We start from the raw sequence: 57,319 nt of genomic DNA, 5'->3' as shown, positions 1-57,319 counted from the left end.
GACGTTCACGCAGCTCGTACAGGCCGAGGGACTCAAGTTCGGCATCGAACACTACCGGCGCCGTAAACCACACTGCTCCGGCACGCTGATCTGGCAATACAACGACTGCTGGCCGGGTATTAGCTGGAGCCTGATTGATTACGACCGGGTTCGCAAGGCGAGCTGGTACTACGTCGCGCGCGCCTATGCACCGGTGCTGGGGTCGTTCAAGACGCTCGACGACGGCACCGTCGAACTATGGGTCACCAACGACACGCGCGCGGACGTCGAATTCGACGCGACGCTCACCATGATGACGTTCGATGGCGCAACGCTCTGGCAGGAAACCATGGCGGGCACCGTGCCGGCGACCGGGAGCCGGGCGGTCTGGCGCAGTTCACTGGATCGTCCCGGCGCGGCGCCGGACCGCGTGCTGACGGTGCGCTCGTCGAAGTTCGCGGACAACCGGCTGTTCTTCGCGCCAATCAAAACGTTGCCGTTCGCCGCAACGGAACCACGGATGAACGTGCAAGCCGGCGACGACGGCGCGCTTTCCGTGACGCTGACCGGTATCGGTTATCACCACTTTGTGCATCTGCTGGCGGCCGATGCGCATGCGACGTTCAGCGACAACTACTTCGATCTGCAGCCGGGCGAAACGCGCACGGTTCGTGTCGCAGCAGGCGGCGTGACGCTGACGCCAGCCAGCGTCACGCTCGGCTCATTCCATCGCTGAGGTGAGTGCGGCGAGCGCGGTTGCGCGCATCGCCGCATAGCCGCATAGCCGGCTGCGGTCGGATGAACGCCGTCGCCGGTGAATTCGCCGCGCGGCGTTCCGCCTTCAGGACTCGTTACGCGTGCGAGCAGCGCGTCATCCATCGGGCCCGCGTGTCAATGCCGTGTATGGCCATTGGCTTTCCGGGACCGTCTCATTTGCGTTTCTTCTTCGGCGCGGCTTCGATTTCTGGATAAAGCAGGCGCAGCATTTCACTGAGCACAGCGACTGCGTTCTCGTCCTCGGCGCGGTCGCGCCGGAACAGCGCTTCGAGCGACAGCCCGCGCATCGCCGCGACGAATACGCGGTGAATCGCCTCGCCGTTCGGATGATCGCGCAAACCCGCCGCTTCGAGGCGCTCGACGATCCAGGGGTGCGACATCCGATCGATGCCAGTCTGTATTTCACGCAGTTTGTCGGCGAGTTCCGGGTCCGAGCGTGATGCCAGCATGATCTCCATCACAGCGGTACCGGACGGCTGGCTCATCACGTCCCACATCGTCGACGGCAGTTCACGCATCCACTGTAGCGGCGGCATCTCCTTCACTGTGCGCTCGTAATGCGCGACGTCCTGCTGATACACAGCCTCTACGACGGCCAGCATCAGGTCGGTGCGGGTCGGGTACTGGTGGGTCATTGCGCCGCGGCTCACCTGGGCTTCTTCCGCGACCATCGTCACGGACGTCGCACTGTAGCCGAAGCGATGCAGACAGGAGATCGCGGCCGCAATCAGCTTGGCCTGGGTTTCCGCGCTGCGCTGCGCTTGCGGGCGCCGACCGGGCGGGGCCGCCGGCGTGGATGCGGCGTCGTGTTTCGACGTCTGAAGAGGCTTCTCTTTCGTTCGCTGTGTCATGGGTGGCTTAACGGGGAATGTACCCTGACGATAGACTAAAACAAACAAACCAGTCTATTGGTTTTTGAACTGCCTCCGTTTTCGAGAGGCGGAGGGTCGGTGAATACCCGCAAAATTCACAAACAGTCTTGCCTGTTTGTTATTTGCAGATTACCTTGATGCCACTTGCTGCACGCAAGCCGCCAGAAAAACATCAGGAGACAGGGATTCATGACGACTACCGCTTCAAGGAGGCCGGCGCGTTCCGTCGGTACGGGTATCCATACCGCAGCACGACGCAGAAGACTGCTTTACGCAGTGGGCCTCGGCATCGCAATGACATTGTCCGCGCGTGGCGCGCAGGCCGACGACAGCATCGCCGAAGCCGCGAAGACCAGTAACTGCCTCGCCTACGACCAGAACCGCGCGCGGGGTCTCGAGACCCCGCTGTCGACCACTTGCGACAGCGTGTCGCCGGGCATGGGTGGGCTACGCGAAAAGATGTACGAAAACGGCTGGGTGCTCCAGGGCGGCATCTCAAGCAGTCTGACCTACGACGTGCTGCATCCCAGCAACAGCGTGCCGCAGTCGTACACCGGGCAGCGGCCGACTTATGGTCAATCTGCGCTGGCCGTGCTGACCTACGACCTTTCTCGGGTCGGTTTCAGCAAGGACTCACAGTTCATCGTCGCGGGCATGTGGAATGAAACCAGTTATCTCGGTGCAGGCGTGCGCAGTGCATTTGTTAGCGAACTCTCGATCGAGCAGGAGTTTTTCAACCACCAGGTCCGCATCAACTACGGCTTCCAGACACCGACCAACGAGTTCTATGGCTTCACGCTGGGCACGACTGTCGCGTCGTCGGCACTCGGCCCGGCGAGCAGCATGTTCTACGAACTGGGCGTTCCGTCGATCAAACCGGCACCCACCTTTGACATTCGCGTCTACGCGTCGGACATGCGGCTCTATAACCACTTCGCTGTGACGCGCAGCATGAGCCCGCAGGGCTTCCAGGCCGACTCGCAGGACAACTCGTCGGGCTTGAGCTTCAGCGTGCCGGGTGCCCGCGCACTCTTCATGGACGAAGTGGGCTACCGCATCCTGTCAGCCCCGAACCAGCGCGCGTTCTGGGTGCGTGCCGGCGCGCTGTACAACACGAGCGACTACATGGATTACGGCGTAGGCCGCCCGACCTACGGCAACAAGGGCTTCTATTTCGCGGTGACACGGCAGTTCACGCAGCCCGACGCGTTCTACAGTTATCGCGGCATCTACGCCGACCTCAAGGTGGACTACGCGGACGCGAGCAAGAACCCGTTCAGCCGCGACGTCGCGGCGACGATCTACAGCCTCGGACCGTTCGCATCGCGTCCCTACGACATGGTGAGCGCCGGCTTCACGCACCAGTGGATCAGTCAGAGAACGCGGCAGTTCTCGCTGCTCGCCACCGGCGTACCGATGATCGCGGGCAGCAACACGTATTCGGTGTCGTACGCCATGCACGTGATGCGCGGCGTCTACTGGACCAACAGTATTGCCTATACGACACAACCGGTGCTCGCACCGTCGCACGCCGCCGCCCTGCTGTTGACCACCGGCGCGACCGTCGTGTTCTAGCCATCAGCCGGCTGCGCCGCACGGCGTCCCAAATGGATGCGCTCATACCGGCGCGTCGCCATAACCCTGCGCCGCCGCATGCCAACGGGCGGCGCGATCTCACACTGGAGAAAGCGATTTTGACCAACGACCGTACACCGCGCGCGGTACCCAAAGACTTTCTATGGGGCGTGGCCATCTCAGGGCATCAGAGCGAAGGAAACAACGTTGCTTCCGACGTATGGCTCGCCGAACACGTTACACCGACGGTGTTCGCCGAGCCCTCACGTGACGCATGCGACAGCTATCACCGCTTTGGCGACGACGTCGCGATCGCCGCGGATCTCGGTTTGAACTGCTACCGCTTCGGCATCGAGTGGGCGCGCATCGAACCGGAACCGGGCCAGTTTTCGAGCGCCGAACTCGACCGCTATGCGCGACTGATCGATCGCTGCCTGGAGCGTGGCCTCGCGCCGATGCTCACGTACAGCCATTTCACCGTACCGCGCTGGTTCGCGGCGCGCGGCGGCTTCGAGGTCGCCGACGGCGCGGACCTGTTCGCCCGTTTTGCGGAAGCCGCAACGCGGCGCCTTGGCGAGCATCTCATTGCCGCGACGACGTTCAACGAAGCGAATATCCAACGGCTCATCAAACTGCTGCTGAGCAAGCCCGAAGCACAACCGGCCATTGATGCGATGCTAGCCGCGTGCGCGCAGCGCTGTGGCTCGCCGCGTTTTTCGTCGCTGCTGTTCGCAGACGCCGAGAAAACGGAAGCGGTGTTGATCGACGCGCACAGAAAAGCGCTGCAGGCGATCAAGGCCGGTCCCGGCAATTTTCCTGTCGGCCTTAATTTGACGATGCAGGAAGTGCAGGGCGTCGGTGACGGCAATCTGGCCGAATACATGACCGATAGTCTCTACGGTCCCTGGCTCGACGAAGCGGCGATGACCGACTTTATCGGCGTTCAGACCTATACGCGCGTACGCGTGGATGCGAGCGGCCAGGCGGCGCTTGCGCCGGATACGGAGATGACGGCGGCAGGTTACGAGTTCTATCCTCAAGCGCTGGGCGCCACGATCCGGTTGGCCGCGAGCCGGACCGGCCGGCCGGTCTACGTGACCGAAAGCGGTATTGCGACGGATGACGATACGCGCCGCATAGCTTATATCGACGCGGCTCTGGCGGAAGTGCGGAAATGCCTCGACGATGGCATCGACGTACGCAGCTATATTCACTGGTCCCTGCTGGACAACTTCGAATGGACATCGGGCTATGATCAGCGCTTCGGTCTGGTCGGAGTCGATTTCGAAACCTTCCAGCGCACGCCTAAACCGAGCGCGTTTCATTTGGGCGCCATTGCGCGCCGGGGAGAACTCTAATGAGCGATGCATCACCTGTTGTCGGCATGGTCGACCAACTCGACTCGCATGGAAGCGGTCCGACCGAGGACGAAATACGGTTCGTGCATGCCTATGTGGCGCCGGGCCCGCTGGACCCGGAATTGCTGGCCCGCGCACACGATCCGGCAGTGCTCGCGGCACGAGACGTTCGTGTAGAAGCACTGCGAGCGCGGGATTGGCCCAATCTTGGTCAGTACCGTGACGCGAACCGCATGCTGGCGGGGATCTCGCCCAAGGCGGTGTTCATTGGGGATTCACTGACTGAGTTCTGGCTCGCGGGTGACCCGGAAATGTTCCGTTATGGGCTTGTTAGCGGAGGCCTCGTCAACCGCGGCATCAGCGGACAGACCAGCCCGCAGATTCTGCTGCGCTTTATGGCAGACGTCATTCAACTCAAGCCCGCTGTCGTCCACTTGCTATGCGGCGGCAACGATCTCGCCGGCAATACCGGACCGACGACATTCGCCGACTACCAGAACAACATTGTTGCCATGGTCATGCTGGCGCGCGCGTTTAACGTGAAAGTGATTCTCGGCAGCGTCACGCCGGCCGGCTTCTTCGCCTGGCGCCCAGGAATCGATCCGCGTGCCCGCATTACCGAGATCAACGCATGGTTCAAGGGACTAGCCGACGAGCATGGACTGATTTTCGCGGACTATCATTCTGCGCTCGCGGCACCGGACGGTAGCCTGCGCGCCGAACTTACGCGTGACGGTGTTCATCCCACGGCAGCGGGATACGAAGTTATGCGTCCGATCGCCATCGCTGCGTTGGCCGCCGCGGTGGAATGAGGCCGCATCATAAGTGTAGCGATCGCGTTGTTTCGACCGTGCGTTGAAAACGGAAGGGCGGCGGTGCAAGTGCGCCACTGAGGGCCGACACACCGCCGACTGACAATGGCTACAGGGCGATTTTCGAGGACGTTCTGGTAAGCGATTCGGCTGCAATTGCCTGGAGCCATTCCATGGTTACAACAGGCGCTGTTACCGGCAGCATATGGCCACCGTCCACCAGGCGCAGCGTGGTGTGATCCAGCTTTCGCTTGAGGGCCTCACCGTGATGCCTCCAATCCAGGATTCTGTCCTCGCGGCCGTAGAGCACATCTACGGGCAGGCGAAGTGTGGCATAGCGGCTTTCCATTGCCGGGAGTTCGTCCGGGATCGCCATCATGTCGGATGACGCCGCATAGAAAGTACGGGGTCGCAAGCCAAGCAAGCCGCCGCCTTTCGTCGGGAAATCCTTCGGAACATCATCGGGGCCGAATACGATGTCCAGGATGGCGCGACTGCCCTTGATCGCGAACGGCGTGGCCAGCGTAACCGACACGATGCGTCGGAGCAGCGAAGACCGGATCATCAAGCCGCGAAAGGCCGCGACCGGATCAGCCATGTGAGTGAGCGGCGCAATCAATGCCAGCCGGCTGACGCTTTGCTGATGATTCAGGCCGACCGCAAGCGCAATGGCGCCACCGAGCGAATGCCCGACCAGCAGCGGCTTGTTCAATCCCATGGCGTCGATGAACATTGCCACGGTTCGCGCTTGCGCGGAGATGCTGGCCGACGAACGCGCGCCTCGCGTTGAATGTCCCGAACCCGGCCGGTCGATCAGGATTACCCGATGAGACTGCGCGAGTTCCTTCATATGCAGATACGCAAAGTTGCGCAGCTGTCCGCTCAACCCGTGAACGAAGACAATGGGCGGTCCATTGCCGAATTCGACATAGTGAATCCGGTCGCCACCAATATTGATGAAACGGCCCTGCGCGGGTAGCGCCTGTTCGACGCGGCGCGCAACGTACAGCGAAAAAGCGACGAGCCCCGCGATCACAATGACGATGATGCACGCGGCGATGATGGACAGGGTCATGAATGTCACGTACTCACCTTGGTCTTTATGTGTTCTCTTGCGTTTCGCGCGCAAGCCTGGCTGTGGGGCGCCGCTCGAATTGCATGGCGCCGTCGTGGAGGGTTCCGAACCTGAGCGATGCAAGATCGAGCAGGTAGTTCTGATGATACTTCCATGGTTTGTGCAGCCCCTGTTTAGGCAGGATACCCGACGCTCTCTGGATGTAGCCCGACGTCAGGTCGACGGCAGGCAGCGAGCCCGTCTCATCGCCCCCCAATCGCGGGACACAAACGTCGTAACCGTTCGCCTGCATATGATTGACGAGCCGGCAGACGTACTGCGCGATCAACTCGGCTTTCAGGGTCCACGAAGCATTGGTATATCCGAACGACGAGGCGAGATTCGGTACATCGCTATACATCATGCCTTTGTACGACACGGTATCGGCGAGGGATACCGGGCGCCCGTCAATAGAAATCACCGAACCACCCAGCATCTTGAGCTTCAATCCGGTGGCGGTAATCACCAGATCCGCGTCGAGATGCTCGCCGCTTCGCAGCCGCACACCGGTCTCGGTGAAACTTTCGATTTCATCGGTGGCGATCGATGCCTTGCCGGCCCGCACTGCCTTGAACAGATCGCCGTTCGGTACGAGGCACAGGCGTTGGTCCCAGGGGTTATAGCGGGGCGTCATGTGTTTGTCGACGTCGAACTGCGGGCCCAACTGCTTGCCTGCCGCCCTGATGAGCAGCTGTTTGGTTTCTTCCGGCTTGCGCCGCGAGCGGTTGTACAGGTACATCGTCAGCAGCACGTTTTTGCTGCGGATAAGCCGATGCGCAAGCGTTGACGGTAACCACTTGCGCATGACGTTTGCGATCTTGTCACGCGCAGGCAGCGAAAAAATGTAGGTGGGTGAGCGCTGCAGCATGGTCACGTGTTTCGCCGTGTCCGCCATCGCGGGGACCAGCGTGACCGCCGTGGCGCCGCTGCCGATCACGATAACGCGCTTATCCGCGTAGCTCAGATCGGCCGGCCAATGCTGCGGATGGACGACGCGGCCTTTGAACTTCTCCATATCGGGCCACCGGGGTGCGTGACCTTCGTCGTAGTCGTAATAACCGCTGCACATGTAGAGGAACTTGCAGGTATAGCGCGTTTCAATGTCGACATTGCCGTCGGTTTGCTTCACGCGTACCGTCCAGCGCGCAGTCAATGAATCCCAGTTAGCGCCCGTCACCTTGTGGCCGAACCGGATGGTCTTGTCGATCCCGGATGTCTGTGCCGTTTCCTTGATGTAGTCGAGAATCGTCTGGCCGTCGGCTATTGATTTGTCGCTATGCCACGGGTGAAAACTGTAGCCGAGCGTGAACATGTCCGAGTCGGAGCGCACGCCAGGATAGCGGAACAGGTCCCACGTGCCGCCCATCGTGGTTCGGCTCTCAAGTATCGCGAAGCGGGCCGCAGGGCAGCGCTCCCGTAAATGATGCGCGGCGGCCACACCGGACAATCCGGCTCCGACAATCAGGACGTCATAGTCGAGGTCGGCGCCCGCAATGTGTTTGCTATCGGACGAAGAGGTGGGGGAAGGCGCGGACGAAATGCCGCTTGCCTGGGTAGCCGGCGTCATGCAATGTCCTTGCTGGTGGAAGAGGCGGCCTGGGCCGGCCGGGGTGCCGCATGTGCGAATTTCGCGCGGCGGCCCTGCAGTTTGCGATGAAAGCGCAGCACGTAAATCTGGTAGGCCGAACCCAGAAGCCGCGCGATGCGATCGGCGCGCCGTGCGTCGCTACCTATCAGCACGCGCCGGGCATTGCGTTCGACACCGGCAAGAATCTGGCGCGCTGCATCGTCCGGCTGCGTTGCATTGATCAGGCGGTTGGCCTGACGGCGATGGGCGTCCGCGTCCAGCCCGGTCAGTAACTGGATGCTGTCGTCGACCCGCGATGCGGTTGCGATGTTGGTCGCAACCCCACCGGGATGAACACATGTCGCGCTCACGGACACACCTTCCAGCTCCAGTTCCATGCGCAGCGCCTCGGTATAACCGCGGACCGCAAATTTGCTGGCATTGTAGGTACCTTGGGTCGGCATCGCGATAATGCCGAACAGACTCGACGTGTTGATCACGTGGCCATCTCCCGACGCGCGCAGGTACGGCAGGAAGGCCTGCGTGCCATGCACGACGCCCCAGAAATTGATGCCCATAATCCACTCGAAGTCTTCGATTCTGGCCGTCTCCGCAGCGGCCGCGAGCGATACGCCGGCGTTGTTGAAGATCAGGTTGATGCGACCATGATCTTCCGACACTTGCCTGGCCCACGAGAAAACGGCCGCGCGATCGGCGACATCGAGTTGTTGCACCGTGACCCGCACGCCGTACACGACGCATTCGTTCATTGTCTGAACCAGCCCGATCTCGTTGATGTCGCTCAAGGCGAGGTGGCAGCCGCGTCGAGCGAGCTCGATCGCGAGCGTGCGGCCCATGCCCGACCCGGCACCTGTGATCGCGGCGACTTTTCCTTCAAAACTTTTCATGAGCACACCCCTTGCAAACCGCCTTTTCAATGACGAAAATCCAGCACGTTCCGCTTGGGCGTAAAACGCTAACCCCGGAAATTCCGTCGCCGGATTCGCGCGGCGCGTAGCGCCTCTCAGGCCGCATTGAATATCAGCCCCCGTTGGACGACATAGTGCGGTTGCATCGGGAATACGCCAATGGCGTAACGGGACAGGTTTTTTAGTATTTAGGCCAGATTGTGTCCTTTAGGGGTATCTCCTGATGAGTTTTTGGGACTTCAAGCGCGGTCCTACACGTACCCGATTATTGGTGGACTACGCGCGCGCGAAGGGCTTTTCCTCAGCCGAGGTGCTTAAAGGCAGCCGGCTGGAGCTCACGCAACTCGACGACCCGAATGCCGAACTATCGGCCGCTCAGGAGCTTCGCGTGATCGGCAACCTGTTGAAGCTGACCGGTGCGCCGGATCAACTCGGCATCGACCTGGGGCTTCGTTACCACTTCTCGGCTTACGGCGTGTGGGGCTTTGGTCTGATCAGCAGCGCCACCATGCGAGATGCATTAACGCTCGCGCTTCGCTTCATTCCACTTACGTTTGCGTTCACGTTGATCTCGTATCACGAGGAGGGCAATCTTGGCGTGCTGACATTCGGTGAACCGGACCTGGGAGCTGATCTCACGCGATTTCTGGTGGAAGGCGACATGGCGGGCGCAGCGGTCCTGCTTGCCGAAGTCGCCGGTCAGGACTTCAAACTCGAGCGGCTTACTTTCAGGGCCGAGCCGAACCGCAAGAATCCCCGTCGTGGCGCGATACGCAAAGTATTCGGCGCGACGCCGTATTACGGGGCGAAGATGAACAGCCTGTCGTTCGACCTCGCATATCTGGACCGGCGGCTGCCGCATGCCAATGCCATCACGGCGGCCATGTGCGAACAGATGTGCGCCGAGCTCATTGAACGCCGGCAGGCGCAATCCGGGACATCGACGATCGTCCGCCAGTACCTGAGCGTGCCTGGCAGTTCGCTGCCGGATCTGGCCGCAATGGCGAGGATCGTCAATCTGAGCGAACGCACCCTGAAACGCCGGCTTAAAGAGGAGGGGACTACGTTCAGAACGCTCCTGATGGAGTCGCGCCGGGCGATGGCGGAGGAGTTGCTGAAAGACCGCCGGTTGAGCATGGCGGATATTGCTGTACGTCTGGGCTTTAGCGATTCTTCGACATTTTCTCAGGCCTTCAAGCGTTGGCATGGCGTGGCGCCGAATGTCTACCGGAAGACTACTCGCGCCGCCTAAGCGCTGAGCCTGAAGTATGAAGGCGCGCCGCCGCTGGAAATTGCGTGGTGCGCCGCTCGGTAATTGCCCTGGTTCACCGCATCTAATAACAAAACAGACTATCCTGTTTCCAAATAAGCGACTATTATCGGCCGGACTTTGCGCGTAACCGTATGCATGCGGTTCGCTTCGCGAGGACGAAAAGCGCGTTCCGCAACCCACGTCGCGCAGCCGTTCGCACCGCTGCGATCGAGCAGATCCAAGGCCCGGCATGAATGATTAGCCGCGCTTTTCCGCTGCTCCAACAGCACAATGTCCCCATTGATCGGTACCCCTTATGAGCGCAGCTGTGACAACGCTAGAGACCACCCCGGATCATCTGATCGATGCAACGGCGTTGCGGCAGACGCCGCTACCGCTGTTATCCAAGATTGCTTATAGCGCGGGCTCGTTTGTCGACGCAGTGACGAACAACGTGCTGACCGTATTCGGACTGTTCTACGTAACGGCGGTGTGCGGTGTGTCCGGTGGATCTGCGGGCGTGGCGCTGTCGGCAGGACTTGTTGTCGATGCGGTGCTGGACCCGTTGATCGGTTCAATATCCGATGGCTGGCGCTCGCGGCTCGGACGAAGGCTGCCGTTCATGCTGCTGGGTCTGCCGCTTTCCATGATCGCCTTCGTGATGATCTTCTCGCTGCCCAAGGGGGTGTCGGCAACGACGTTATTTGTCACCTTGCTGCTGCTCTCCATCGTGCTGCGTGTGTCGGTCTCGCTTTTTAACCTGCCATTCCTTGCGCTGGGTGCCGAGCTGACCGACGACTACGCGGAGCGATCCCGAATTGCGGCATGGCGGTGGGGGCTTGGCATGATCGCCGGGTTGGCCACGGTTCTCATCGGCTTCGGCCTCTTCTTCAGGGGCCCCGACGGCTTGTCGCAGAAGGCAGCCTATCCTCCCTTCGCGATGACCTGCGCGGCGGTCGCCATTGCCGGTGCGCTCGCTGCAATATGGGGAACGTTCGTCCTGCGCGATCGTGCGCATCCGATTGCCGTGGATCGCCCAGGCTGGCTGCGCGCGCTGCTGGCCGGACTCGCCGAAATTTTTCGCAACCGGTCTTTTCGCATTCTGTTCGGATCGTCGGTGCTGTTTTTTGTTGCGCAAGGCGTGGCACTCTCGCTTGGGTTGCATGCCAACACCTATTTCTGGCGGCTGTCCGGCGACAGCATCAAGATAGTGATGCTGGCCTACTTTTGCGGCTTGCTGACGGGGGCGCCGTTGATCGGCATGTTCTCGCATCGATTCGACAAAAAACGCATGTTGCTGGTCAGCCTGGGTGTCCTGATCGTGACTCAGGCACTCCCTGCGAGCTTGCGCCTTGCCGGCATGCTGCCTTTCCAAGGCATGACCCTGGCAACGATGCTTGCCGCGAACGCGGCGATCGGCGGCTTCGGCCTGACTGCTGCGGCCATCGCCGTCTCGTCGATGCTGGCGGACGCGGCCGACGAGCACGAATATATTTTCGGCTCCCGGCGCGAAGGCCTGTATTTCGCCGGGTGGGCTTTCGCAGGAAAAGTTGCCACGGGTGGCGGCGCGCTGATTGCCGGGCTGGTCCTGCAGTTCAGCGGATTTCCCAGCGGCGCGGCGGCAAAGGCGGGCGCGCAGGTTGCACTCCGTCCCGAAACTGTCACCCTCCTTGGCTTGTGTTACGGGCCTGGGGCGGCCCTCTTTTCGATTGCGGGTGTACTGATCCTGCTTTTGTATCGTCTCGACCGCCCAACGCATGCGAGGATTCTCGAGAAGCTGATACAGCAGCGCACGGGCTGAAATTAAGTTAATTAGTATGATTGAATAAATGGCGAAATAGACATGTCTGAGATCGAGCAGGGAAGCGACACAACACCATTGCAATTTGTTCTTCCGTCCACCGTTTCTGCGCAGTGGAAGGACGCGTTTGGCCGCATGGTCGAGGAGGTCATGAAGACGGGGGGACTTCAACCCCAGCCACACACCGACAATCCGGACGAATGGGACGCGGCCAATGTGCTCTCCAACCGCCTTGCCGAGGCACTAGCCGCGCCGGTTTTGACTCGACTGGGAACGCAAAGGGTTGAACGAGAACTGGGCGGCGTGCCCGTGGTGGAATACATCCCGAAGAAGCCGCAGCGTAACGGCGCACGGATTATCTACACGCACGGCGGCGGCTACACGGGCGGCTCTGCACGGGCCAATGCTGTTGCCGCTGCGGTGATGGCGGACCTGCTGGAAGAGCCTGTGTTGTCGATCGATTACACGTTGGCGCCCCGTGGCCGCTACGACACGGTAACCGACGAAGTGGTAGCCGTGTTCGACGCCTTGGCGAACGGCGGGATGCCCACTGACCGGACTGTGCTGTTCGGCGACTCGGCGGGCGGCGGTCTTGCCGTGGCCTCGATACTCAAGCTTAGAGACCAGGGCAAGCCGATGCCGGCGGCGACCGCGTTGTGGTCGCCGTTTGTCGACCTGCGTTGTGAAGGAGACACCATTCGGACTCTGCGTCACGCCGACTTTTTCGATCCGGAGAAACTGGCCTTCAACATGAACATGTATGCGGGTCCTGACCACCTGACGCATCCTTATGCGTCGCCGATCTACGGCGATTTCAGCAAGGGATTCCCTCCTGCGCTGGTTCAGGCTGGAACCCGCGAGATATTGCTAAGCGATTCCGTGCGTTTGTACCAGGCGCTCGACGTTGCCGGATGTACGGTGAAACTGGACATCTATGAGGGCATGCCGCACGTGCATCAGTCATGGCCTACCGGCACCGAGACGCCGGAAGCCATGCTCGCCTGCCGGAAGACCGCGCAGTTCCTGCGACACTGGTTGCAGCGGTCAACGGCTTAGCCGGCACAGTGATGTGTTGGTGATTGTCGTGACAGCCGTCCTGGCATTGCTATCGCTCCACGATTTCGATATCAAATAAACGGTATATACTGTTTATACCGTTATCAACGTGGAGGTAAGCATGACGTCGCCTGTTACTCAAGAGCACGCCAAGAAAGCGTCTCATTTTCCGAAGGCCAGCAAGCACGCGCCGGATGGCGCTGAACCGGCAGTCGCGCCGGAACACTCGGCGGAAGCGACGGCGCCTGTCGCCAGAAAGGCGGCCAAGCCGAAGCGTTCGGCAACCGTGGAAGCGGCGCCTGTTGTCAAGAAGGCAGTCAAAGCGAAGCGTCCGGCAACTGCGGAAGCCGCGCCTGCTGTGAAGAAGGAAGCCAGGCCGAAGCGTTCGGCAGTTGCGGAAACGGCACCGGCTGCGAAGAAAGCAGTCAAAGCGAAGCGTGCGGTAGCTGCGGAAGCGGCACCGGCACCGGCCGTTGAGAAGGCAGCCAAAGCGAAGGGTTCGACAGCAGCGGAAGCCGCGCCGGTCAGCGCGCCCGAAGCAAAAAAAGCCAAGCAGCCGAAGAAAGAGAAAGTTGTGCGCGACAGCTTCACGATGCCGAAATCGGATTACGACCGGATTGCGGCTCTCAAGCAGAAGTGCCTCGACGCCGGTGTGCCGGTCAAGAAGAGTGAACTGTTGCGAGCCGGGTTAATGATGCTGGAGTCGGCAGCGCCGCAGCGCCTGCTTGCCGCGGTGTCGTCGCTCGAGACGGTGAAGACGGGGCGCCCCGCGAAGGGCTAAACCTGGCATCGTGATTCGATGCAAGGCTTAGCTTGAGGCGGCGTGCCCGCCCGGGCGGTGTCGGACTGCAGCGCATCCGGCTGCAATTTCTCGAGCCGCAGGGGCGGGTACGAAGCAGCATCATGCCATCGCCATATTTCCGGCGGGTGACGGACGAAATTTATTCGTCGTCTGCGGCGTGTTGAGCGGCGGTGCCTGACAACACACGCGAACGGATCACTTTCACCCGTTGCTGCATGATTTCGCGTGCCTTGACGCCGTCTCGCGCTTCGATCGCATTCAGCACTGACTTGTGCGAGCGGATCACGCGCGCGGCGATCGCATGCGTGGTGTTCGGCGCGAGTAGCGGTTGCAACACAAAACGCAGCGCACGGAATTGCGCGAGCAGAACCCGATTGTGCGACGACTCCACAATCGCTTCATGAAAGCGCAGCGACGCATCCGTGAACGCAAGCGGGTCGTCCCGCAGTTTGTCGAGTTCGGCCAGGATCCCGCTCAGCTTCTTGAGGTCTTCCTCGGTGGCGTTTTGCGCCGCAAGTTCTGCTGACGTGACTTCAATCGCCATTTGCGCGTCGAAGATTTCTTCGCCGGTGACGCCGATCAGATGCAATTGAATGGCCAGCGCGTCCGCGAAGCGCTCCGGATTGCCCTGCGCAATCCAGGCGCCGCCTTTCGCGCCCATGCGGATCTCCACGATGCCGACGGCTTCGAGCGTGCGCAATGCGTCGCGAGCGGCCATGCGGCTCACGTTGAATTGGGCGGACAGCGAGGTTTCACTGCCGAGGAAATCTCCCGTCTTGATCTGACCGGAAAAGACGGCTGCGCGCACTTGTGAAACGATGCGCCAGGATAAGGTTTCCGTCTGCACCGGTTCCCACAGCGGCGTAGTTTCGACAGTACCTTTTTTCAATTCGGATCTCCGGACCTGAGCGTTGCGACGGGGTGAGCCGAAGCCGCACGCACGAGAGGCGTGGTGCGACCCCGAAAGACTGATCGCGATGTTAGCATAGCCGTTGAATAATCATACGGTTATACAATTCGCATGTGCGCTCGGGTTGTCCGGCGTCACAAATCGAGTATCAGACACTCGCTTTTGCTGCCCGAGCAGCAAATCATCATCGACCGGTTTGCCTCCTGTTCGCCCTTTGTCAGCACCATGTCGCGATGGTCCGGCACGCCTGCGAGCACACGCGTTTCGCACGTGCCGCACACGCCCTGTGAGCAGGAGTAACTGACGTCGATCCCTTCGGCGATCAGTGCATCGAGAATCGTCTTGCCTGCGCTTACCTGAATCAGGCGGCCTGAGCGTGCGAGTTGCACGTTAAAGCCGCCAGACGTTGCGGGCGCCTCGCCTGCGGCGAAATACTCCACATGAAAACGTGCGCCGCTGCCACAACTCGCAGCGCTTGCTTCGAACGCATTCAACATGGCCGTCGGGCCGCAGCAATAGAAATGCGTGCGCTCGTCGCGCTGCTTCAATACGGCGGCGAATTCGAGCCGCTTTCCACCCGGTTCGCCGTCGTGATGAAACTGTACACGGGAGCCGTATTGACGCAACGCGCCGACGAATGCGGTGGCCTCACGGGTCCGCGTGCAATAGTGCAGCTCCCACGACCGCTCCAGTGCTTCCAGGCGATGAATCATGCCCATGAGCGGCGTGATGCCGATTCCCCCCGCGATGAGCACCGTATGCGCGGCGTCCTCGACCAGTGGAAAATTGTTGGCGGGCGCACTGATCGTCAGCACGGCGCCGACGCGCAGCGTCTCATGCACCCAGGATGAGCCACCGCGGCTCGACGGATCGCGATTCACGCCGATCACATAGCGGTGTGTGTTCTCCGGGGAATTGCAAAGCGAATAGCTGCGGATCATCCCGTTGGGCAAATGCAGATCGATGTGAGCGCCGGCCGTGAAGCCCGGCAGCGGTGAGCCGTCAAGTGCGTGAAATTCATACGTATTGATGGTGGGCGCCTCGTATCTGATCGCGCGAAGTTGCACCTGTAGCGTATCCATAGCCTTCTTCATGTTGACTCGTCCGGAGTTGTCTCACCGCGCAGACGCAAATTCTGTTGCGCGTGCTTCGATGTGTAATATATATTATCGAAACAGCGCCGACAAGCGCGAAGCGGAAGTGGGTTGAATAGATCAATGCTTCTATAATGTCTAATGTGTATTATCATTAGATCGATTGTGGAGGCGACAAAGATGACAGCCGGCCGAGGCTGCCGAAGCGTTTGTGTGCCCCGACGCATCGGCCGGGCGATAACAATGGAGACTTGAAGAATGCTGTCCCAAGCGAAGAACGAACTCTTGACGAAGGTTGGGCCGGGCGAGCCGATGGGCGAACTGCTGCGCCGTTACTGGATGCCGATTGCCGGTGTGAGCGAATTCGACGAAGTGGCCGTCAAGCCGGTGCGTCTGCTCGGCGAAGATCTCGTGCTGTACAAGGACCTGAGCGGTAATTTCGGACTGATCGACCGCCAATGTCCGCACCGCCGCGCCGATCTTGCCTATGGCTTCGTTGAAAAGTGCGGATTGCGCTGCAACTATCATGGCTGGCTCTACGACCAGGGCGGAAAGTGCACGGAGCAGCCGTATGAAGACGTGGCCAATCCGCAGTTGAAGCTCAAAGAACGTGTGAAGATCAAGGCGTATCCGGTAGAGGAGAAGGCGGGTCTTCTGTGGGCGTACCTCGGGCCGCAACCTGCGCCGCTCGTGCCGAATTGGGAGCCGTTCTCCTGGAAGAACGGCTTCGTGCAAATCGTGATCTCCGAGGTGCCATGCAACTGGCTGCAATGCCAGGAGAACTCGATCGATCCAATCCACTTCGAATGGATGCACAACAACTGGACCGCACGCCTGAATGGTCACACAGGCCCGTACTCGCCCGCTCATAAACAGCTCGATTTCGACGAATTCGACTACGGATTCATCTACAAGCGCCTGCGCGGCGATGCGGACGAAAACGATCCGCTCTGGTCGATCGGCCGTGTGTGTCTGTGGCCGAATGCGTTTTTTCTCGGTGAGCATTTCGAGTGGCGCGTGCCGGTCGACGATTCGCGCACGTTGAGTGTGACGTGGGCTTTCACCCGCGTGCCGAAGGAAAGCGAACCGTACGAGCAAAAGAGCGTGCCGACGTGGCACGGTCCGGTGACCGATCCGCAAACCGGCCGCTGGATCACGAGCCATGTGATGAACCAGGATTTTGTCGCGTGGGCGGGGCAGGGCGTGGTGGCCGATCGCACGAAAGAGAATCTGGGCAGCAGCGATCGCGGCATCGTCATGCTGCGCCGACGTTTCTTCGAGGAGCTGGACGTGGTCGCGAACGGCGGCGAGCCGAAGGGCATCATCCGCGATCCGAAGCTCAATGAATGCGTGCAATTACCGATTGCCGCACGCGCTACTTTCGTTGAAGGCATGACCCGTGCGGAGATCGCGAATCATCCATTGTGGAAGCATCATCTGCAGGATTTCCGCTTCCAGGCGGGTCAACCGGAACATGTCCGGCAAGCTTTTCTCGACGCGATGGGCATGGAGCCGTGACGTCCGCGCTACAGTAACGGTGCGAAAACAGCACACGGCGGCGCCTGGCGCCGACCGGATATCAGATTTCGGAGACGCAGATGCATACCAGAAGTTACGACATTCAACTCGGCCTGTTCATTAACGGAGAGTGGCGCACGGGGGGGCGCGACACCCGGCCCGTCGTCAATCCCGCTGACGAAACGGTGCTTGCTCACTTGCCGCTTGCCACACAATCCGACCTCGACGACGCACTCGCCGCGGCGGCGGCCGGTTTTGCGACGTGGTCGCGCATGAGTACGTCCGAGCGGGCTGCCATCATCGACAAAGCCGCTGCGCTGATGCACGAACGCGCCGACGAAATCGGCACGCTGATGAGTTTCGAGCACGGCAAGATGCTGGCCGACGGCCTGCAGGAAGCGCATAGCTCAGCCGATATCGTCAAATGGTTCGCGGAAGAGGGGCGTCGTGCCTATGGGCGCGTGGTGCCCGGCCCGCTGCCGAATTCGCGCCAGCTCGTGCTGAAAGTGCCGGTCGGACCGGTGGCGGCGTTCACGCCATGGAATTTTCCCGTGCGGATTCCCGCGCGTACCGTGGCGGCCGCGCTCGCGGCAGGTTGCTCGGTGATTCTGAAGGCCGCCGAAGAAACGCCCGGGTCCACCACGGCGATGGTGCAATGCTTTCAGGATGCGGGTTTGCCGCCCGGCGTGCTGAATCTGGTGTTCGGCGTGCCGTCCCAGGTATCCGAATATCTGATCGCCTCGGACGTCATCAAGGCAGTGGCATTCACCGGGTCGATTCCGGTCGGCAAGCATCTCGCGAGCCTGGCTGCCACGCACGGCCTGAAGAAACTGGTGATGGAGCTGGGCGGCCACGCGCCGATGATCGTCTGTGACGACGTCGACGTGGCGCGCATTGCCACGATGACCGCCAGTGCCAAATTTCGCCAGGCCGGGCAAGCCTGCATTTCGCCGACGCGCTTCTACATTCAGGAGGGCGTGTATGGCGCCTTCATCGACAAGTTCGTCGAAGTGGCATCGAAGCTGAAGGTCGGCTCGGCCTTCGAGCCCGACACCCAGGCGAGTCCGGTTGCCAACGCACGCCGGCTCGCCGCGGCGGACGAGTTCGTCAAGGACGCGGTGTCGCACGGAGCACGCTTGCTGCTCGGCGGTCAGCGCCTGAATCGTCCCGGCTTCTTCTACGCGCCGACCGTGCTGGCCGATGTGCCCGAACAGGCGCGGATCATGAATGAAGAACCGTTCGGTCCGGTGGTGCCTTTCAGTTCATTCAAGACCGTCGAAGAGGTGCTCGAGCGTGCCAATCGATTGAAATATGGGCTTGCGGCCTATGCGTTCACCGGTTCGGATCGACGCGCGTTGCTGCTGTCGAATGGTCTCGAGGCCGGCATGATCGGCATCAATAGCATGCTGGTCTCAGGGCCGGAAGTGCCTTTCGGCGGCGTTAAGGAGAGCGGAATTGGCTCCGAAAACGGCATTGAGGGCTTGCAGGCATACCTGGTCACGAAGTTCGTTCAACAAGCCGTGTCCTGATCATGTCGTGCCAGCGGGGAATCGAAACATCGATCGCCGCTGGCCAATCTCAAATAAGTTATATATATTATAGTTAACGGCGATCCCCTGACGCAGTGAACCCTTTGAGCATCGTTCGAAGCCGGTTCATAGACTAGCCAATACGATTCGTATAACTAATGAAAGAAAGTATCCAGAACGACGCCATGAACGCTCGGACTTCGACAGTCTGGGAGTCCGTGCAAACGGAAAAGCTTTCATGGCGCGTCGCATCGCAAGTGCGTGCCGCGCTGTTTTCGAAGCAGGTGAAGGCGGGCGACTTTCTCGGCAGTGAGGCGTCGCTTGCGCAGCAATTCAACGTGAGCCGTACTGCCGCCCGTGATGCGCTGAGAACGCTGGAAGCGGTCGGCATCGTCGAGATCCGTATGGGCGCGAAGGGTGGCGTGTGGATTGCCGGTGCGAACCTGGAGCGCTTTGCCGACGCGTTGTCGATACAGCTGAGACTCATTGGCGCTGGCGCGAGCGAAGTGTTCGATGCGCAAATGGCGATCGAAGTGCTGGCCGCGGAGAAGGCGGCGGAAAACCTGACAGTGGCCCATCGCACGGCACTGCGTGATGCGTTGCATGGCGTGGAAGACGCACGCAAGCAACTCGGGACATTTACTGATGCGTCGCTGCGCTTTCATGAAGCGCTCGTGAAAGCTTCAGGCAATCGGGTTCTGCTCGCGCAATTCAAGGCGCTGCGTTTCGTGCTGACACCTTTGCTCGCCACCCATACGAGTGCGGACACGGCGAATCGCGTGATCGCTTCGCATCGGCGTCTATTCGACGCGGTGTGCCGCGGCGAAGTTGAATTGGCTCGCCGTCTGATGCAGGAGCGGATCCAGATCGTTCGTACGAGCTTCATTCCGATGACGCCGACGGCGTACATCCAACCCGAGCCGGAAGCGGTCCGGGCCTGAACCCTCACTATTTAACGGAGACATTCATGATCATCGATGCGCACGCGCACGTTACCGCGCCGGATTCTCTCTACGTCTGGAAATCCGGGCTTGTTTCCCATCGCGGCGCGCACGGCCGTGGTACTGCGCAGATCAGCGACGACGAAATGCTGGTGGTGCTCAATGCGCCGACTTTCGGCACCAAATCGCACGTTGAGCAGTTGCGTGACATCGGCACGGACCTGCAGTTGATCTCGCCGCGTCCGTACCAGATGATGCATAGCGAAAAGCCCGCGAAGATCGTTCACTGGTTCACCGAGGAAACCAACGACATGATCGCGCAGCAGGCGCGTCTCATGCCGCAGACGTTTCGTGGTGTCGGCGGCTTGCCGCAGGCGTGGGGCGAACCGGTCAGCGGATGTCTGCCGGAACTGGAACGCTGCATCAAGGAGCTCGGTCTCGTCGGCGTGCTGCTGAATACCGACCCGAGCGAGGGGCTGGCGACCAACGAGGTGCCGGACCTCGGCAACGAATACTGGTATCCGCTGTATGAGAAGCTCGTCGAACTCGATGTGCCCGCGTACCTGCATTCGGCGGGATGCCGTTCGGAGCGGCACAACTATTCGCTGCACTTCATCAATGAAGAAACGATTGCGGTGATGGCGCTCGCCCGTTCGCGCGTGTTCAAGGATTTCCCGCAGTTGAAGATCGTTGTCTCGCACGGTGGCGGCGCGGTGCCGTATCAGTTCGGCCGCTTCCAGGCGCCGTCGCTGCGGCCGGGGCGCGCAAGCGAGCCGTTTCTCGACAGCTTGCGGCGTCTTTACTACGACACGGTGCTGTATTCGGAAGAGGCGCTGCGTCTGCTCATCAAGACGGTCGGTGCGGATCGTTGCATCTTCGGTGCGGAGCGTCCGGGTGTTGGCACGGTGAAGGATCCGCAGACGGGTCGCTGGCTGGATGACATTCGTCCCGTCATCGAAAGTTTCGAATGGCTCAGCGGCGAGGAGAAACGGATGATTTTCGAAGGCAACGCGCGCAAGGTATTCCGCCTCGACACGCCGGCCGGCACAGCCGCGATACGTTGAAACTATCGGTCATGAAAAACACGTTCAACGGGAGTGCAGCATGGCAACGATGATCGGCGCAATCGCCACGTCGCACGGCCCCTTGCTGTCGATGCCGCCCGAGCTCTGGCATTTGCGGGCCGGCGCGGATATGAAAAATCCGTCGCACTGGTTTCAGGGGCGCTCATACGACTACGCGGCGTTGCTGGAAGCACGCGCACCGGGTTTTGCGGCAGAGGTCGCCGAAGCGTCAAAGCAGGAACGCTATGCGGCTTGCCAGCGAGCGCTCGATACGCTCGCCGAACGCTTCCACGCCATGAAGCCTGATCTCGTCATCGTGCTCGGCAACGATCAGCGCGAGGTGTTCAAGGACGACCTGACGCCGGCAATGACGATATTCAGCGGTGAGCAGATCGAGAACCTGCCGCTGTCGGACGAACAGCGCCGACGCCTGCCGCCGGGCGTCGCCGAGGCAGAGGACGGTCATTGTCCGCCGGAAGGAGCGGTTTATCCCGGTGCGCCGGATCACGCGTTGAAGCTGGTGGAGTCGCTTGTCGATGACGGTTTCGATATTGCCGTCTCGAACCGGCTGCCCAAGGGTGAGGATCGCCAGCACGGTATTCCTCACGCGTTCGGTTTCGTCTATCGCCGCGTCATGCGCGATGCGCCACCACCGTCGGTGCCTTTGTTTCTGAATGTCGGCGTGGCGCCGAATCAGCCGCGCGTGGCGCGCTGCCTGGCGCTCGGCCACGCGCTCGGCGCGGCGATCCGGCGCTTGCCGGCCGATCTTCGCGTGGTGGTGGTCGCCTCTGGCGGCATGAGTCACTTCGTGGTCGATGAAGCGCTCGATCACCGCGTGCTGGCTGCACTCGCCGACCGCGACGAAGCTTCGCTACGCGATATTCCGGAGCCGTATTTCAACGGTAATACGTCGGAAATCAAGAGCTGGCTACCGCTTGTCGGTCTTGCCGCGAGCGCGTCGCTGAAGATGAAGCTGATCGACTACGTCGCATGTTATCGATCGGAAGCCGGGACGGGCTCGGGGATGGCGTTTGCCTGCTGGGAATGAACAGCCATAGCAGTAACAGCAGCGCTAGCGAGCAAAAAAGCGAACATGAGGAACGGAGCAGACACGCATGAAAAAAGCAGATGACACCACCCAACGCCTGCAGCGGCTCGACTGTTGCGCAGTATCGGATGCACTCGACAAGCTCGGTCTGACCGGCACGGTTACCGGCTTGCCGCAACGTTCGACCTCGCGCCGCATCGCAGGGAAGGTTGTGACCGTGAAGCTGGTGGAGGCCGCGCAGGTGAGCGCCGCCGCTCATACGGGTGCGCCGCGTCATCTCGGCACGACGGCCGTCGAATCCGCCGGCGCGGGCGATGTGATCGTGGTCGAACAGCACACGGGGCTCGACGCGGGCAGTTGGGGCGGCATTCTCTCGCTCGGCGCGTCGTTGCGCGGCATCGAGGGCGTGATTGCAGACGGCCCCGTGCGCGATATCGATGAAGCGCGGCAATACGATTTTCCGGTTTTCGCGCGAGCATTGACGGCCTTCACCGCGCGCAATCGCGTCGCCGAAGCCGGCACCAATGTGCCGATCACGGTGGCACAGGTTCGCGTCAATCCGGGCGATTACGTGATCGCCGATAACAGCGCGGTGATCTTTATCGCCGCCGCGGACATCGAGCGCGTGCTGGCCGCTGCCGAGCAGATCGCCGGCAAGGAAGCGGCGATGGCGAAAAAGCTGCTGAATGGTGTGCCCATTGCCCAGGTGATGGGTACGGACTACGAATATATGTTGCAGGACAGGGGATAAACATGAGCGACACGAACGACACGATTATGGCGCGCGCCCAGCGCCTCGATACCGCGACATTGAGCGATGCGCTGGATCGCCTCGGCATTGTCGGTCAATGTACTGGCATCAAGCCGCGCGATGCGAGTTTCCGGCTGTGCGGCCGTGCGTTCACGATTCTTTACGGACCGCCGACGACCCCGCCCGGCACGGTTGGCGACTATATCGACGACGTTCCGGAAGGCGGCGTGATCGTGCTGGATAACGCCGGCCGCGAAGACTGCACGGTGTGGGGCGACATTCTCACGGAAATCGCGCATCGGCGGAAAATCGCCGGTACTGTCATTGACGGTATCTGCCGTGACGTGAGCCTGTGCTTGTCGCTGGGTTACCCTGTATTCAGCAAGGGACACTGGATGCGTACCGGCAAAGACCGTGTGCAGGTCGAAAGTACGCAGGTGCCGGTCAATATCGGCAACGCGCGCGTGTTGCCGGGTGACCTGCTGGTCGGCGACGCGGATGGCGTGATCGTGATTCCGCGCGCTCACGAAGACCGCGTGCTGGCCGCAGCCGAAGAAATCCACGCAGCGGAGCACGCGATTCGCGAGGCGGCGCGGCAAGGCATGCGGCTCGACGAGGCACGCCAGCAGCATCGCTATCACGCGCTGCAGAGCAAAGTGAGCGCCTGAGCGCCGGCGCTCACGGCGCCACGCTATGCCACGCGAGCCATCAGAATATCCATCAGGAGACACCATGTCGTACCCTTTCATCGATTCGCCGCTGGTCACTGCTTCGATCGGGCGGCCGGCCGCCGAAGTGATCGAGGCGGCCCACGCCTTTCCGGCCGCGACCCTGCTCGAGGCGGCCAACAAACTGGGCGCGCTGCCGTCGGCGATCAAGCCAGTCAGTCCGGCGTTCCGCGTCTGCGGTCCGGCGGTTACTGTGCATTCGCCGCCCGGCGACAATCTCTGGTTGCATCGCGCGCTGATCGTCGCGCAACCGGGTGACGTGCTGGTGGTATACACGAGCGACTATTACGAAGCCGGCTACTGGGGTGAAGTCATGTCGACGGCAGCCAAAGAGCGCGGTGTGGCAGGCCTGGTCATCGACGGTTGCGTTCGCGATGCCGAACTGCTCGCGCGGATCGGCTTCCCGGTGTTTTCGCGCGGCTTGTGCATTCGCGGCACGACCAAGGATTTCGCGGCACGCGGCTGGATCAATCATCCGCTACGTATCGGCGATGTCGCCGTGCGGCCGGGCGATCTGGTGGTGGGCGACGCGGACGGCGTGGTGGTGCTCGCCCAGGAATCTATCGACGCGACGTTGCGTGCCGCGCGCGAACGCGAGGACAAGGAAGCGGAAATACTTGCGCGCATCGCCGCAGGCGAACTGACGCTCGATATCTACGGCTGGAATCGCTAGACGCGCGGTTCGATATCGAAGAGACAGAAGAGACAGAAGAGACAGAAGAGACAGAAGAGAAAGAAGAGAAAGAAGGGACAGAGGAGCAATCGCAATGAGCAATCAAACCGCAAGCGGGCATGAGCCTACGCTTTCCGAGCGCGCCGACGCGCTTGAACACGAGATGATCGCGGAGCTGGACCGGCGCGTGGTGAAATCGGTGATCTACACGTCAGGCGAGCGCGACCCCACGCAGGCCATTCCACCGCCGCCGGGCACGGGGCACTTCATGATGGGCGACGATCCTCGCCTGCAGAAGATGCCGTCGCAGCCCACCTTGATCGACTTCTTCAAGTACCGCTTCGGGCCGGCCAATCACGTACTGCAAAGCGCGACGCACGCACTGAAGGCCGGGCAGAACGAGAAGATCGTGCTGGCCTGCCTGCTGCATGACATCAGCGTGGCCGGTTTCATTCGTGGCGATCATGGCTACTGGGGCGCGCAGATGATCGCGCCGTATGTGGACGAAGAGGTTAGCTGGGCTATCCAGTATCACCAGGCACTGCGGTTTTTTGCGGATGAGTCGGTGGGTTACGGGTATCCGGACGCGTATCTGCGCTATTTCGGCAAGGACTACGAGCCGGAGCCGTATATCCAGCGTGACTACGAATACGCGCGCAATCACAAGTGGTACATGTCGAGCCGCTCGATCACGCTGCACGACATCTATTCGTTCGATCCGAACGCGGTAGTGAGCCTCGACGATTTCGTCGACATCATCGGGCGAAATTTCCGGCAACCGAAGGAAGGGCTCGGCTTTGACGGCAGTCCGTCGGCGCATATCTGGCGCACGATGATCTGGCCGACGAAGTTCCTGTAATAGCCCGGCGGCTGCGAGTGGTGCGCCGGGGGCGCGCCACTCATCCTCATTCCTATCTAGAAGTCAGCAAAGGTGTTCCCATGACAAACGAATTGCGTCCTGTTGCTCCCGCCTACATCGGCTCGTTGAAGCCCTATCAGGCAGGCAAACCCATCGAAGAAACGGCGCGCGAGTACGGGCTGCCGGAAGCCAGCATCATCAAGCTCGCATCGAATGAAAACCCGCTCGGCATGCCGCCGAAGGCACGCGCGGCAATCGACGCGATCGTCAACAGCGGTGCACGCTATCCCGATCCGAACGGTCATGCGCTAAAAGTAGCGCTGGGCCAGAAGTACAACGTCGAACGCAACTGGATCACACTTGGCAACGGCTCGAGCGACATTCTCGAACTCGTCGCACGTGCGTTCCTGCAGGCCGCTCAACCGGATAGCGATTGCAATGCCGTGTCGTCGCAATACGCATTCATGGCATGGCAGAACGCGGTCAAGGCGACAGGCGCGCGGATGGTCGCCGTGCCCGCCAAAGACTACGGCCATGATCTCGACGCCATGGCGCTAGCGGTCAACGCTGAGACCCGCGTGGTGTACCTCGCGAATCCGAACAACCCGACCGGAACGTTCTTCAGCGTCGACGAACTGACCTCGTTTCTCGATCGCATCCCGGCTAATGTCGTTGTGCTGCTCGACGAGGCCTATAACGAGTATCTTGAACCGCACCATCGTTACGACAGTACCGAACTCGTACGGCGCTATCCGAATCTTGTTGTATCGCGAACCTTCTCGAAGGCGTTCGGGCTGGCCGGTCTGCGGGTCGGTTTCGCCATCGCTACGCCTTACGTCACGGATCTTCTGAATCGTGTGCGGCAGACGTTCAATGTTAATTCGCTGGCGCAGGCAGCCGCTATCGCCGCACTGAACGACGACGACTATCTGAACGAATCGTATCGGCTGAATCGTGAAGGGATCGAGCGGTTCTACGAGGTCTGCGAGGCGCTCCGGCTCCCGTACGTGAAAAGCCAGGGTAATTTCGTTGTTATCAAGGTGGGTAATTCGGTCGAACTGTTCGATGCGCTGCTCCGGCGCGGCATCATCGTCCGCAAGGTGGTGGACTACGGGCTCGGCGAGTGGCTGCGCGTCACGGTCGGATTGCCGCAGGAAAACGAAAGGTTCTTTACGGCGTTGCGTGAACTCGTGCCGGTCAATGCGTGAGATAGAAACTCACCTAAATTAAACTATATTATACTTTCGAGACAAAGCCCGGCCACGGACTGCCCGCAGCATCCGTGGCCACAAGCAGGCAAAAACAAGTCCTGTCGCTTGAAGTCATTCCCCGTCGGAGCGAGACAATCCATGTTTGAGTTTATTCTGCGGAGACTGTTCCAGAGCCTCCTTGCGCTTTGGGCGATGTCGCTGCTCGTGTTTGCCGGTGTCTACGTGGTGGGCGACCCGATTGCGCTGATGGTCCCCGACAGCGCCACACCCGAGATGCGCACACGCATCATTGCCTCGCTCGGACTGGATCAGCCGTGGTGGCTCCAGTACTGGCATTTCCTCACACACTCGTTGCGCGGCGACTTCGGCACGTCGTTCCTGACCGGCGCGCCGGTTGCGCAGATGATCGTCTCGCGCATGCCCGCGACGCTCGAGTTGTCGGTGATTGCCATGCTGATGGCAATCGTCATTGGCATTCCGCTTGGTATGTACGCAGGATTGCGCCCCGAGAAAATCTCCTCGCGGATCATTACCGCGTCGTCGACGATAGGTTTCAGTCTGCCGACGTTCTGGGTCGGCCTGATCCTGATTCTCGTCTGCTCGGTGCTCCTTGGCTGGTTGCCTTCAGGCGGACGTGGCACCACGACGTCATGGCTCGGCATGCAGGTGAGCTTTCTGACGCTCGACGGCTGGAAGCACCTGCTGTTGCCGGCGTTCAATCTCGCACTCTTCAACATCGCGCTGATCATCCGGCTCGCGTATTCATCGACGCGTGAAACCGCGTTGACCGATTACGTGAAGTTCGCGCGGGCCAAAGGGCTGAGTTCATCGCGTATCGTCGGTGTGCATATCCTGAAGAACATCATGATTCCGCTCGTGACGGTGATCGGTATCAACCTGGGCGGGTTGATCGCGTTTTCGATCGTCACGGAAACCGTGTTCGCGTGGCCTGGCATGGGCAAATTGCTGATCGATTCAATCAATGCGCTCGATCGCCCGGTGGTCATTGCCTATCTGCTGACCGTCGGGGCGATCTATATGCTGATCAATCTGGTCGTCGACATTCTGTACTCACTGCTCGATCCGCGCATCTCGGTGACGGCGGAGGTGAATTGACATGGGACCCACTACAGGAACGACCGTGGCCGAGCCGCGCGCCCAAACTACTGCATCTGCCGCTTCCACCGCTTCCGCCGGTAAGCCGGTGAAACGTCCGCATCGGTTTGCGCGCATGGGTGGCCAATTGAGCGCGCTATGGAGCGAATTCCGTCAGAGCAAACTCGCGCTCATTGGGCTCGTGCTTTTTGTCGCGATTGCCGCGCTGGCAGTATTCGCGCCGTGGATTGCGCCGCAGAATCCCTATGACCTCGCACAACTCGATCTTGGCGATTCGCAGCTTCCGCCGCTTGCGCACGCGTCGATGGGCGCGCATATCTACTGGCTCGGCACTGACGACCAGGGGCGCGACATGCTTTCCGCGATTCTCTACGGCATGCGCACGAGCCTGTATGTGAGCCTCGCCTGTACCGTGCTCGCGTTGGTCATTGGTGTTGCGCTGGGTCTTGTCGGCGCATTCTATGGGCGCAAGGTCGATGCGCTGATCATGCGGCTCGCGGACATCCAGCTTTCGTTTCCTTCGATTCTGATTGCGCTGGTGTTCATCGCTGCTTTCGGCAAAGGCGTCGACAAGATCATCTATGCCCTCGTACTGGTGCAATGGGCGGTGTATGCGCGTACCGCGCGCGGTTCTGCACTCGTCGAGTTACGCAAGGAGTATGTGGAGGCGGCGCGCTGCCTGAAACTGAGCGATACGCGGATTATCTTTCGCCATGTGCTGCCCAATTGCGTGCCGCCGCTGCTGGTTGTCGCAACCGTGCAGATGGCGACCACGATCTCGCTTGAAGCGACGCTGTCGTTTCTGGGTCTTGGGCTGCCTATTACGGAGCCGTCGCTCGGTCTGCTGATTTCGAACGGCTATAACTACCTGTTGTCCGGTTCCTACTGGATCAGCGTTTTCCCTGGCGTTGCGTTGCTGTTGCTGATGCTGTGCCTGAATCTGATGGCGGATCGCCTGCGCGATGTGCTCAACCCGAGGTTGAAGAAATGACGCAGCCCGCATTGCAGGTGGACAATCTGTGCACCCACTTCACGACGCCGCGGGGCATCGTGAAAGCGGTGAACGGTGTGAGTTTCAGCGTCGCACGCGGCGAAATTCTGGGCGTGGTCGGCGAGTCCGGTTCCGGTAAATCGCAAACCGGTTATTCGATCATGGGTTTGATCGATCCCCCGGGCAAGGTAGTGAGCGGCAGCATCAAGCTCGCGGGTGAGGAACTGGCCGCATGCACCGAAGCGCAATGGCGCAAGATTCGCGGCAACCGGATTTCGATGATTTTCCAGGATCCGATGATGACGCTCAATCCCGTTCTGCGTATCGACACACAGATGGTCGAGGCGGTGCTCGCGCACCGGCCGATGAGCCGTCGCGCAGCGCTCGACGAAGCGCGCATGGCGCTTGCGCAGGTCGGCATCCCGGCGCCGGCCGAACGTTTGAAGTGTTATCCGCATCAGTTCTCCGGCGGCATGCGTCAACGCGTTGCGATTGCGATTGCATTGATCAACCGGCCCGAGGTGGTGATCGCCGATGAACCCACCACCGCGCTCGACGTCACCATCCAGGCGCAGATTCTCGGTGAGATCCAGCAGCTTTGCCGCAACTCGGGCACAGCACTTATCTGGATCACGCACGACCTGTCGGTGGTCGCGGGCCTCGCGGATCGCGTGTGCGTGATGTACGGCGGCAGGATCGCAGAACACGGCAGTGTCGATCAGGTGCTCGACACGCCACGTCATCCCTACACGCGCGGCTTGATGAATTCGATTCCGAGTCGCAATCCAAAAGGCGTGATGTTGCGGCAGATTCCCGGCGCACCACCTTCGCTGCTCACGTTAGGGGAGGGCTGTGCGTTTCGCACGCGCTGTTCATCCGCAGTGCCCGAATGCGCGCATGAGATAGCCGAATCGATTGACCACGACGGCCACATGGTTCGCTGTATCCGGCCCGTCGTCGATGAACACGAGGAGATTGCATGACCCCGCTGCTCGAATTGCGTAATGTCACGAAGACGTTCGCGCCCAGACAGGATGCGACCGGGCGCTTCGTCCGGGCAGTCACCGGACGGCAGCCGCCGAAGGGCGTGCATGCGGTCACCGATCTGAGCCTGAGTGTGAGCGCCGGCGAGGTGGTCGGGCTGGTCGGCGAATCAGGCTGCGGTAAATCGACGGTGGGCCGCCTGGCGGCCGGCGTCTACTGGCCGACGAGCGGCAAACGCTACTGGCAGGACACGGATATGGCGGCGCTCGGACGGCGCGAGCGCAATCGCGCCGAACTCGATATCCAGATGATCTTCCAGGATCCGTATGCGTCGCTGAATCCGCGTATGCGGGCTGCCGATATCGTCGCGGAAGGGGCGCACGTGCATGGTTTCATCCGCAAGGCGGATACGCGCGATTTTGTCGGGACGCTGTTTGAACGGGTGGGCCTCGATCCGGATTCGATGGACCGCTTCGCCCATCAGTTCTCGGGTGGCCAGCGTGCGCGGATCGGTATCGCGCGTGCGCTATCGGTGAATCCGAAGTTTCTCGTTTGCGATGAATCGGTGGCGGCGCTCGACGTGTCGATCCAGGCACAGGTGCTGAATCTGTTTATCAAGCTGCGCGAAGAGCTAGGTTTGACGTATCTGTTCATCAGCCACGACCTGGGCGTGGTGCGTCATATCGCGGATCGCATTGTCGTGATGTATCTCGGCAAGATTGTCGAATCGGGGCCTACCGAGCAGGTCTATCAACATCCGCAGCATCCGTACACGCAGGCATTGCTGGCGGAAGTACCGTCGCTCGACAAGCGCAAGAAGACTTTCTATGCAATCAAGGGTGAGATTCCGTCGCCGATGAATCCACCTTCGGGTTGTCATTTTCATCCGCGCTGCCCCCATGCGTTGCCCGTTTGCAAAGAGGCGGTGCCAGAATTGCGGCGCGCCGGCGAGGAGCAATTCGCAGCGTGTCATCTGATCGACTGACGTCGCCTTCGCGATTGAAGTCTCGCCCGGCGTGACCCGTCCAGCAGCGATGCTGGCGGTTCACGCCGGGCTTTTTCATGGGCGGAGAAAACGTGAACGTGAGTCAGTGAATCCGCGTGTGCCCTAATCCGACGGTGCAAAAAAACCGGCTTACGCCGGCATAAATTTGTGCCGCTCGACTCTCGCCATCGAGCGGCACGTCTCGCGATCAATCGGTCAGAACTTGTGGCGGATACCAATGCCGGCGACGACCTGCTTGTTGGTGCTCGACGTCGGCAGCGTCAGAATCACCGCACGCGTACCGTCACCGCTCGCCTGTTGATAGTTCACTTCTGCATACACGTCGGTGCGTTTCGACAGGAAGTAGTCGAGCCCGACCGACGTCTGGCCCCAGTGCGAACTCTCGAGCTTCGTCCACGTGTACCCTGCGCCACCGACCAGCGCCGGCGTGAAGTGGTACAGCAAGCTGCCTTCCAGTGAAGTGAGTGTCGACGCGTTACCCATGTACGAGATCCGCGTGCCGGTGTAGTTCGCCATGATGCCGAACTTGCCGATCGAATAGCTGCCGCCGAGTCCCCATGTCTTCATGCTGTCCGCCACGATCGGACCCGTCAGCGACTGGCCGAACAGCGTGTTGACGCCCAGATCGTTGATCGGATCGATGCGGAAGTTGTTGATGTCCGTATAGGCCGCGCCGAGACTGAGCGGGCCATGATCGTAGGTCAGGCCGAAACTCATCGAGCTGTTCTGATGGAAGTTGCCGGCTGTATTACCGAAACCATACATCGCGCCAGCGGTGAAGCCGCCGAAATTATTACTGACGAATTTGACCGTGTTGTCCAGTCGGTCGCCCGATACGCGGTCGTAGTCACCCGGATGGAACGCATACACGCCGGCGACATAGGCGATCGAATAGTTGCCGATGATGTCGCCCATGAAGTCGTACTGATGGCCCATCGTCAGCGTACCGATCTGATTCGACAGGCCGACGTAAGCCTGGCGCCCGAAGATGCCACCTTGTCCGAGCGTGCCGTTGTTCAGATTGAAGCCGTTCTCGAGACGAAACAGCGCTTTCATGCCGCCACCGAGATCTTCTGTACCCTGGAAGCCGAGCCGGTTGCCTTGTGGGACACCCGTGTCGAAGACCCACGCGGAATGACCGTTGCTGTTGCTAACGTAGCTGATGCCCGAGTCGACGATCCCGTAAATCGTCACACTGCTCTGCGCCTGTGCACCTGCTGCAAAAGTACAAAGTGACACGGCAGCAAGTGGTACGGCGAGGGTCTTTCTCATTGTTTGTCTCCTTTCCATGAATAGTCTGCGCCAGTTTTGTTGAAGATGCCGCATGTTTTGCGAGGCTTCGTTCGCAGTTATTCGTGCCTCGCAACGTGTTGCACGCGCAACCATTTCGTTGTGTGAACGAAAGGCCGCGCGGCGGTCCTGCATCGCCCGTCATCAACTTGAGCAGTGCTTGACTTCGATAGAAGTGTATAACGATAATATAGTTATACAGAAGGCATTTTGACGCGATGAAGATGCTCGTAAACACGAAGTGACGCAGCCGTGCACTTGCCGTTATTGCGCGGGTGCTCAGTTCGGCGCGCTGTTTTCAGATGGGAACCGTTGACGGTTCCCTCAATAAAGCGGGTACCCTTGCGGGTTCTGCACATATAGGAGACGGAGATGGGAACAACATTGCGGGGCTGGGGCCGGCTGGCAGTCATGGCCGGTGCGTTGGCCGCGAGCGTGTTCGTGCAGCAGAATGCAGGTGCAGCGGAATTCAAGTACGGGGTCAGTGCGGACGTAACGTCGCTCGATCCACAGTTCGCCAACTTGCCGGGCAACCGCAACGTTGCGCGTAACGTGTTCGAGCCGTTGATCGACATGTCGCCAGATGGCCGCTTGCAGCCCGGTCTCGCCGAGTCGTGGAAACCACTCGACGATAAGACGTGGGAAATCAAGCTGCGCAAGAACGTCAAGTTCCAGGACGGCTCGTCGTTCACGGCAGACGATGTGGTCTATTCGCTCGCGCGTCCCGACACGCTGACCAATTCGCCGGCTACATTCGGGGTCTTCACGAAAGACATCACCAAGGTGCAGGTGGTCGATCCGTACACGGTCAAATTGACCACGGCCCGTCCGTTGGCAGTGCTGCCAAACTATCTGTCGATGATTTTCATGCTGTCGAAGAAAGACACGCAGGGACTCAAGAGCGAAGACTTCGAAACCGGTAAGGGCCTTGTCGGTACAGGGCCTTACAAGTTTTCCCGCTTTTTGCGGGGCGACCGTGTCGAACTCGTTCGCAACGACGGGTATTGGGGTGACAAGCCGGCCTATGACAAGGTGACGGTGCGCATCCTGCCGAACGCTGCGGCGCGTGTGGCGGCCATTCTGTCGGGCGACGTCGACGCGGTGATCGATGTGCCAAGCGCGGATGTGACGCGCATCAAGGCTGACAAAAAGCTTGCCGTCTACACGAAGCCCAGCACGTTAATGGTCTTCTGGGTGATGAATCAGCTAAACGACAACGCGCCGTATGTGACAGACAACAACGGTAAACCGTTGGGCAAGAATCCGTTCAAGGATGTGCGTGTGCGCCGTGCGTTCTCGCTCGCCATCAATCGCCAGGTGCTGGTCGATCGCGTCTTGCAGGGTTTAGGTGTGGCGACGCAGAACAGCGTGCCGAGCACGATGTTCGGCTACAACCCGGCGCTGCCGCCCGATCCGTACAAACCCGATGAAGCAAAAAAGCTGCTGGCCGAAGCCGGTTATCCCGAGTGCTTTTCGCTGACACTCTTTGCGCCGAACGATCGCTATGTCAACGATTCGCAACTGGCGCAAGGTGTCGCGCAAATGCTGACACGCATCGGTTGCAAGACCAAGGTTGAGACGCAGCCGATGGGTACGTTCATCTCGCGCGTGAACCAGCTGCAACTGGGCTTCTTCATGATCGGCTGGGGTGCGGATGCGGGCGACATGGGTGTGCAGCTCGAGTCGCTGTTTTCGAATCCGACCAACAATCCGTTCCGCAAGATCAATATCCAGACGTACGATTCGCCGAACTTCTGGAAGCCGTTGAATGCGGGGCTGGCAACGGTCGACGATGCGAAGCGCGAAGCGCTTTACCAGGAAACGTCGAAGGTATTGCACGATGAAGTCGGCATCATCCCGACGCATCTGCAGGTTTCGACTTTCGCCGCGCGTAACGGGATTCATATCGTGCCGCGCGTCGATTCGCAAATGTACGGGTTCGACGCCGCACCGGCGAAGTAATCGGTGAGCGCCGCTGTGTGCCTCTAGCGAGCTGCACTAGCGGTGAACGAATCGGCGAGCTTGGGCTCGCCGATTCGTGTTATCCCAAGGTCACGCGTGTGTTGTCGTTGAAGTGCGAAACGAACTTGTCGAGTAGCGCGAGAAATTGCGTGCGCTCGGCAGGCTCGAATGGCGCGAGCAACGCTTCGACCGATTTCTGCGCGTAGCGCTCGCATTGACGGAAGCATTGCCGGCCCGCTTCGGTCAGCGAGATTTCCACTTTGCGCTGGTCCGTTTCGCTTTTTGCTTTTTCGAGCAGGCCGCGCTCACTCAGAATCTTGACGACGAGTGCGGTGGTCGAGCGGTCGAGGCCGATCAGGCGCGCGATGCCAATCTGTTCGAGTGGGCCGCTGTGAAAGAGGATATACAGCACGCCGTATTGGCTGGGCGTCATATCGAGCGCAGCGCAGGCTTCGATGAAGAGGTCGGTCGAGATCTGATGGGCACGCCGGATCATGAAGCCGGGGCGGGCGTACAGACGGTCGAGCGGAGTCTGGCGCGTCTCGCGCGCCACAGGGTTCTTTGCCATGGACTCGTATCTGGAAGTGGGCCGCCCGCGGTCGGGCGGCAAGTGTGACTGGCCGATATTATCGCGCAGTGCGGACGGCTGGTCGCAGAGCCGGGTGGATGACGGGCGTCATCCGCGCAGGTTACTGTGCGTCAGGCTGCTGCTCGGGGGCAGCCGCAGCGAATGCAGGCAACTGCAGGCAGCGCTGTGCGATGCGACTGAGCACCGGATAGGCGCTCAGATCGACGTTGAAGCGTTGCGCATTGAAAACCTGTGGCACGAGCGTGAGATCGGCTAGCGTCGGTTGATCGCCGTAGCAGAATTGACCCGTTGTGTGACTTTGTGCAAGCCTTGTTTCCAGCGCGGAAAACCCCGTGTGGACCCAGTGGTGATACCAGGCGTCTCGTGCTTCTTTTGTCAGCCCGGCCGTGTCGCCAAGGTATTTGAGCACACGCAGGTTATTGAGTGGATGGATGTCGCACGCGATGTCCAAAGCCAGTGCACGCACAGTGGCGCGGCCGAGCGGATCGTGCGGCAGTAGCGGTGGCTCGGGATGCAGTTCGTCCAGGTACTCGATGATCGCAAGCGACTGATGGAGCGACACTTCGCCGTTCCTGAGCACAGGGACCAGCGCCTCCGGACTGAGCGAGCGATAGGCGGGCGCGAATTGCTCACCGCCGTCGCGAGACAGATGCACGGGAAGGTAGTCGAACGGCAGGCCTTTCAGACCTAGCGCAATTCGCACCCGATACGATGCGGAGCTGCGAAAAAAATTGTGAAGCTGCACGGAATATCCTCGATGAACGGAGCATGACGAGCGTTATGCTCCGTTGTGACATGAGTCGTTCAGACCACTTTGACCTGGAGTTCGCCGAGACCGTCGATGCCGCCATGCATCGTATCGCCCTTGATCACTGCGCCGACACCCTCCGGTGTGCCGGTATAGATCAGATCGCCCGGCACCAGTTCGAAGAAGCACGACAGATAGGCGATCGTTTCCGCGACCGACCAGATCAGCTGCGAGATGTCCGCGCGTTGCTTCGACGTGCCATTGACGTTCAGCCAGATCGTGCCGTCTTTCAGATGCCCTGTCTGTTCAGTGCGATGCAGCGGGCCGATCGGTGCTGAGTGATCGAACGCCTTGCCGATATCCCATGGGCGCCCCATTTTTCGCATCTCCATTTGCAGATCGCGGCGCGTCATATCGAGTCCGAGTGCATAGCCAAATACGTGTCCGAGTGCCTCGTCGACAGAGATATTTTTACCTCCCTTGCCGATTGCAGCGACCAGTTCCATTTCGTAGTGGCAGTTGTCCGTCTCGGACGGATACGGAAATTCACCCGTCGTGCCCGGTGCGACATACACGATGGCATCGGCCGGTTTGCAGAAGAAAAACGGCGGCTCGCGGTCCGGATCGAAACCCATCTCGCGCGCATGGGCGGCGTAGTTGCGCCCGACGCAATAGATGCGCCGGACGGGAAACGCGTCGTCCGACCCGGCAACCGGGACCGTTACCGCGGGCGCGGACTCAAAGACCAGATTCATTGAATATTCTCCATGTGTGATTGTGTTTTGTGCTGATCGCTGCGATCGCCAGTGTTGCGTTCACGCGTCCAGTTTTTCTTCGCGCAGAATGTTGAGCGCGGTTTGCACCGGCCGGTCCGAAAAGCTGAACAGCACCGCGTCGTCGTTCGCGTGCAGCGTGAACGTTTTCCATGACGGCACAACGAAGTGATCCTTCGGGCCGAACTCGAAGCTTTGCCCGTCGATGACCGCGCGTCCGGTTCCTTCCACAACCGAATACACGGCGCCGTCGGTACTGCGGAACGGTTTGCCGGAGAACCCGGCCGGCAGATATTGCATGAACGTGGCAAGCGTCGGCATGGGCCAGCCGCCGGTTGCAGGGTTGACGTAGCGCAGCTTGACGCCGTGCCATGCGTCGATGTCACCATCGCGATAGAGGCGCTCGAGCACCTCGCGCGTGCGGTCGTATGGGTAGCTGAAAATGGGCGAGGTCGGCGACGAAGGCTGATAGTCGACCGGCAACAGGTTGTGTCCATAGCGCGCCAGCGCATTACCTTCGGGCCGGGTAACACGTTGCGACATGGCCGTGCTTTTTTCCTCGAAGCCCGCGTCGAAGAAGCGAATCATCGGAATATCCAGGCCGTCGAGCCATACAACCGGTTCGCTGTGGCCGTCGATGCCGTCGTTACCGTGATCATGCCAGGTCCAGCCCGGCGTAATGATGAAGTCGCCCGGCATCATGGTCGTGCGTTCGCCATCAACCGCCGTATAAGCGCCACGGCCATGCACAATAAAACGCAACGCCGATTGCACGTGACGATGAGCCGGCGCCACCTCGCCCGGCAGAATCAGCTGCAATCCGGCATAGAGCGATTGCGTGACGCTGGCGTGGCCGGGCAGGGCGGGGTTCTCGAGCACGAGCACGCGGCGCACGGCCTCCTCTGCCGTGATCAATGTGCCGGCCTGCTCGATGTAAGGCAGCACATCGCGCCATTTCCACAGCGTGGGCACGCAGGGTCCATTGGGCTGATGCGGCACCAAAGTGCTAAGCGATTCCCACAGGGGAATCATGTTGAGTTCGCGGATCTGCTCATAGAAAGCTTTCCTGTCTGACGAGGGAAGGCTGGTGTCCATTGCTTGTCTCCTGTTCGTTTCTGGAAATACCGCGTTTCGTCGAACGGCGTAGGTATATCTGGCGATACATGATGGCGCTGCCGGTAAATAATCGGCAGACGTATGCCTAAAAGATATTGAATCTTGATCGCCGTGTCAAACGAATTCCGTTGTCCGGATGAATCGCTTGACGAAGCCGGAATGGCTCACTATATTTCGGCAGACGTATGCGTAAATTTCACATAGTCATGCGGCGCGGGAGACGGATTCAACAGCGCGCTGCTACGCGCTCATCACGAAAGAGGAGACAGATGAAAAAGGATAGTGAGGTCGTCATCGTTGGTGCAGGGATTGGCGGATTGACGCTGGCGCTGACGCTGCACAAGGCAGGCATCGCGAGTCGAATTTTTGAGGCGGCACCTGAAATCAGGCCACTCGGGGTCGGGATCAACCTGTTGCCGCATGCAACGCGTGAACTGGCGGAACTCGATCTGCTCGCTGAACTGGCGGCGGTCGGCGTGACGACGCAGGAGTCGGTGTTTTTCAATCGCCACGGGCAACTGATTTATCGCGAGCCGGCTGGGCGTTACGCCGGTTACGATCATCCGCAGTTCTCGATCCATCGCGGCGACCTGCAAAGCATATTGCTCAAGGCGGTTCTTGAACGTCTGGGGTCGGACAGCGTTGTGACAGACCGTCGGTGTATCAGCGCAACCCAGGACGAAACAGGCGCCATCGCGCGCTTTACCGATAGTGCCGGCAACGATCATCTGGCTAGCGGCGCGGCGATCGTGGCATGCGACGGCATTCACTCGGCGATTCGCAAACAGTTCTACCCGAACGAAGGCGCGCCGCGCTATTCCGGTTTCAACATGTGGCGCGGAACGATCATCGCGCCGCCATTTCTGACCGGTGGCAGCATGGTGCGGGCCGGCTGGCTGACGCACGGCAAGATGGTCATTTACCCGATCCGCGACAACGTGGATGCCGCGGGCAATCAGTTGCTGAACTGGGTCGCCGAAATCGAGTCGCCGCAACCCGCACGCCGCGACTGGAACGGAAAAGGGCGCCTCGCCGATTTCTTCCCTGCGTTCGCGGACTGGCATTTCGATTGGCTGGACGTGGCCGCGATGATTGAAGCGACAGAGCCGATTCTGGAATATCCGATGGTCGATCAGGATCCGTTGCCGCGCTGGACGTTCGGCCGCATCACGCTGTTGGGGGACGCGGCGCATCCGATGGTGCCGCGCGGCTCGAACGGTGCCGGGCAGGCGATTCTGGACGCGCGCTTTCTGGCAGACCGTTGCGCGGAACTGGGTGTCTGCGAGGAAGCGCTGCTTGCCTATGACCGGGCGCGCGTCAAGGCGACCGGCGATGTCGTGCTGATGAACCGCAAGGCACCGCCCGACCGGATTTTGCAGGTGGTTTACGAGCGCACGCAGGGACAGCGCTTCGGGCGGATCGAAGATGTGGTCAGCGCGGAAGAGCTAAGCCAGATCGCGAATCAGTACAAGACGGTCGCCGGTTTTCATCTCGACGATCTGAAGGCGAAGCAGCGGGTAGGATAATTTGAGGCGGGATGAACGGGGCACCGCCAGTCGGGCGGTCTCCGCAATGGGAGTAGCCGGTCATTTCCTCGCGCTTACTGAATTTGTAGACGACTGGTCTAATTGAGGCCATAATCCGCCAATCATGAGAGCTAGCCATCCCCACATTCGTAGGCACATCCTCGACGCCGGGCGCGCCCTGATCGCGCGCAAAGGCTTTGTCGCGGTCGGGCTGAACGAGATTCTGACGACTGCCGAGATCCCGAAGGGGTCGTTCTATCACTACTTCGGTTCGAAGGAGTCGTTCGGCAGCGAGCTATTGCAGCAGTACGTCGCCGACTACGCGGCGCGCCTCGACGCGCTGTTCGGCCAGCCCGGTGTCAACGGCCGTGACAAGCTGCTGAGCTATTGGGCCGCATGGCAACAGGAACAACTCGATCAGAACGGCGACGAAAAGTGTCTGGTGGTGAAGCTGAGCGCGGAAGTCGGCGACCTGTCGGATGAGATGCGCGTGGTGCTGCGCGACGGCGTGGACCGCCTGATGATGCGTCTCGCATCCGTGATTGAAGAGGGTCAGGCAGACGGTTCGCTTTCGCCGGAGATCCGGACCAAAGAAGCGGCCGAACTCCTTTATCACATGTGGCTCGGCGCCGCGCTCGTCACCAAGCTGCGACAGGATGGAAGCGCGATGGCGCAAGCCATGGCGGTCACCGCCAGCGTACTTCGCGCGCCTTGATTTTTCCGCGGCCGAGGCCGGCGCGCTCTTGAAGCTTAGCGAACAGAAGTACTAGCCAAAGCATTCGAAGAAGCACTCAAAGAAACTCACAAAAGCACTCACTCCGTGCAGCGCGGAGCCCTTATCGTTGGACATTCCAGGAGATCGATTGTGCGTAGCGTTATCTATTCCTCTTTCGGCAATCCCGCTGACGTGCTGCAGGTCGCGGAACGTTCTACGCCGAATCCCGGCGCGGGGCAGGTGCGCATCAAATCGACCCTGTCGCCGATCCACAATCACGACCTGTGGACGATTCGCGGTCAATACGGCTACAAGCCGCAACTGCCGGCCGTGGGCGGCACTGAAGTTGCTGGTGTGATCGACGCGATCGGCGCGGGTGTCGAACATTTGAAGCCCGGTCAGCGCGTGGTGGTGGCCGGCATTCACGAAGCCTGGGCCGATTATGTTCTGGCGCCGGCGGCCGTGGTGGTCCCGTTGCCCGATGCGATCAGCGACGAAACAGGCTGTCAGTTGATCGCCATGCCATTGAGCGCGGTGATGCTGCTCGAATATCTGCATCTGGAACCCGGTCAGTGGTTCATCCAGAACACGGCGAACGGTGCGGTTGGCAAGACGCTGGCGATGCTGGCCAACGCGCGCGGCATCAATGTGGTCAATCTGGTCCGGCGCGAGGCGGGCATTGCGGAGTTGGCCGAAGTGGGCATCGGCAATGCGGTATCGACCGAAAGCGATGGCTGGAAGACGCAGGTTCGTGACATCGTTGGCGACGCGCCGCTCGTGGCAGGTGTCGATTCGGTCGGTGGCGATGCCAGCGGCGACATCTTCGGTCTGCTTGGTGAAAACGGCACCCTGGTTTCGTTCGGCGCCATGTCCGGTGAATTGATGCGGATCAGTTCCGGCGATGCGATCTTCAAGCAGGCGACCGTCAAGGGTTTCTGGGCAAGCAAAATTTTCGAGGTCACGTCGGGCGCGGATAAAGCGCGCATGATCGGCGAACTGCTGAGGCTCGCTGCATCGGGTGAGTTGAAGCTGCCGGTCGAAGCCGTCTTCGATGTCGGGAGCGTGGCACAAGCGGCAACGGCAAGCGAGAAGAGCGCGCGCAAGGGCAAGGTGCTACTGCGGTTCTAACGTTCCAACGGACAGAGGCGTGTCGCTGCATGGCACACAAGCTCGTGCCATGCAGTGCCGTGCCGATGCAAGATCGCAAGATACTATTTCCAACGTCTGCCCTGAAACTACGCGAATCGTCGAGTGGTTTCAGGGCAGACGTTGCCCGCACTTTCTCTCACCGACTCAAAATCCCAATCCATGATCGAAGTCCATCATCTCAACGAATCCCGTTCGCGCCGCATTACCTGGTTGCTGGAGGAACTCGGCCTCGACTACAAGCTCGTTCAATACCAGCGGAATCCGGAAACCCGTCTCGCGCCACCGGAACTGATGGCGATCCATCCGCTGGGCAAGGCCCCGGTGATTCGCGACGGCGAGAAGGTGGTTTTCGAATCGGGCGCGATTGTGGATTATCTGATTCGCCGCCATGGCAATGGGCGCCTCGCGCCGGCATACGGAACCGACGAGTACGACCGTTACGCGCAGTTCCTGCACTATGCGGAAGGCTCTGCCATGCTGCCGCTCATGTTGAAGGTGTACACGGCACGTCTTGGCGACGGTGCGGCCCCCTTGCAACCGAGAATCGAAAGCGAGTTGAGGAATCACCTGGGTTTTCTGAATCAGGAACTGGCAGGCCGCGAATACTTCATGGGCGATGAACTGACGGGCGTCGATATCCAACTCTCGTTCGTTGCCCAGACGTGCCTGAAGTTTTGCGGACGCGACAGATTCCCGAATATCACTGCGTTCGTCGATCGTATCGAGGCGCGTCCTGCGTACCAACGCGCGATGGAAAAAGGCGGCGCGTAAGCGGTTGAGCGCTGCTGCCGATTCGGCGCGCTTTACGGCTTCTCGAACGAAGCTGGTGGCTTCGTCGACCCGCGAGCAGGTTGTGGTGGCCGCGGGTATGAGGCACCGGTTCTGATCATTCGCCGTCACCCCGCCGCCGGAGATGCCAGTTCTCACCGCTTTGAGTAAGTAACGAGTAAGTCCAGCAGTCGTAGAGTCGATGCCGCCTCATCCATCAACTCAGGACTCGACGTGAAAAAATCTCTTTGCCGTGAGCGCTGGTTTCCGTTGGCGATCGCATCGTTCTTCATGGTTTCGGGGGCCGCATGGGCCGACGGCGAAAACCCGGAACCGCCCACGGCGGACGATACGGGCTTCGCCGTGCTGAACAATTCGACCAATGTGACGCATTGGGGCCTGGGCGTCGGCGCGGGCATCGAGCAGGCGCCCTACAAAGGCTACGGCACGAAATACACGCCGATTCCGCTGATTTCGTTCGACAACAAATGGGTGCATGCGTTTGGTACGGCTGTCGATCTGAAGATCGGCAAGTGGGACAACGTCAGTCTCGCGTTGCGCGGACAATACGCGATCGGCGACGGCTACAAAGCGTCCGATGCCCCGATTCTGAGCGGCATGCAGAACCGCAATGGCACGTTCTGGTACGGCCCGGCACTCGCCTGGCACACCGCATACGGCACGCTTTCGGGGGATTTTCTGGAAGGCGGTAACAGAGGGCAGAAAGCCACCATCGACTTCAGCAAGTCGTTCGAATACGGCAAATTCGAGTTCGAACCTCACGCCGGCGTGGATTGGTTGAGCAGCAAATATGTCGATTATTATTACGGCGTGCGTTCATCCGAAGTGCGCGCCGGGCGCCCGGAATATACTGGCAAGGCGACCTACGACATCTCGGTGGGAACGCGTATCGACTACAAGTTCACCCGCCATCAGATTCTGATCCTCGACGTCGGCGTCGCCCACCTTGGCAGCGGCATCACCGACAGCCCGCTGGTGGGTAAGCGCTATATTCCGCAAGCCAGGGTCGGTTACCTTTACGAATTCAATTGAGCCCCGCCGCATGTCGCGAGTCGCACTGATCGAAGACCACGAGCGCCTGGCCGGCATGATCCGCCAGGCGCTTTCCGCGGCAGGCATCGAAACCGATGTGTTCGGCACCATTTCGGCGGCGAATTATGGTGTGAGTCGGGCCGACTATGCGGTGCTCATCATCGATCGTGGTTTGCCGGACGGCGACGGCCTGGCTTTTCTGCGGACATTACGCGCGGCAGGGCAGATGACGCCCTCGCTCATGCTGACGGCACGCGACGCGCTGCATGACCGCGTCGACGGACTGGAAAACGGCGCGGACGACTACGTGACCAAGCCCTTCGCCATGAGTGAGCTGGTTGCGCGGGTGCGTACGCTGATGCGCCGTCCAGTGGCGCTGGCGGAACTGGTGATCTCGTTCGGCGACATCACGGTCGATCCGCAGCAACATGCAATGCGCTGTGGCGCGCAGTCTGTTCTGCTGGCGCCCGCCGAGTTGCAGATTGCGCTGTGCCTCGCGAAGGCCGCGGGCACCACCGTGCGGCATGCGGCGCTCGAACATGCTGCGTGGGGGCTCGGCGACGCCGTCACGCCTAACGCGCTCGAAGTCACGTTGCATCGTCTGCGCAAGAAGTTGACCGCGGTTGGCGCGACGACGCGGCTTGCCAATATTCGCGGCGCGGGCTTCGCGCTCCAGGTAGCCGCAGGGCTCACCGGGTAGCATTAAATCAACGGCCAATTGCTCAACATGCTCAATCACTGGATTCGCAGTTTGTCCGCGCGGCTTTGGGTGACCAGTATCGTTGCGCTCGCCATCAGCCTGACCGTGCTGGCAACGGCCGCCACCTATGCATTCAATCATTTCCCTCAGCAGATGCTCGGGCTGCACGAGGAGATGGAAAGTGCCAAAGCGATCGCGCACGGACTCCGCTTCGACGGTGCCGGCCGTCCGGTTTCCGTGGCGCTTCCCACGCAGATGGCGTGGCTCTTCGAGGTGGCGCCGACGGAACTGAAATACCGGGTACTCGACGACCACCGCAACGTGTTGCTGGCTTCGAACGGTGCCAAGGGAAGTGAAGCATGGATTGCAGGCGATCTATCCGGGTCCGTCGGCGATGTTCAGCGGACGGAGATAGGCACGAAGCCATTCGCAGTCCTGACGCTGCGGGTTGCGCATGGCCCGATGGTCTTCTACATCCAGACCGCAACGGCCGAGCGTTTCGTCGGCGCGCTGATAGCCAACAAGGTCAAGCCGATACCGGCCATCATCAAGACGATCATTGTCGTGGCCACGATCATTTTCGGCCTGACTTTCCCATTTACCGTGCATCGGGTGCTCAAGCCGCTTAGAGAGGCATCGCGTGCGGCTGCGCGCATCACGCCGCGCAACCTCACGACGCGTCTTTCGATCGAGGGCGTTCCGAGTGAAATCAAGCCGCTGATCCATGCCTTCAACGAAGCGCTCGACAGGCTCGAAAACGGCTTCGCCGTGCAGCAGCAGTTTCTCGCGTCGGCCGCGCACGAGTTGCAGACGCCGCTCACCTTGATCCGCGGTCAGATCGAACTGCAACCCGGGATCGACGACAAGGATTTGCTGTTTCGCGAAATCGATCTGATGGCGCGTCAGGTGCGGCAACTACTGCATCTCGCCGAAGTCAGCGAGTCGCAGAACTTCAGTTTCGGCGAGGTGAATATCGTCGATGTGGTGCAGGATGTGATGGTTTATCTCGCACGCAAGGCCGACCGCAAGGAGGTGAAGCTTCGGCTCGAAACCACCGTCGCGCCACCGTCGATCTGGGCGGACCGAAGTGCGTTGTTCATTCTGCTGAAGAACATCGTCGAGAACGCGATCAATGCTTCGCCAGCGCATAGCGCGGTTGTGCTGAGCGTCGATGCCGTCTCGGTGCAGGTTCTGGACGAAGGGCAGGGCATCAGGCAGGAGCACCTGCCGTTTCTCTTCAAGCGGTTCTGGCGCGCGCCGGATGCGCAGCATGATGGCGCCGGACTCGGTCTTGCGATCTGCAAGGAGATCGCCACGGCGCACGAATGGCGTTTGACCGTGAGCAGTCTGGTCTCGGGCACGCGCTTCGCAGTGTGGTTTTCGTAGCACCGCACCCTCGATTCCCAGTCGATTTTCAATCGACTATCAGGCTGGTTCGCTTAACACCGGTTCATTGACGATCTGTTCGATGATCGCCTTCATCAAGCCCGGAAACCGGGCGTCCAGTTCGGCGCGCCGCAGCGAATTCTGATGCACGGTGCCGGCAACGCGCGTGCGCACCAGCCCCGCCTCACGCAGGATCCGAAAATGGTGGGAGACGCTCGACTTGGGACGGCCGCCGTCGAGGTCGCCGCAGGTGGCCTCGTCGACACCTGAAAGCCGACGGACGATCTCGAGGCGCACCGGGTCGCTAAGAGCATGGAAGAGCCGCCCGAGCGTGAAGTCCTCAGCGGCAGGATGGGTATATGTGCGCATTCTGCGGATGATAAAGGTTTCTGCCATACTCCGTAGTTCGATGTTTGTCGAACTACCGTACAAGCCTATTCACAGGAGTTTAGCCTGATGTCCGCATTATTTCAGCCCTACAAGCTCAAGGGTGTTTCCTTACGCAACCGTATCGCCATTCCGCCGATGTGTCAGTACACCGCCGAAGACGGCCTGATCAACGACTGGCATCGCGTGCACCTCGCCGGTCTGGCGCGTGGCGGCGCGGGGCTGGTGATCGTCGAGGCGACGGCCGTATCGCCCGAGGGACGTATCACGCCGGGCTGCGCGGGCATCTGGACCGACGAGCAGGCCCAGGCTTTCGCGCCGGTGGTCGCGTCGATCAAGGCCGCGGGCGCCGTGCCGGGCATTCAGATCGGTCACGCGGGCCGCAAAGCCAGCGCCAACCGGCCGTGGGAAGGCGACGACCACATCGCCGACACCGATCCGCGTGGCTGGCAGACCATTGCGCCGTCGGCGGTTGCCTTCGGCGGCGGTTTGCCGAAAGTGCCGAAGGCGATGACGCTCGACGACATCGCACGCGTGCGTGAGGATTTCGTCGCCGCGGCCAAACGAGCCCTTGATGCGGGTTTTGAATGGCTTGAGTTGCACTTCGCACACGGCTACCTCGGCCAAAGCTTTTTCTCGACGCATTCCAATCACCGTGACGACGCATACGGCGGCAGCCTCGAAAACCGTAGCCGCTTCCTGCTGGAAACCTTGGCCGCCGTGCGCAAGGTGTGGCCTGAGCATCTGCCATTGACGGCGCGTTTCGGTGTGATCGAATACGACGGACGCGACGAGGAAACGCTCGCTGAATCGATCGAACTGGCGAAGAATTTCAAGCGCGAAGGGCTCGATATGCTGAGCGTCAGCGTGGGTTTCTCCACGCCTGCGGCACGTATTCCATGGGCGCCGGCGTTTCTCGCGCCGATCGCTGAGCGGGTGCGCCGCGAGGCCGGTATCGCCGTTTCGTCGGCATGGGGCATCGATACGCCGGAATTGGCCGACCGCTCCGTCAAGAGCGAGCAACTGGACCTGGTGATGGTCGGTCGCGCGCATCTGGCCGATCCGCACTGGCCGTACCACGCGGCGCGCAAGTTGGGTATCGAACGTCCGTCGTGGACGTTGCCGGCACCGTACGCGCATTGGCTCGAACGTTACGCCGTTGCCTGAGTGCGGCGCGGCGCTACGTGAAGGCTGTGAATGCATAAAAAATAGCGCGTGGCAGGGTGTGAATTCCATTCACTCTGCCGCGCGCGATCTACAACAGTCCGAACCTGCTGCGGGTTGCTTATCCTTTGACGTGTTCCGTCGAGAGCCAGCCCCCGCTTACGCCGATCTGCGCCACCTGTTTTGCCACCGCGTCGGCCAGACGCTTTGCGTCTGCTGAAACGCCGGCCTTGTTCGTTTCGGATACGCCATGCAAGGCGCCGCCCACGGCTGCCGAGGTCGCGATGCTCCCGGCTGCCGCGCCTACGCCGGCTGTTTCTGCCATGCCGGGTGCTTTGCCGCTGTCGCCGGTGGCATTGAAGCTTTGCACCAGCCGCGCCGTGCCGCCCGCCGGTTGGTACAGAATCTGCACGGAGCTGCTCACTTCGCTCTTGCCTGCGCCCAGACCGATCAGCACGCGGCGGCGGCGATTACCCGAGTCGATCGTGTCGAAGCTGCCTTGCACGAGCAGAACGTTCTGATCGGCGGGGGCGGGGATGTCCGAGCGAATCGCACGCAGCCCCATTGATTGCAACTGATGCACGATTTCGTTGGCGACCTGCTCACGCACGGCGATCGCGTCGGCGGATTGTTTTTGCGCGGCAGATGAGCCTTCGAGCTGTGATTTCAATTTCTGCAGCATGCCGCCATTGTCCAGCTTCACCTGGTCCGGATTGCTGTCGAAGGTGTAGACATAAATGGTGTCCGGGTGCACTTGCGGCTGTGCGCTGGTCTGGCTTGCGTTGTTGATGCTGCCGCCGGCGCAGCCGGTCAGGAGCGCGCTGCCGCAGACCATGGCGATGCATGCAAAACGGGCGGCATTCTGTTTGAGGAAACTCACTGAAGTGAACATGTTCATCCTGTCGTCGGCACGCGGTGCCATTAGGTTCGAACGCATCTTCCGATGATCGGGCAACCGTGGATCGTTAATCATCGGGAACGCATTCGAACGCGTATTTGCACAAAAAGCACCCTTGATCTCATGCGTCTTTTTTCGTACGCACCGGCAGCGAAACGAAGTATGGGTGTGTCGCTTCGCAAACTCCATTCAGCAATTATTTCGCGCTATGTCACGGCGAAACATGCAGTTGCAAGGCGGGTTTGGCATGGGGTGAAAGTACGGCGACAGGGCATCAATTCAAGGCGAGCTTGACGATGCAGCAAAGAACGAAGACGAGAAGGGCGGCGGCGACGGCCATATTCAGCGGGTAGCGCATTATTCACCAGGCACTAGCGTTGCAGTGCTCTTATCCTAATCACCTGAGGGAAGATGAAAAGTAGGCAGAAAGGCTGCTATGTGCGAAAGCTAACGTAGCGCGCCGAACGGCTGCGCTGCGGTTTGGCGGGAGCGCTTCCAATTGGTCTTGCGTAGGAATGAATTGCACGGGTCGCGGGATGCCCGCTCTCCCGTGCGACGTTCGAACGTGGGGTGATCCAGCGGCGTAGCCGGCCGCGCTTTATTGCGGCACAGGCGGTTGCATCCCCGCCGGCATGCCGTGCGGAGACCTGTTCGCTGCGCCGAGGTCCTCCGACAGACTGGTGCGCAGCGTAGCAATGGCCTGGTCAGTATTGGCCGGCTTCAACTGCTCGCGGGCCAGCGAGTCGTACACGTAGTGGCGCAGCATCGGATCTTGCGTCTTGTTCAACACCTCGTGATACACGGCGACGATCTCGCCTTCACGCCCGCTCATTGCATACAGGCGGCGCAACTGTTCCAGATCGTTGACCACCGCGAATCCCGGCCCCATCGGCCCGTGTGGCCCAAACGGCTTGTCGCCGCGATGCGGCTCGTCATGCGCGTGAGCGGCGGGGGGCGGCGACGCCGCTTCCTGTGCAAACACGCCCGTCGCAGCCACGGTCAAAACGGCGGCCAGTGCCGCGCCCAGCAATCCTTTTTTCATGATGTCGCTCCCATTGAGACAGCGCTGGCGCAACAGTGCGCCAGCACATCGGCAACGATAGTCGACATGCCGTTTTACCGGGTTACTGAAGCCGTTCTGTAACTTACCAAGCCTTGCATTCTGCGTGGCCGAACCGGTAAAACAGTCCGGCAAGGAGGCGGCCGACGCCAGGGTGTGCCCGCTGGCGCAATGTGGCCGGATGGCGCATGATTAACGCAATGTGCCGTCCGACCCCAGAAGCAGCAGGCGTCTGCGGGAGGCGCGGCGCACGCGACGCTACGGGTGCATATGCCGGAGAAGCATCGCGGCGATGCACACGGGCGAGTATTCAACCGTTAAGGAGGATTTCGCATGAGCCAACCTGACGCCGCCAATCCGTTTGGCGATTTCACCAAAATGCTGGAGCAGTTCAAGCTTCCCGGCTTCGACGTACCCGCCATCATGGAAGCGCGACGCAAGGACATGGAAGCACTGGTTCAGGCGAATCAGACGGCATTCCAGGGCATGCAGTCGCTCGCCCAGAAACAGACCGAGATGCTGCGTACCACGCTGGGCGAATTGCAGTCGCTCACAGGGCAGTTGTCGGCCGGCGGCGCTGCGCCTCCGGCGAAAGCCGCCGAGCTGATCCAGCAAAGCCTGCATAAGTCGCTCGCCGACATGCAGCAGTTGGCGCAAGCCGCATATCAGACGCAGGCTGAGTCGTATGCGGTGATCGCAAAACGCGTAGAAGAAAATGTGCAGGAGCTTAAGTCGCTCTTGCAGCAGAAAAAGTAACGGACGCGGCCGCGCTGAATCTTGTGATCCAGATCCAGATCCAGATCCAGATCCGGCGCGGCGCGCGGAAGCCGCAATGAATTAGCAGGAAAGTCGCAATGAAGTACCCAGTGCCGCGGATAACGATCAAGTTATCCGCGGCATTTTTTTTGCCTCGAGTCGCGCTTGTCCCGTGATTTTCTGTTCACGCAAAAGCGGTCTGTACACGCCGCAATTGTCAGATGAATAAGCTAAAGAATAAGCTCGCAGCCTCGAATTATTCAGCGTTCGCTTACATCGTTCGACACATGCTGCACGCATCGATATTTTTCTGCTGCGGCCCCGCTACCTGATGCGTATGTTCGCTTTAAACAGAACACATCGGAAAAATGTGCGCTTAAGCACCGCCCCTTGGTGATCCTGTCAGAAAACATCAAACGGTATCGAACGGCGCAGTGATTGCAGAAGGTTTAAATCGTCTCGCAAACGATTGCTTCACCTCCGCGCGACGCCTAAAGTTTCGCGCTGCCACTCCGTAGACGCATTCACGCAACCCAACCGGTCTGAATGCAATACCGGCATAGCCGGTCAGGAGTGCGCCCCTGAATTCCCGTTCGTGATCGGCTTACCCGCTGGCCACGAACGTTTCACCTCGAAGGAAATCTCTTGAAACCGATGCTTTCTACAAGCATTGCTCGCGCAATGCTCGGGGCAAGCTGCGCGCTGTCGTTTGCCGCGCACGCCACGCTCGGCCAGAACGTCAGCACTGTCGACAGCGATCAGACACGCCTGCACGCAGTTGCTCATACGGCCACTACGCAAAGCGCGTATTCCGTGCACCTGATGACGATGCCGTCCGGCACGCTGGTGCGCGAGTACGTCGCGCCCAACGGCATCGTGTTCGGCGTCGCGTGGCAAGGTCCGACGCTGCCGGATCTGAGATCCATGCTGGGCACTTCGTTCGACCAATACGTCGCCGCAACCGCGACGCGCCGTGGCACGCCGCTCGCGGTGTCCAACAGCGATCTGGTTGTCTACTCCGGCGGCCATCTGCGCGCGTTTGCCGGTTATGCCTATCTGCCGCAAGCGGTGCCCGCGGGCGTCGATGTCGGCGTCATTCAATAACGGGGCCGATCATGCGTCATCAGTCTTCGTTGCTTACCTTGTTCTGCGCGGCGCTGCTCGCCGTGCTCGTCAGTGCCTGCGGCGGCGGCGGTGGCTCCAGCGGCTCCGGCTCCTCGGCGAATTCCAGCAGCACGACGAGCGCGGCCGGTCCCACCGTCACCAATACCTCGCCTTCGCCGCAAGTGGTGGCTGCCAACGCGGTGCGCGTGACGGTCGACTCCGGCGTGAGCAACGTGCCGAACATGCCGTTCGTCAGCATTACGATTTGCGCGCCCGGGACCAGCCAGTGCCAAACCATCGATCACATCCTGGTGGACACCGGTTCGTGGGGCGTGCGCGTGTTCGCCTCGCAATTGCCCGCTTCGATGACGCTGCCGCAAGAGAAGGACGGCTCGGGCAATCTGATCGCCGAATGCATGCAGTTCTTCGACGGCTACACGTGGGGTTCGGTGAAGCTTGCCGACCTGCAGATCGCCGGTGAAAAAGCGGCCTCTCTGCCGATTCAGGTGATCGACCCGAACTACGCGTCGCTGCCGTCAGATTGCGCCAGCTTCGGTGCGTCGCGCAATACGCCGGGTACGCTGCAGGCCAATGGCATTCTGGGTATCGGCGTGTTCAAGCATGACTGCGGCGCGAACTGCGTGCAGCAGGCCGTAACCGGTACGTATTACGGTTGCAATGGCACGGCATGCAAATCGATCCCGCTCGCTGAAGCGCTGCAGGTTGCCAATCCGGTGCCGTACTTCACCACGGACAACAACGGTTCCATGCTGAGCCTGCCGATGGTGTCTGGCGGAGCGCAGTCCGTTACCGGGCAACTGGTGTTCGGCATCGGCACGCAGAGCAACAATGCGCTGGGCAGCGCGCAGGTGATCGGTGTGAGCCCATCGAACGGCACGTTTACGACGGTGCAGAATGGCTCGACGTATTCGAGCAGTATTCTGGACAGCGGCTCGACGGGCCTGTTCTTCCAGACCAGCGCAATGCCGGCCTGCGCGAGCCCCAACAGCGCGTACTACTGCCCGGTGTCGACTCAGTCGTTGAGTGCAATGATCCAGGGAGCGAACGGCACGACGAGCGCGGTGAACTTCAGCGTCGGCAATGCCAATACGATTTCGCAGACGTACAGTGGCGATTCGGCGTTGCCCTTGCTGGCGGGACCGGCCTTTGTGACGTCGTCGATTTTCGACTGGGGCCTGCCGTTCTTCTACGGTCGTAATGTGTATGCCGCTGTCGAGCAGCAGGCGACACCTGGTGGTACGGGGCCTTACGTCGCGTATTGACCTGACCGATAGCCAGGTTTGGCGCTGATGGGAAAAGCCCGCTGCCGGTTCATTTGGCAGTGGGCTTTTTTGTGGGTGCTGGAAGCGTGTTATATGCGGGTATGGCAACTGGACTAGCGTCGGCGTGCGGCCCGTTTGGCGGGTGGTGCTTTGGCGGCGTTGGGCCCGGATTGCAACGGCGGCGCTGACGGCAGGGTTGTCCCCATGACGGGCGCCTGCTCGGGTTCTTGCGGCATGACAGGTTGTGCGCCAGGTTGTGCCGCCACCGCTTGCAACGCGCGTGCGCGCGCCGTATGCGCCCTATGCGTCGATTGCAACGGCGTTTGCACCGCCCCGGCTTCGCTCGCCGGTTTCGCCGCTTCGCGTGGTTTGATTTTGTCACTGGCTGCCGCAATGACCCGATGCACGAACCGCAACTTATCCACCACCGGCGAGGCCAGCGTGAACGGATAACCGTCGGGCATGCCGAGACTGCGGTTCAGGCTGTTCAACGCGTACGTGAGCGGAAACCAGCGCTTCATCAGATTCTCGAAACTCGCATCTTCCACGGGCGTGCGGTCGGTCAGCGTCGGCTCGCTCGGGTCGTCGGGCAACAAGGCGAGACCGTACGAGGTCGACGTATCCAGCACGTCGACGATCAGCATGTAATGCGCCCACGTCTCGGCCCAATCTTCCCAGGGATGCATCGTCGCATAGGCGCTGATGTACGAGGCCTGCCAGTCTGCCGGCGCGCCGTCGCGGTAGTACGCGGTGAGCGCTTCCCCATAGTCGGCGCGCTCGTCACCGAACAGCTTTCGGTAGGGCTCGAGCCAGTGCGGATCGTTCGCGACCAGCTGGCTGAAGTAGTAGTGACCTGTCTCGTGTCTGAAGTGGCCGAGCAGCGTGCGATAGGGCTCGCCCATCGCGCTGCGCACCTTTTCGCGGTAGACGTCGTCGGCTTCGGCGATGTTCAGCGTGATGAGACCATTGTCGTGGCCGGTCATGACCCGCTCCCCATCGTCGCCGTCCTCGAGGAATTCGAATGCCAGACCCTGGTCGGGATCGGTCAGGCGCGACGGCACGTCGACGCCGAGCGCGGCCAGTGTGTAAAGCAGGCGCCGCTTTGCCATCTCCAGCCGGTACCAGTAGAGGCGGTTGTCCGGCGCGCTCAGATTCGGAATGGTGCGCGTGAGCTGGCAGGCGCGGCACAACGTGTCGGGCGAGTCGGCGGGGATCATCCAGTTGCAGACATTTTCGACCGCGTAGTTGTGGCATTGCCGGAACAGCGCGCCCTCGGCACGCGGATGCAGACTCCGCCAGCGTCCTTCTTCGGCTTCTTCGAAGGCGCTGATCTCGGCCAGTTCAGGCACATATCCGAGCAATGCCTCGCACCGTTCGCAACGAACGTTTTCATAGAAGATAAGGTGCGAGCAGCGATTGCAGTGGAAAGTTTTCATCGATCGGGCCCGGGTGGTGGGTGGCAGTCATGGAGCAACAGGCGGGGCGCTTTGTCAGCAGGCCCTACGTCGGCCGCGGGACATTCCGGGCATTCTCGCGCCCGCAGAGAAAGGAGAAGGCAACGCGCAATCTTCATGCCGCATTTGCCAGACGTCACTGGTTTAACGCACATTACGTGCATGATCGTGCATCGGCGCTGCGCCGCTTTGGTGCGCGGCATCCGAAAAGGCAGTGGAACGGCGCGCAGATCGATCGACCGGACGGCCGGCAGACGCGGCAAACTTGGCAGCAGGCGGTAATCCGGGCGGGGCGGGCAGTTCCCGCGGTTTTTCGATTAACGGCATGAAGCTTGCTTTTTGGCGGGTTGCCATCCTTTGTCCAGGAGTCCTGTGTGTCCATACGCGTCGCGTTGAATCATGTCACACATTACCGTTACGACAGGCTGGTTACGCTGTCGCCCCAGGTCGTGCGTCTCAGGCCTGCGCCACATTGCCGGACCCCCATTCTGTCTTATTCGATGCGGGTCGAACCGGCCGAACACTTCATCAACTGGCAGCAGGACGCGTTTGCCAACTATCAGGCGCGGCTCGTGTTCCCCGAGAAGACGCGCGAATTCAAGGTGACCGTGGATCTGGTCGCCGAGATGGCCGTCTATAACCCGTTCGACTTCTTTCTCGAGCCTTCGGCGGAGAAGTTCCCGTTCGAGTATGAACCCGGCCTTGCGCTGGAACTCGCCCCGTACCGCGTCAAGCGGCCGATGACGCCGCGCTTCGCCGAGTTCGTCGCGAGTATCGACCTCACGCCGACCGTTACCGCCGACTTCCTCGTTGCCCTGAATCAGCGACTGCAACGCGAGATCCGCTACCTGATCCGCATGGAACCCGGCGTGCAGACGCCTGAGGAAACGCTGGTGAGCGCCGCGGGTTCATGCCGCGATTCGGGCTGGCTGCTGGTCGAGACGCTCCGGCAACTGGGGCTGGCGGCGCGTTTCGTGTCCGGCTACCTGCTGCAACTCGCGCCCGACGTCAAATCCATCGACGGCCCGAGCGGCACCGAGGTCGACTTCACCGACCTGCACGCATGGTGTGAGGTGTACCTGCCGGGCGCGGGCTGGATCGGCCTCGATCCGACCTCCGGCCTGCTCGCCGGGGAAGGTCACATTCCGGTTGCCTGCACGCCGGAACCTGGCAGTGCGGCGCCGATTTCCGGTGCGGTCGACGAATCCGAGGTCGAGTTCGAGCACATCATGTCGATCGAACGGGTGCTGGAGACGCCGCGCGTCACCCGGCCGTTCAGCAAAGCGGTGTGGGACGACGTGCTGAAAATGGGCGAGCAGGTCGACCAGCGCCTGACCGAGATGGACGTGCGCCTGACGATGGGCGGCGAGCCGACCTTCGTGTCGGTGCGCGATCGTGACGCCGACGAATGGAACACCGACGCGCTCGGCCCCACCAAACGCGGCTACGCAGTCGCGCTGATGGACAAGCTGCGCTCGCGCTACGGCGCAAACGGCTTTCTGCACATCGGCCAGGGCAAGTGGTATCCGGGCGAACAGTTGCCGCGCTGGGCCATGTCGCTCTACTGGCGTGCCGATGGCGAGCCGTGCTGGCAGGACCCCACGCTCTTCGCCGACGAACGCGAGCCGGGCACCTACACGGCCGATGACGCCCAACGTTTCCTCTCGCATCTGGCGGTCAAGCTGGCGCTCGACACGGACGGCATCCAGCCCGGTTTCGAGGACGTCTGGTACTACCTGTGGCGCGAGCGTCGTCTGCCGGTCAACGTCGATCCGCTCGATGCGCGTCTGGACGACGAGCTGGAGCGCGTGCGTTTGCGGCGCGTGTTCGATGCGGGGTTGGGCGGCCCGACCGGTTTTGTCCTGCCGCTCGCGCGTGAACGCGACGTGCCGAACGAGGCGCCGAAGTGGGTCAGCGGCCGCTGGTTCTTCCGCGACGAGCGCATGTTCCTGATTCCCGGCGACTCGCCGATGGGTTATCGTTTGCCGCTCGATTCGCTGCCGTGGGTGTCGAAGACCGACTATCCGTATCAGCACGCGCACGATCCGTTTGCGCCGCCGGTGGCGTTGCGCCCGGCCGCGCAATTGCGTATGCAATACGAAGGCGAAGGTGAGTCCCGCCGCACCATGAGTTCCGCCGATGCGCGGCAGGCGGCGGCGTTGTCGTCGTCAGCGGCGGATCTGTTGAGTGGCATGCCGGGCAGCGGCGTACTGGCCTTTGCGCCTCAGACTGACGATCAGACGGCACCGGCGCGCGGGCAGTCGTCGAAGGAAACGCTGCGTACGGCGATCTGCGTCGAAGCGCGTGACCCGAAACGCGCCGCGGGTCCGAAGGCGGAAACCGAAGCGTTCGGCAGCGGCCGCTCGCTGCTGCATGTGTTCATGCCGCCACTCACCGAACTCGACGACTACCTCGATCTGCTCGCGGCGATCGAAGCAACGGCGGCCGAGTTGCAGATGAAGGTGGTGCTCGAAGGCTATCCGCCGCCGCGCGATGCCCGCCTGAAAATCCTGCAGGTGACGCCGGACCCCGGTGTGATCGAGGTGAACATTCATCCGGCTTCGAGCTGGGAGCAACTGGTCGACAACACGGAGTATCTGTATCAGTCCGCGGCTGAGAGCTATCTGAGCAGCGAGAAGTTCATGACCGACGGCCGGCATACGGGAACCGGCGGCGGCAATCACTTCGTGCTCGGCGGGGCGACGCCTGCCGATAGTCCTTTCCTTCGCCGTCCCGATCTGCTGGCGAGTCTGATCGCGTATTGGCACAACCATCCGTCGCTGTCGTATCTGTTTTCCGGGCTGTTCATCGGGCCGACGAGTCAGGCGCCGCGTGTCGATGAAGCACGCAACGATCAGGTGTATGAACTCGAAGTGGCGTTCCGCGAGTTGCAGCGGCAGATCGATCTGCTTGGCGGCCGCGAAAGCGCAAATCTGCCGGCGTGGATGATCGACCGCTCGTTGCGCAACATCCTGATCGATGTGACCGGCAACACGCACCGTGCCGAGTTCTGCATCGACAAACTCTATTCGCCCGATGGCCCGACTGGCCGCCTCGGCCTGCTCGAATTGCGTGGTTTCGAAATGCCGCCGCATGCGCGCATGAGTCTCGTGCAGCAGTTGTTGTTGCGCGCGCTGGTGGCGCGTTTCTGGCACACGCCGTATACGCAGCGGCTCACCCGCTGGGGCACGGAACTGCATGACCGCTTCCTGCTCGGCACCTTCGCGAAGATGGATTTCGACGACGTGCTCGGCGAACTCAACCAGGCGGGTTTCGCCTTCGAGAGTAGCTGGTTCGCGCCGCACTTCGAATTCCGCTTTCCGTTGGTCGGCGAGGCCACGGTGAACGGCGTCTCGCTGACCATCCGCAACGCACTCGAACCCTGGCATGTCATGGGCGAGGAGGGCTCGCCGGGCGGCACGGTGCGGTATGTGGATTCGTCGGTGGAAAGGCTTGAAGTGCGTGCGCTCGGTTTGAACGACAACCGTCATGTGCTGACTGTCAACGGTGTGCCGGTGCCGCTTCAGCCGACGGGCCGCGTCAGCGAATACGTGGCCGGCGTGCGCTTTCGCGCCTGGTCGCAACCGTCGGCGCTGCATCCGACTATCGGCGTGGATGCGCCGCTCACTTTCGATCTGGTCGATACGTGGACTGGCCGCTCGGTCGGCGGATGCCAGTATCATGTCGCACATCCGGGTGGGCGCAACTATGAGACTTTCCCGGTCAACGCCTATGAGGCGGAAAGCCGGCGGCGCTCGCGCTTCCTGGCGTCCGGTCATACGCCGGGGCCGCTCACGGTCGGCATACCGCCACGCAGCCTCGAGTTTCCGTTTACGCTGGACCTGCGGTACTGGTAACCTGGTAGACTGGAAAGCGGCAGCACACTTTTAAAAACGACACGACCTTGGCCTTTCAATCGACTTTTCCCTTCGAAGCGTCCGCGGCTCGCGCGAACGCTTCGTCCTTATTGCGGCTGTTGCCGGCCTACGAAGGACATTGGGACGAGTTACGCGACGCCTCAGGCGCGTTGCGCGAACCGTGGCGGCAATTTTTCGAGCGGCTTGGCGAAGACGGTATCGCGCGATTGGAAGATCACTACGCGTCGATCGCGCAGCAGATCCGCGACAACGACATCAGCTACAACGTCTACGCGGATAACGGCGAGCCGCGGCCGTGGGCGCTCGATCTGCTGCCGTTCCTGATCAGCGAGGCCGAGTGGGCGCATATCGAGCGTGGCGTGACGCAGCGCGCGCATCTGCTCAATGCGATCGTTGCCGATATCTATGGGCCGCAAACCTTGCTCGAGCGTGGGCAGTTGCCGCCCGCGCTGGTGTTCGGGCATCCGGGTTATCTGCGTTCCGTGAAGGGCTTCACGCCGCCTGGCGGTCAATATCTGCAGGTGGTTGCCGTCGATCTGGCGCGTACACCCGGTGGTAACTGGACCGTCATGGCGCACCGCACCGAGGCGCCATCCGGTCTGGGTTATGCGCTGGAAAACCGGCTGATCGTGTCAACGCTATTCGCCGATCCGTTTCGCACGATGCGCGTGAGCCGCCTCGCGCCCACTTATTCGCAACTGATCGCGACGCTCGTGCAGGCTGCGCAGGCCACCATGCAGCACGACAGTTCGGAGGCCGACGGTTCGCCGCATATCGCGTTGCTTACGCCCGGGCCGTTTAGCGAGACTTACTTCGAGCACGTGTTTCTCGCGCGGTATCTTGGCGTCACGCTGGTCGAAGGCAAGGACCTGACCGTGCGTGACGACATGCTCTATCTGAAGACGCTCGCCGGTCTCGAACGTGTGCATGTCGTGCTGCGCCGTCTGGACGATGCCTTCTGCGATCCGGTCGAACTGCGCGCGGATTCGAGCATCGGCGTGCCGGGCCTGTTGCAGGTGATGCGCGCGGGCAATGTGATCGTGTCGAACGTGCCCGGTTCGGGCTTTGTCGAATCACCGGCCTTGCATGGCTTTCTGCCGGGCATCGCCGAAGTGCTGCTCGACGAAGATCTCGTGCTGCCGAGCGTGGCGACCTGGTGGTGCGGCGAAAAGGCGGCGCGCGTCCATGCGTTCGGGCGTCTGGACGAAGCGTTCATCGTGCCGACGTGGCCGGTCGCGCCACG

51 protein-coding genes and 1 pseudogene (2 of these 52 only partly in view) are annotated in these 57,319 nt (G+C 60.9%); 37 read left to right on the top strand and 15 right to left on the bottom strand.

Features of this window, described 5'->3' with window-relative positions; all coding sequences use genetic code 11:
• A protein-coding gene (locus tag PQR40_RS18525; RefSeq protein WP_408509529.1) for a glycoside hydrolase family 2 protein crosses the window boundary here: on the top strand, positions 1-715 show its 3' portion. The gene continues 1,841 nt to the left of window position 1, outside the view; the window shows 715 of its 2,556 coding nt (coding positions 1,842-2,556); its start codon lies beyond the left edge, outside the window; its stop codon occupies positions 713-715.
• 193 nt (positions 716-908) lie between these two features.
• Here the strand turns inward: PQR40_RS18525 and PQR40_RS18520 are convergent, their stop codons facing one another.
• Positions 909-1,607 carry a TetR/AcrR family transcriptional regulator gene (locus PQR40_RS18520; RefSeq protein ID WP_408228381.1) on the bottom strand — a complete coding sequence of 233 codons (699 nt, stop codon included), beginning with the start codon at positions 1,605-1,607 and terminating at the stop codon, positions 909-911.
• A gap of 210 nt (positions 1,608-1,817) precedes the next feature.
• Here PQR40_RS18520 and PQR40_RS18515 point away from each other — a divergent pair, with 210 nt between their 5' ends.
• The 3 genes from PQR40_RS18515 to PQR40_RS18505 are packed head-to-tail and all read left to right on the top strand — an operon-like array spanning position 1,818 to position 5,373.
• Positions 1,818-3,203, top strand: coding sequence for a carbohydrate porin (locus PQR40_RS18515; RefSeq protein ID WP_408337130.1), 1,386 nt, complete (start codon positions 1,818-1,820; stop codon positions 3,201-3,203).
• 32 nt (positions 3,204-3,235) lie between these two features.
• Positions 3,236-4,561 (top strand): glycoside hydrolase family 1 protein, encoded by a 1,326-nt coding sequence (locus tag PQR40_RS18510; RefSeq protein WP_408228375.1) that lies wholly within the window; start codon positions 3,236-3,238, stop codon positions 4,559-4,561.
• A complete protein-coding gene (locus PQR40_RS18505) occupies positions 4,561-5,373 on the top strand; it encodes a GDSL-type esterase/lipase family protein (protein ID WP_408509528.1) in 813 nt (270 codons plus the stop codon). Before PQR40_RS18510 ends, PQR40_RS18505 begins: the two co-directional genes overlap by 1 nt.
• A gap of 109 nt (positions 5,374-5,482) precedes the next feature.
• Here PQR40_RS18505 and PQR40_RS18500 read toward each other — a convergent pair whose 3' ends face one another.
• From PQR40_RS18500 to PQR40_RS18490, 3 genes are read right to left on the bottom strand one after another with little or no spacing between them, the layout of a single operon-like run.
• Positions 5,483-6,448: an alpha/beta fold hydrolase gene (locus tag PQR40_RS18500; RefSeq protein ID WP_408228369.1), complete on the bottom strand. Its 966-nt coding sequence runs from the start codon at positions 6,446-6,448 to the stop codon at positions 5,483-5,485.
• A gap of 25 nt (positions 6,449-6,473) precedes the next feature.
• Positions 6,474-8,054 (bottom strand): flavin-containing monooxygenase, encoded by a 1,581-nt coding sequence (locus PQR40_RS18495; RefSeq protein ID WP_408509527.1) that lies wholly within the window; start codon positions 8,052-8,054, stop codon positions 6,474-6,476.
• Entirely contained in the window at positions 8,051-8,962 is a 912-nt protein-coding gene (locus tag PQR40_RS18490; protein ID WP_408228363.1) for an SDR family NAD(P)-dependent oxidoreductase, read from the bottom strand. The genes PQR40_RS18495 and PQR40_RS18490 overlap by 4 nt, the downstream gene beginning before the upstream one ends.
• Positions 8,963-9,206: 244 nt before the next feature.
• On the opposite strand from PQR40_RS18490, the gene PQR40_RS18485 reads away from it, so the two are divergent.
• The 4 genes from PQR40_RS18485 (at position 9,207) to PQR40_RS18470 (ending at position 13,873) form a co-directional block, all read left to right on the top strand.
• A complete protein-coding gene (locus PQR40_RS18485) occupies positions 9,207-10,235 on the top strand; it encodes an AraC family transcriptional regulator (RefSeq protein WP_408509526.1) in 1,029 nt (342 codons plus the stop codon).
• A gap of 316 nt (positions 10,236-10,551) precedes the next feature.
• Positions 10,552-12,036, top strand: a complete 1,485-nt coding sequence (locus tag PQR40_RS18480; protein ID WP_408509525.1) for an MFS transporter — start codon at positions 10,552-10,554, stop codon at positions 12,034-12,036.
• Between the two features lie 42 nt (positions 12,037-12,078).
• Positions 12,079-13,092 carry an alpha/beta hydrolase fold domain-containing protein gene (locus PQR40_RS18475; protein WP_408387941.1) on the top strand — a complete coding sequence of 338 codons (1,014 nt, stop codon included), beginning with the start codon at positions 12,079-12,081 and terminating at the stop codon, positions 13,090-13,092.
• A gap of 121 nt (positions 13,093-13,213) precedes the next feature.
• Entirely contained in the window at positions 13,214-13,873 is a 660-nt protein-coding gene (locus PQR40_RS18470) for a hypothetical protein (protein ID WP_408387939.1), read from the top strand.
• 160 nt (positions 13,874-14,033) lie between these two features.
• Here PQR40_RS18470 and PQR40_RS18465 read toward each other — a convergent pair whose 3' ends face one another.
• Together PQR40_RS18465 and PQR40_RS18460 are read right to left on the bottom strand one after the other, a co-directional pair.
• A complete protein-coding gene (locus PQR40_RS18465; RefSeq protein WP_325046895.1) occupies positions 14,034-14,783 on the bottom strand; it encodes a FadR/GntR family transcriptional regulator in 750 nt (249 codons plus the stop codon).
• Positions 14,784-14,938: 155 nt separating this feature from the next.
• The gene (locus tag PQR40_RS18460; protein ID WP_408387937.1) at positions 14,939-15,898 is read right to left on the bottom strand and encodes a PDR/VanB family oxidoreductase; all 960 of its coding nucleotides are present in this window, start codon (positions 15,896-15,898) and stop codon (positions 14,939-14,941) included.
• A 258-nt stretch (positions 15,899-16,156) separates the two neighbouring features.
• On the opposite strand from PQR40_RS18460, the gene PQR40_RS18455 reads away from it, so the two are divergent.
• The 14 genes from PQR40_RS18455 (at position 16,157) to PQR40_RS18390 (ending at position 30,296) form a co-directional block, all read left to right on the top strand.
• On the top strand, positions 16,157-17,416 hold the full coding sequence (locus tag PQR40_RS18455) for a Rieske 2Fe-2S domain-containing protein (RefSeq protein WP_408228345.1): 1,260 nt from the start codon (positions 16,157-16,159) through the stop codon (positions 17,414-17,416).
• Positions 17,417-17,496: 80 nt separating this feature from the next.
• A complete protein-coding gene (locus tag PQR40_RS18450; protein ID WP_408509524.1) occupies positions 17,497-18,945 on the top strand; it encodes an NAD-dependent succinate-semialdehyde dehydrogenase in 1,449 nt (482 codons plus the stop codon).
• Between the two features lie 185 nt (positions 18,946-19,130).
• Complete coding sequence (locus tag PQR40_RS18445) at positions 19,131-19,886, top strand: FadR/GntR family transcriptional regulator (protein WP_408509523.1); 756 nt, start codon at positions 19,131-19,133, stop codon at positions 19,884-19,886.
• 26 nt (positions 19,887-19,912) lie between these two features.
• The gene (locus PQR40_RS18440; RefSeq protein WP_408509522.1) at positions 19,913-20,950 is read left to right on the top strand and encodes an amidohydrolase family protein; all 1,038 of its coding nucleotides are present in this window, start codon (positions 19,913-19,915) and stop codon (positions 20,948-20,950) included.
• Between the two features lie 40 nt (positions 20,951-20,990).
• Positions 20,991-21,998, top strand: a complete 1,008-nt coding sequence (locus tag PQR40_RS18435) for a DODA-type extradiol aromatic ring-opening family dioxygenase (RefSeq protein ID WP_408509521.1) — start codon at positions 20,991-20,993, stop codon at positions 21,996-21,998.
• A gap of 67 nt (positions 21,999-22,065) precedes the next feature.
• Positions 22,066-22,749 carry an RraA family protein gene (locus PQR40_RS18430; RefSeq protein WP_408387929.1) on the top strand — a complete coding sequence of 228 codons (684 nt, stop codon included), beginning with the start codon at positions 22,066-22,068 and terminating at the stop codon, positions 22,747-22,749.
• Positions 22,750-22,751: 2 nt separating this feature from the next.
• Entirely contained in the window at positions 22,752-23,417 is a 666-nt protein-coding gene (locus PQR40_RS18425) for an RraA family protein (RefSeq protein ID WP_408387927.1), read from the top strand.
• 64 nt (positions 23,418-23,481) lie between these two features.
• Positions 23,482-24,150: a 4-carboxy-4-hydroxy-2-oxoadipate aldolase/oxaloacetate decarboxylase gene (locus PQR40_RS18420; protein ID WP_408387925.1), complete on the top strand. Its 669-nt coding sequence runs from the start codon at positions 23,482-23,484 to the stop codon at positions 24,148-24,150.
• Between the two features lie 94 nt (positions 24,151-24,244).
• On the top strand, positions 24,245-25,009 hold the full coding sequence (locus PQR40_RS18415; protein ID WP_408228321.1) for an HD domain-containing protein: 765 nt from the start codon (positions 24,245-24,247) through the stop codon (positions 25,007-25,009).
• A gap of 80 nt (positions 25,010-25,089) precedes the next feature.
• A complete protein-coding gene (hisC, locus tag PQR40_RS18410) occupies positions 25,090-26,217 on the top strand; it encodes a histidinol-phosphate transaminase (RefSeq protein ID WP_408387923.1) in 1,128 nt (375 codons plus the stop codon).
• A gap of 141 nt (positions 26,218-26,358) precedes the next feature.
• Positions 26,359-27,336, top strand: coding sequence for an ABC transporter permease (locus PQR40_RS18405; RefSeq protein ID WP_408228315.1), 978 nt, complete (start codon positions 26,359-26,361; stop codon positions 27,334-27,336).
• A gap of 1 nt (position 27,337) precedes the next feature.
• The gene (locus PQR40_RS18400; protein ID WP_408387921.1) at positions 27,338-28,327 is read left to right on the top strand and encodes an ABC transporter permease; all 990 of its coding nucleotides are present in this window, start codon (positions 27,338-27,340) and stop codon (positions 28,325-28,327) included.
• A complete protein-coding gene (locus PQR40_RS18395) occupies positions 28,324-29,310 on the top strand; it encodes an ABC transporter ATP-binding protein (RefSeq protein ID WP_408387919.1) in 987 nt (328 codons plus the stop codon). Before PQR40_RS18400 ends, PQR40_RS18395 begins: the two co-directional genes overlap by 4 nt.
• Entirely contained in the window at positions 29,307-30,296 is a 990-nt protein-coding gene (locus PQR40_RS18390; protein ID WP_408387917.1) for an ABC transporter ATP-binding protein, read from the top strand. The genes PQR40_RS18395 and PQR40_RS18390 overlap by 4 nt, the downstream gene beginning before the upstream one ends.
• A 216-nt stretch (positions 30,297-30,512) precedes the next feature.
• On the opposite strand, the gene PQR40_RS18385 is transcribed toward PQR40_RS18390, so the two are convergent.
• Positions 30,513-31,589, bottom strand: coding sequence for a porin (locus PQR40_RS18385; RefSeq protein WP_408337164.1), 1,077 nt, complete (start codon positions 31,587-31,589; stop codon positions 30,513-30,515).
• 390 nt (positions 31,590-31,979) lie between these two features.
• Between PQR40_RS18385 and PQR40_RS18380 the strand changes: the two genes are divergently transcribed.
• On the top strand, positions 31,980-33,569 hold the full coding sequence (locus PQR40_RS18380; protein ID WP_408228301.1) for an ABC transporter substrate-binding protein: 1,590 nt from the start codon (positions 31,980-31,982) through the stop codon (positions 33,567-33,569).
• Positions 33,570-33,648: 79 nt separating this feature from the next.
• Here PQR40_RS18380 and PQR40_RS18375 read toward each other — a convergent pair whose 3' ends face one another.
• The 4 genes from PQR40_RS18375 to gtdA all read right to left on the bottom strand — a co-directional run bounded on the left by PQR40_RS18375 (position 33,649) and on the right by gtdA (position 36,774).
• Positions 33,649-34,137 carry a MarR family winged helix-turn-helix transcriptional regulator gene (locus PQR40_RS18375; RefSeq protein ID WP_408228298.1) on the bottom strand — a complete coding sequence of 163 codons (489 nt, stop codon included), beginning with the start codon at positions 34,135-34,137 and terminating at the stop codon, positions 33,649-33,651.
• 121 nt (positions 34,138-34,258) lie between these two features.
• Complete coding sequence (gene maiA, locus PQR40_RS18370; protein WP_408228295.1) at positions 34,259-34,903, bottom strand: maleylacetoacetate isomerase; 645 nt, start codon at positions 34,901-34,903, stop codon at positions 34,259-34,261.
• A gap of 59 nt (positions 34,904-34,962) precedes the next feature.
• The gene (locus PQR40_RS18365) at positions 34,963-35,661 is read right to left on the bottom strand and encodes a fumarylacetoacetate hydrolase family protein (RefSeq protein ID WP_408509520.1); all 699 of its coding nucleotides are present in this window, start codon (positions 35,659-35,661) and stop codon (positions 34,963-34,965) included.
• Between the two features lie 60 nt (positions 35,662-35,721).
• Positions 35,722-36,774 (bottom strand): gentisate 1,2-dioxygenase, encoded by a 1,053-nt coding sequence (gene gtdA / locus PQR40_RS18360; RefSeq protein ID WP_408337170.1) that lies wholly within the window; start codon positions 36,772-36,774, stop codon positions 35,722-35,724.
• A gap of 290 nt (positions 36,775-37,064) precedes the next feature.
• Here gtdA and PQR40_RS18355 point away from each other — a divergent pair, with 290 nt between their 5' ends.
• From PQR40_RS18355 to PQR40_RS18325, 7 genes are all read left to right on the top strand, one after another.
• Positions 37,065-38,321, top strand: a complete 1,257-nt coding sequence (locus PQR40_RS18355) for a flavin-dependent oxidoreductase (protein WP_408509519.1) — start codon at positions 37,065-37,067, stop codon at positions 38,319-38,321.
• A gap of 124 nt (positions 38,322-38,445) precedes the next feature.
• Positions 38,446-39,036, top strand: coding sequence for a TetR/AcrR family transcriptional regulator (locus PQR40_RS18350; protein ID WP_408387909.1), 591 nt, complete (start codon positions 38,446-38,448; stop codon positions 39,034-39,036).
• Positions 39,037-39,186: 150 nt separating this feature from the next.
• Positions 39,187-40,164, top strand: a complete 978-nt coding sequence (locus PQR40_RS18345) for a zinc-binding dehydrogenase (protein ID WP_408337174.1) — start codon at positions 39,187-39,189, stop codon at positions 40,162-40,164.
• A 180-nt stretch (positions 40,165-40,344) separates the two neighbouring features.
• Positions 40,345-40,956 carry a glutathione S-transferase family protein gene (locus PQR40_RS18340; RefSeq protein WP_408337176.1) on the top strand — a complete coding sequence of 204 codons (612 nt, stop codon included), beginning with the start codon at positions 40,345-40,347 and terminating at the stop codon, positions 40,954-40,956.
• Positions 40,957-41,187: 231 nt separating this feature from the next.
• Positions 41,188-42,006, top strand: coding sequence for a MipA/OmpV family protein (locus PQR40_RS18335; RefSeq protein ID WP_408387905.1), 819 nt, complete (start codon positions 41,188-41,190; stop codon positions 42,004-42,006).
• A 10-nt stretch (positions 42,007-42,016) separates the two neighbouring features.
• Positions 42,017-42,706, top strand: coding sequence for a response regulator transcription factor (locus PQR40_RS18330; RefSeq protein WP_408509518.1), 690 nt, complete (start codon positions 42,017-42,019; stop codon positions 42,704-42,706).
• 27 nt (positions 42,707-42,733) lie between these two features.
• A complete protein-coding gene (locus tag PQR40_RS18325) occupies positions 42,734-44,092 on the top strand; it encodes a sensor histidine kinase (protein WP_408228268.1) in 1,359 nt (452 codons plus the stop codon).
• Between the two features lie 39 nt (positions 44,093-44,131).
• On the opposite strand, the gene PQR40_RS18320 is transcribed toward PQR40_RS18325, so the two are convergent.
• Positions 44,132-44,461, bottom strand: a complete 330-nt coding sequence (locus PQR40_RS18320; RefSeq protein WP_408228560.1) for an ArsR/SmtB family transcription factor — start codon at positions 44,459-44,461, stop codon at positions 44,132-44,134.
• Between the two features lie 87 nt (positions 44,462-44,548).
• Between PQR40_RS18320 and PQR40_RS18315 the strand changes: the two genes are divergently transcribed.
• A complete protein-coding gene (locus PQR40_RS18315) occupies positions 44,549-45,646 on the top strand; it encodes an NADH:flavin oxidoreductase/NADH oxidase (protein ID WP_408228265.1) in 1,098 nt (365 codons plus the stop codon).
• Between the two features lie 118 nt (positions 45,647-45,764).
• On the opposite strand, the gene PQR40_RS18310 is transcribed toward PQR40_RS18315, so the two are convergent.
• Together PQR40_RS18310 and PQR40_RS18305 are read right to left on the bottom strand one after the other, a co-directional pair.
• Complete coding sequence (locus tag PQR40_RS18310) at positions 45,765-46,535, bottom strand: DUF4410 domain-containing protein (RefSeq protein WP_408387901.1); 771 nt, start codon at positions 46,533-46,535, stop codon at positions 45,765-45,767.
• 604 nt (positions 46,536-47,139) lie between these two features.
• Positions 47,140-47,583: a hypothetical protein gene (locus PQR40_RS18305; RefSeq protein WP_408228259.1), complete on the bottom strand. Its 444-nt coding sequence runs from the start codon at positions 47,581-47,583 to the stop codon at positions 47,140-47,142.
• A gap of 351 nt (positions 47,584-47,934) precedes the next feature.
• Here PQR40_RS18305 and phaP point away from each other — a divergent pair, with 351 nt between their 5' ends.
• From phaP to PQR40_RS18290, 3 genes are all read left to right on the top strand, one after another.
• Positions 47,935-48,357, top strand: a complete 423-nt coding sequence (phaP, locus tag PQR40_RS18300; protein ID WP_408228256.1) for a TIGR01841 family phasin — start codon at positions 47,935-47,937, stop codon at positions 48,355-48,357.
• Positions 48,358-49,011: 654 nt separating this feature from the next.
• Positions 49,012-49,461, top strand: a complete 450-nt coding sequence (locus PQR40_RS18295) for a DUF2844 domain-containing protein (RefSeq protein ID WP_408387983.1) — start codon at positions 49,012-49,014, stop codon at positions 49,459-49,461.
• Positions 49,462-49,472: 11 nt separating this feature from the next.
• On the top strand, positions 49,473-50,744 hold the full coding sequence (locus PQR40_RS18290) for a DUF3443 domain-containing protein (RefSeq protein ID WP_408387899.1): 1,272 nt from the start codon (positions 49,473-49,475) through the stop codon (positions 50,742-50,744).
• 374 nt (positions 50,745-51,118) lie between these two features.
• Here PQR40_RS18290 and PQR40_RS18285 read toward each other — a convergent pair.
• Positions 51,119-52,180, bottom strand: a pseudogene (locus PQR40_RS18285) (zinc-binding metallopeptidase family protein); the annotation flags it as partial.
• Between the two features lie 29 nt (positions 52,181-52,209).
• On the opposite strand from PQR40_RS18285, the gene PQR40_RS18280 reads away from it, so the two are divergent.
• The 3 genes in view from PQR40_RS18280 to PQR40_RS18270 are tightly spaced (at most 47 nt apart) and all read left to right on the top strand, a layout consistent with a single transcriptional unit that may run on beyond the window.
• A complete protein-coding gene (locus PQR40_RS18280; protein ID WP_408228251.1) occupies positions 52,210-52,527 on the top strand; it encodes a hypothetical protein in 318 nt (105 codons plus the stop codon).
• A 45-nt stretch (positions 52,528-52,572) separates the two neighbouring features.
• Positions 52,573-56,055 carry a transglutaminase family protein gene (locus tag PQR40_RS18275; RefSeq protein ID WP_408387897.1) on the top strand — a complete coding sequence of 1,161 codons (3,483 nt, stop codon included), beginning with the start codon at positions 52,573-52,575 and terminating at the stop codon, positions 56,053-56,055.
• A 47-nt stretch (positions 56,056-56,102) separates the two neighbouring features.
• On the top strand, positions 56,103-57,319 hold the start of the coding sequence (locus PQR40_RS18270; RefSeq protein ID WP_408387895.1) for a circularly permuted type 2 ATP-grasp protein. 1,453 nt of this gene lie beyond the right edge of the window; only the first 1,217 of its 2,670 coding nucleotides appear in the window; the start codon lies at positions 56,103-56,105; its stop codon lies off the right edge, out of view.

Source organism: Paraburkholderia sediminicola, assembly GCF_046026855.1.
In the GTDB taxonomy this organism is placed as follows: domain Bacteria; phylum Pseudomonadota; class Gammaproteobacteria; order Burkholderiales; family Burkholderiaceae; genus Paraburkholderia; species Paraburkholderia sediminicola_A.
This window is presented reverse-complemented; position numbering and strand designations above follow the sequence as displayed.

What these genes read in the sequence shown, in the direction of transcription:
- PQR40_RS18520 (WP_408228381.1), bottom strand. Translation starts at nt 1,607, where the DNA reads ATGACACAGCGAACGAAAGAGAAGCCTCTTCAGACGTCGAAACACGAC.
- PQR40_RS18515 (WP_408337130.1), top strand. Translation starts at nt 1,818, where the DNA reads ATGACGACTACCGCTTCAAGGAGGCCGGCGCGTTCCGTCGGTACGGGT.
- PQR40_RS18510 (WP_408228375.1), top strand. Translation starts at nt 3,236, where the DNA reads ATGGATGCGCTCATACCGGCGCGTCGCCATAACCCTGCGCCGCCGCAT.
- PQR40_RS18505 (WP_408509528.1), top strand. Translation starts at nt 4,561, where the DNA reads ATGAGCGATGCATCACCTGTTGTCGGCATGGTCGACCAACTCGACTCG.
- PQR40_RS18500 (WP_408228369.1), bottom strand. Translation starts at nt 6,448, where the DNA reads ATGACCCTGTCCATCATCGCCGCGTGCATCATCGTCATTGTGATCGCG.
- PQR40_RS18495 (WP_408509527.1), bottom strand. Translation starts at nt 8,054, where the DNA reads ATGACGCCGGCTACCCAGGCAAGCGGCATTTCGTCCGCGCCTTCCCCC.
- PQR40_RS18490 (WP_408228363.1), bottom strand. Translation starts at nt 8,962, where the DNA reads ATGAAAAGTTTTGAAGGAAAAGTCGCCGCGATCACAGGTGCCGGGTCG.
- PQR40_RS18485 (WP_408509526.1), top strand. Translation starts at nt 9,207, where the DNA reads ATGAGTTTTTGGGACTTCAAGCGCGGTCCTACACGTACCCGATTATTG.
- PQR40_RS18480 (WP_408509525.1), top strand. Translation starts at nt 10,552, where the DNA reads ATGAGCGCAGCTGTGACAACGCTAGAGACCACCCCGGATCATCTGATC.
- PQR40_RS18475 (WP_408387941.1), top strand. Translation starts at nt 12,079, where the DNA reads ATGTCTGAGATCGAGCAGGGAAGCGACACAACACCATTGCAATTTGTT.
- PQR40_RS18470 (WP_408387939.1), top strand. Translation starts at nt 13,214, where the DNA reads ATGACGTCGCCTGTTACTCAAGAGCACGCCAAGAAAGCGTCTCATTTT.
- PQR40_RS18460 (WP_408387937.1), bottom strand. Translation starts at nt 15,898, where the DNA reads ATGAAGAAGGCTATGGATACGCTACAGGTGCAACTTCGCGCGATCAGA.
- PQR40_RS18455 (WP_408228345.1), top strand. Translation starts at nt 16,157, where the DNA reads ATGCTGTCCCAAGCGAAGAACGAACTCTTGACGAAGGTTGGGCCGGGC.
- PQR40_RS18450 (WP_408509524.1), top strand. Translation starts at nt 17,497, where the DNA reads ATGCATACCAGAAGTTACGACATTCAACTCGGCCTGTTCATTAACGGA.
- PQR40_RS18445 (WP_408509523.1), top strand. Translation starts at nt 19,131, where the DNA reads ATGAACGCTCGGACTTCGACAGTCTGGGAGTCCGTGCAAACGGAAAAG.
- PQR40_RS18440 (WP_408509522.1), top strand. Translation starts at nt 19,913, where the DNA reads ATGATCATCGATGCGCACGCGCACGTTACCGCGCCGGATTCTCTCTAC.
- PQR40_RS18435 (WP_408509521.1), top strand. Translation starts at nt 20,991, where the DNA reads ATGGCAACGATGATCGGCGCAATCGCCACGTCGCACGGCCCCTTGCTG.
- PQR40_RS18430 (WP_408387929.1), top strand. Translation starts at nt 22,066, where the DNA reads ATGAAAAAAGCAGATGACACCACCCAACGCCTGCAGCGGCTCGACTGT.
- PQR40_RS18425 (WP_408387927.1), top strand. Translation starts at nt 22,752, where the DNA reads ATGAGCGACACGAACGACACGATTATGGCGCGCGCCCAGCGCCTCGAT.
- PQR40_RS18420 (WP_408387925.1), top strand. Translation starts at nt 23,482, where the DNA reads ATGTCGTACCCTTTCATCGATTCGCCGCTGGTCACTGCTTCGATCGGG.
- PQR40_RS18415 (WP_408228321.1), top strand. Translation starts at nt 24,245, where the DNA reads ATGAGCAATCAAACCGCAAGCGGGCATGAGCCTACGCTTTCCGAGCGC.
- hisC (WP_408387923.1), top strand. Translation starts at nt 25,090, where the DNA reads ATGACAAACGAATTGCGTCCTGTTGCTCCCGCCTACATCGGCTCGTTG.
- PQR40_RS18405 (WP_408228315.1), top strand. Translation starts at nt 26,359, where the DNA reads ATGTTTGAGTTTATTCTGCGGAGACTGTTCCAGAGCCTCCTTGCGCTT.
- PQR40_RS18400 (WP_408387921.1), top strand. Translation starts at nt 27,338, where the DNA reads ATGGGACCCACTACAGGAACGACCGTGGCCGAGCCGCGCGCCCAAACT.
- PQR40_RS18395 (WP_408387919.1), top strand. Translation starts at nt 28,324, where the DNA reads ATGACGCAGCCCGCATTGCAGGTGGACAATCTGTGCACCCACTTCACG.
- PQR40_RS18390 (WP_408387917.1), top strand. Translation starts at nt 29,307, where the DNA reads ATGACCCCGCTGCTCGAATTGCGTAATGTCACGAAGACGTTCGCGCCC.
- PQR40_RS18385 (WP_408337164.1), bottom strand. Translation starts at nt 31,589, where the DNA reads ATGAGAAAGACCCTCGCCGTACCACTTGCTGCCGTGTCACTTTGTACT.
- PQR40_RS18380 (WP_408228301.1), top strand. Translation starts at nt 31,980, where the DNA reads ATGGGAACAACATTGCGGGGCTGGGGCCGGCTGGCAGTCATGGCCGGT.
- PQR40_RS18375 (WP_408228298.1), bottom strand. Translation starts at nt 34,137, where the DNA reads ATGGCAAAGAACCCTGTGGCGCGCGAGACGCGCCAGACTCCGCTCGAC.
- PQR40_RS18365 (WP_408509520.1), bottom strand. Translation starts at nt 35,661, where the DNA reads ATGAATCTGGTCTTTGAGTCCGCGCCCGCGGTAACGGTCCCGGTTGCC.
- gtdA (WP_408337170.1), bottom strand. Translation starts at nt 36,774, where the DNA reads ATGGACACCAGCCTTCCCTCGTCAGACAGGAAAGCTTTCTATGAGCAG.
- PQR40_RS18355 (WP_408509519.1), top strand. Translation starts at nt 37,065, where the DNA reads ATGAAAAAGGATAGTGAGGTCGTCATCGTTGGTGCAGGGATTGGCGGA.
- PQR40_RS18350 (WP_408387909.1), top strand. Translation starts at nt 38,446, where the DNA reads ATGAGAGCTAGCCATCCCCACATTCGTAGGCACATCCTCGACGCCGGG.
- PQR40_RS18340 (WP_408337176.1), top strand. Translation starts at nt 40,345, where the DNA reads ATGATCGAAGTCCATCATCTCAACGAATCCCGTTCGCGCCGCATTACC.
- PQR40_RS18330 (WP_408509518.1), top strand. Translation starts at nt 42,017, where the DNA reads ATGTCGCGAGTCGCACTGATCGAAGACCACGAGCGCCTGGCCGGCATG.
- PQR40_RS18325 (WP_408228268.1), top strand. Translation starts at nt 42,734, where the DNA reads ATGCTCAATCACTGGATTCGCAGTTTGTCCGCGCGGCTTTGGGTGACC.
- PQR40_RS18320 (WP_408228560.1), bottom strand. Translation starts at nt 44,461, where the DNA reads ATGCGCACATATACCCATCCTGCCGCTGAGGACTTCACGCTCGGGCGG.
- PQR40_RS18315 (WP_408228265.1), top strand. Translation starts at nt 44,549, where the DNA reads ATGTCCGCATTATTTCAGCCCTACAAGCTCAAGGGTGTTTCCTTACGC.
- PQR40_RS18310 (WP_408387901.1), bottom strand. Translation starts at nt 46,535, where the DNA reads ATGTTCACTTCAGTGAGTTTCCTCAAACAGAATGCCGCCCGTTTTGCA.
- PQR40_RS18305 (WP_408228259.1), bottom strand. Translation starts at nt 47,583, where the DNA reads ATGAAAAAAGGATTGCTGGGCGCGGCACTGGCCGCCGTTTTGACCGTG.
- phaP (WP_408228256.1), top strand. Translation starts at nt 47,935, where the DNA reads ATGAGCCAACCTGACGCCGCCAATCCGTTTGGCGATTTCACCAAAATG.
- PQR40_RS18295 (WP_408387983.1), top strand. Translation starts at nt 49,012, where the DNA reads ATGCTTTCTACAAGCATTGCTCGCGCAATGCTCGGGGCAAGCTGCGCG.
- PQR40_RS18290 (WP_408387899.1), top strand. Translation starts at nt 49,473, where the DNA reads ATGCGTCATCAGTCTTCGTTGCTTACCTTGTTCTGCGCGGCGCTGCTC.
- PQR40_RS18280 (WP_408228251.1), top strand. Translation starts at nt 52,210, where the DNA reads ATGGAGCAACAGGCGGGGCGCTTTGTCAGCAGGCCCTACGTCGGCCGC.